Raw genomic sequence first — 57,498 nt, 5'->3', positions numbered from 1 at the left:
CACCTCGACACGGTCCTCACCATGGTCGACCGCGACGCCTTCACCATCTATCCCGGCCTCGCCGACTCCCTGCGCTCGTGGACGCTCACGCCCAGTGAAACGCGCGAGGCCGGCTTCGACGTCGCGGCGAACTCCGACCTCGGGACCGCCCTCGCCGAAGCCCTCGACCTGGACAAGGTCCGCATGCTCTGCGCGCCCCAGGACATCCGCAACGCCGAGCGCGAGCAGTGGGACGACGGCAACAACTTCCTCGCGATCGCCCCCGGCGTCGTCGTCGGCTACGAGCGCAACGTCACCACCAACACCTATCTGCGCAAACAGGGCATCGAGATCGTCACCATCGCCGGCGGTGAACTCGGCCGCGGCCGCGGCGGCCCGCGCTGCATGAGCTGCCCCATCGAACGAGACCCGGCCGTCTGATCGAGCACCGATCGAGCAAGGGGAACCACCATGACCGTCGATCTGCGAGGGCGCTCCTACCTGAGCGAACTCGACTTCACGTCCGCCGAGATCCACCACCTCCTCGATCTCGCGGCCGGCCTCAAGAGGGCCAGGCGCGCGGGCACCGAGCGGCCCCGGCTGACCGGCAGGCACCTCGCGCTGATCTTCGAGAAGACATCCACCCGCACCCGCTGCGCCTTCGAGGTCGCCGCCGCCGACCAGGGAGCCGCCACCACCTACCTCGGCCCCGGCGACACCCACATCGGCGCCAAGGAGTCCATCGCCGACACCGCCCGCGTCCTCGGCTGCATGTTCGACGCCATCGAGTACCGGGGCTCCGCCCAGTCGATCGTCACCGAACTGGCGGCCCGCTCCGGCGTCCCCGTCTACAACGGGCTGACCGACACGGCACACCCCACCCAGAGCCTGTGCGACGTGCTGACCATGCACGAGCACAGCCCCAAGCCGCTGCCGGACATCGCCTACTGCTACCTCGGCGACGCCCGCAACAACATGGGCAACTCCCTGCTGTCCATGGGCGCCCTGCTCGGCATGGACGTCCGCATCGCCGCTCCCCGGCAGCTGTGGCCCGACCCGGAACTGGTCACCACCTGCCGCACCGTGGCCGACCGCAGCGGCGCCCGCATCACCCTCACCGAGGACATCGAGACCGCCGTACGCGGTGCCGACTTCCTCCACACCGACGTCTGGGTCTCCATGGGCGAGCCCGCCGACACCTGGGGCGAGCGCATCGGGCTGCTGCTCCCGTACCAGGTCAACGCCAAGACGCTCGCCCTCACCGGGAACCCGGACGTAAAGTTCATGCACTGCCTCCCCTCGCTGCACGACCGCAGTACCCGCCTCGGCCGGGACCTGTTCGACACCCACGGACTGGACGGACTGGAGGTCACCGACGAGGTCTTCTCCTCTCCGGCGTCGATCGTCTTCGACCAGGCGGAGAACCGGCTGCACACCATCAAGGCCGTGCTCGTCGCCACCCTGGAGGACTGAAGCCATGCGCATCGTCGTCGCCCTCGGCGGCAACGCCCTGCTCCACCGCGGCGAACGCCCCGACGCCGCGGTCCAGCAGGCCAACATCGACCGGGTGGCCACCGCGCTGGCCGCCCTCGCCCATGAGCACGAGCTGGTCATCACCCACGGCAACGGTCCCCAGATCGGCCTGCTGGCCGTGGAGAGCGCCGCCGACCCCGACCTGAGCGCCCCCTACCCGCTGCATCTGCTCGGCGCCCAGACCCAGGGCATGATCGGCTCGCTGCTGGCCTGCACCCTGCACAACGCCCTGCCCGGCCACCGGATCGCCACCCTCGTCACCCACACCCTGGTAGGCGCCGACGATCCGGCCTTCGACCGGCCCACGAAGTTCGTCGGCCAGGTCTACCCCCGTGACCTGGCCCGGTCCCTCGCCCGCGAGCGGGGCTGGCACATCGCCGAGGACACGGGGGGCTGGCGGCGGGTCGTGCCCTCACCGGACCCCCGGCGCATCGTCGAGACCGAGACCATCCACGATCTGCTCGGCGGCGGTGCCCTCGTCATCTGCGCCGGCGGCGGCGGGATCCCCGTCACCGCCGACCCCGTCACGGGTGCGCTGACCGGCGTCGAAGCCGTCGTCGACAAGGATCTCTCGGCGGCCCTGCTCGCCGAGCACCTCAAGGCGGACTTCCTGCTCGTCCTCACCGACGTGCCGTACGTCTACGAGGGCTACGGCACCCCCGAGCAGCGGCCCCTGTCGGACGTGACCCCCCGCCAGCTGCGCCGCGGCGGCTTCCCCGAGGGCTCCATGGGACCCAAGGCGGAGGCAGTCGCCCGGTTCGTCGAGAACACCGGCGGACTGGCGGCGATCGGAGCGCTGGACGCGGCGTACGAGATCGCCCACGGCAGGTCGGGGACGCTGGTCCGACCGGATCTCATGGCCGACTGAACGAGCGGGCGCGCCGGCAGGTGCGCCCGACGCCCCCTGAGCGGTGTCGTCCTACGACGGTACGACGGCGACCGGGCACGTGGTGGCCCGCAGCAGGCTCCGTGTGGTGTCTCCCCACGCGGAGCCCCGCCTGTGTCCCACCACGACCAGGGCGGCGTGTGGCGAGTGATGGAGCAGGGCCTCGGACGGGGTGAACAGGACGACGTCCTGGAACACCTGTACGTCCGGGTACTTCGCGCGCCAGGGGCGCAGAGCGTCCGCCAGCAACTGGACCTCGTGGTCCTCCCAGGTGGCGCGGTCCTCCTCCGGTACGGCGAAGGGCAGCTCGGCGGCGCTCGGCGGCAGTGCCCAGGCGTGCACGGCGTGCAGCCGCAGACAGCGCAGCCGGGCGCTCTCGAAGGCGAAGTCGATCGCGGCGTCGGCGGGACGCCGGGCGTCGACGCCGAGCGTGATGCCGCCGGTGCGGTTCGAGCGGGCCGGAGCCTCCGGGACCAGGATCAGCGGGCAGGCCGGCGCCTCGGCACGGGCCGCCGTGTCCTCCGGGACGAGGCCCAGGCCCGTGACCGTCACCCTGGCCTCGCCCGGGTCCGGCGGCCAGGCGCGGACCACGCGCACCGGCAGATCGCGCAGTATCGCCTCGTCCTCCGCCCAGTCGGCCGCGGCCCGGCCGCCCGCCGCGGGATCGACACCGGCAAGGATCACTCGCTGCATGACCGTCCACCTCTCCGCCACGAGGGAGCGTGCCCCCCCCACGAGCCCTCCACCCTGACGCCTGCCGCCGTGCCGGTTCAGGGGCCGAACGGCCCCGGACCGTGGGCACTTGGGACCACGGTCCACCGCGAGCACAGGCGCGTCAGCCGGTTCCGTCCCCGGGCGCCAGATGGGTGGTGAACCAGTCGCGGGCCAGTCCGGCGACGACGGGCAGGGTGCCCGGCTCGGCGAACAGATGGCTCGCGCCGGGTACGACCGCCAGGCGGTGCTCGCACAGCATCCGGTCGGCGGCGAGCCGGTTCAGGCTGAGCACCTGGGTGTCGAGACTGCCGACGATGAGCAGCGTCGGTGCCCGCACCCGGGCCAGCGAGGCGGCGGAGGCCAGGTCGGGGCGGCCGCCGCGGGAGACGACCGCGCCGATGCCCAAGTCGTCGGCGGCGGCCTCCAATGCCGCGCCGGCACCCGTGCTGGCACCGAAGTAGCCCACGGGCAGGTCGGTCTCCCGGCGCAGCCAGAGCGCCGCGGATTGCAGCCGCCGGGCCAACAGGGCGATGTCGAACACGTTCTGCCGGTCGCGTTCCTCGTCCTCGGTGAGCAGGTCGAGCAGCAGCGTGCCCAGACCGGCCCGGTTGAGCACGGCGGCCACGTACCGGTTGCGCGGGCTGTGCCGGCCGCTGCCGCTGCCGTGCGCGAACGCCACCACGGCCCGGGCCGGTTCCGGCAGCACGAAGCGTGCGGCCAGCCGCACCCGCCCGGCCGGCACCTCGACCTCGCGGTTCGGCGGGGGCGCGTCGGGAGGGGCGGGGGAGCGGGGCGCGCTGTGCGCGAGGAGGTCGGTGACCTCGTCGTCTCCGGTCTGGTCGAAGACGCGGTACCAGGCGCCGACGGCGCCGAAGTACGCCGGGCTGTGCAGACACACGACCTCGTCGGCCACCGTACGCAGCAGGGGGAGCGCCCGTCCCGCTCCGACCGGGACGGCGAGCACGATCCGGGCCGCGTTTCTGCCCCGTACGACACGGCACGCGGCCTGCGCGGTGGCACCGGTGGCCAGTCCGTCGTCCACGACCACGACGGTCCGCCCGGCGAGCGGTACGGGATCGCGGCCGGCCCGGTACTCGCGTACCCGCCGCTCCAGTTCGACCCGCTCGTCCGCCTCCACGGCCGCCAGCTCGGCGGGCTCCAGCCCGGCGTCGCGGATCACGTCCTCGTTGAGCACCCGGACGTCCTGCTCACCGATCGCGCCGAAGCCCAGCTCCGGCTGCCACGGCACGCCCAGCTTGCGGACCACCAGTACGTCCAGCGGCGCGCCGAGCGCCTGCGCCACCTCGTACGCCACCGGGACTCCGCCCCGGGGCAGCCCGAGCACCACGACGTCCGCGCCGCGCAGATACTCCAGTCGCCGGGCCAGCCGGCGCCCGGCGTCCGTACGGTCGTCGAATCGCATACGGCACCTCCTCAGGCCCGCCACCGGCGGTGAACCGCCCCCTTCCATTGCAGCGCGCTCGGGCCGACTCGGCAGCAGCAGAGGGACGGGTCAGCCCGTCTTGTGCCCCCACTGCGGGCCGACCAGAGCCCACTCGCGGCCCCACTGGTCGATACGCCGCCGGTCGAGCCGCCACCGGACGACCGCCCCGGCACCGACGACCACGCCGGTCAGCGCCAGCGCGGCCCCGGCCCCCAGGAAACCGGCCTCGACGGACGCCTCCGTACGATCGATCGGCCGGTCGGTGAGCCGGCCCTGCCGGTCCTGCCAGATCGTGACCGAGGTTCCGGCCGCCAGATCGGTGCCCACCAGGGTCCGGCCGGTGCGGGTGGTGCCGTCGGGTGCGTTCCAGCGCACCTTGCCCCAGGCCTGGTCGTCCTTGCCCCACGCCGCCAGCGTGAGGGCGGGGGTGTCGGCGAGGAGCACGGCCCGGACGGAATGCCGCTCGGCGCGCTGCCGTGCGAACACCTCGTCCGCGGCATGGGCCGTCACCAGGCCGGCGACGGCGCCACCCAGCACGACGACCGTCCAGACGGCCAGTACGAGCCAGGCCTCGACGATGTCGTCGTGCCGTCGCAACGGGTTGCTCCGCCACCGCCACAGCCACCGCCGTCGCCGTGCGGACGTGCCTTCGCGCATCGCCGCCCACCCCCTCGTCGTCTTCGTGGTGCTCGCGACAGTTCCGAAGGTGACAGCAGGCGGTGCGCCGCGACATGGGCCGACAGGCGCCGCACAGGCACCTTCCGGCGGGCCCCGGGGGCCGGACGGCCCAAGCGGAACCCGTCAGGGCAGGGCAAGCTGGATCTACGGGGCAAAGAGGTGTTCCCTGCCCCCGCACCGTCCGACCGGAAGGGAGGGTGAGGGCGTCATGAAAGGCTTCGTCTTCCACGGCCCGGGACAGTCCGCCTGGGAGGAGGTCCCCGACCCCGCCATCAAGGAGCCCACCGACGCGATCGTGCAGATCGGCGAGGTCACCATCTGCGGGACGGACCTCCATATCCTCAAGGGCGACGTACCCGAGGTGCAGCCCGGCACCGTGCTGGGACACGAGGCCGTCGGTGAGATCGTCGAGGTCGGCAGCGACGTACGGACCGTACGGCCGGGAGACCGGGTCCTGGTGTCCTGCATCAGCGCCTGCGGCCGCTGCCGCTACTGCCGTGAGAGCTCCTACGGACAGTGCAGGGGCGGCGGAGGCTGGATCCTCGGGCACCTGATCGACGGCACCCAGGCCGAGTATGTGCGCGTCCCCTACGCCGACCTGTCCGTGCACGCGCTGCCCGCCTCTGTGGCGAGCAGGGACGCGGTGCTGCTCGCGGACATCTACCCGACCGCCTACGAGGTGGGCGTGCTCAACGGGCGCGTACGCCCGGGGGACACCGTCGCCGTCGTCGGGGCCGGCCCGATCGGACTCGCGGCGATCACCACGGCGGGCCTGTTCGCACCCGAACGGATCATCGCCGTGGACCTGGCACCGGCCAGGCTGGAGGCGGCCAGGCGGTTCGGCGCCGATGCCGTGGCCGACGTCCACGAGGCGCCCGGACAGCTGGTCGACGACCTCACCGACGGGCTCGGCGCGGACGTCGTCATCGAGGCGGTCGGCGTGCCGGAGAGCTTCGAGCTGTGCACCCGCATGGTGCGGCCGGGCGGGCACGTGGCCAACATCGGTGTGCACGGCAGGCCCGCGACCCTGCACCTCGAAGAACTGTGGATCAAGAACGTGACCATCACCACCGGGCTGGTCGACACGTTCTCCACCCCCACCCTGCTGCGGATGGCGGCCGCCGGACGGCTGCCGACCGAGCAGATGGTCACCCACATCTTCCCGCTCGACCGTATGGAGGAGGCGTACGAGGTCTTCGCCGGGGCCGCCGAGACCGGCGCGCTCAAGGTGGTACTCGGCGGGGAGCAGCACGAAGTGGCCGTGCGCACGGACTGAGGCGGGCCCGACGAGAGGATGTGACGGCTGATGGCCGAACGCACGAGGGCGAACGGGCCGGAAGGAGTGCCGGTCGGCGACCTGGGCCGCCGGCTCGCCGCCCGGCGCACCCAACTCGGCCTGACCCGCGCGGAGACGGCCGCGCGCGCGGACGTCGCCCCCAGCTACCTCAGCTACCTGGAGGAGCATCCCGGTGCCGCACCGGGCTGGGGCCTCCTGGTGCGGCTGGCCGAGGTGCTGGAGACCACGGTGTCCGAGCTCACCGGCGGCGAGACCGAGTTGCCTCCCGGTCCCGGACGCGCCGGGCGCGCACCCGAGTTCACCGAACTGGGACCGCGCGAGTGCGGGGAGCTGCTGTCGACGCACGGTGTGGGCCGGCTCGCGGTGTCCACGGAGTCGGGGCCCGTGATCGTGCCCGTCAACTACAGTGTCGTCGACGGGGCGGTCGTCTTCAGGACCGGCGCCGGTACGACGCCGTCGCTGGCGGCGGGCCACCAGGTCGCCTTCGAAGTCGACCGCATCGACGACGCGTTCAGCCAAGGCTGGAGCGTGCTCGTGCGCGGACCGGCGCGCACGGTGACGGACCCGGACGAGCGGAGCCGGCTCGATGCGGAGGCCTACAGCACACCGTGGACGGGCGGCCCGCGCGACCTGTGGGTGCGTATCGCCCCCGACACGGTCACGGGCCGCAGGATCAGGGTCTGAGCCGGGTCCTGCTCCGCTTCGGCGGAGTGCACGGGCGGAGCGACACCGCGGGGGATCGGTGCCGCTCCTGTCTCCACTGTCTCGTGGACCGCGCCCCCACGACAGGTGCCAACCGGACGCTTTGCGGGCGCGGAATTCCCGCCGCGCGCCGCCGCGCCGAACCCGTCGTACCCGACCTCGAAGTCGCAGCCGACCTCGCACGACAAGCCGAAGGGGGACTGCCGGTGTGACGCGCTGGACCTGGGAGTACGACGGCTACGAGCCCGCGGACGAGCGTCTCAGGGAGTCGCTGTGCGCACTGGGCAACGGCTATGTCGCCACGCGCGGGGCGCTGCCCGAGTGCGCCGCGGGCGACGTGCACTATCCGGGCACTTATGTGGCCGGCTGCTACAACCGGCTCACCTCGGACGTGGCGGGACGCCGCGTCGAGAACGAGGACATGGTCAACCTCCCGAACTGGCTGCCGCTGCGCTTTCGCCCCACCGGGCCGCAGTGGACCACCGAACGGGAGTGGCTGACGCCGGACACCGCCGAGGTGCTCGACCACCGGATGGTCCTCCACCTGGACTCGGGCCTGCTGGAACGCCTGACCCGCTACGGCCTCGGCGACGGGCGGGCCCTGCGCGTGCGGCAGTTGCGCCTCGTCCACATGGCCGACCCGCACCTGGCGGCCCTGCGCACCGAGTTCACCGCCGAGGGCTTCACCGGTGAGCTGGAGGTCGAGGCCGCGCTGGACGGCGGCGTCACCAACGCCGGGGTGGCGCGCTACCGGGACCTGGACGGCAGTCATCTGACCCATGTGCACACCGGCACGGCCGCGCCCGACACGGTGTGGCTGCGCTGCCGTACCCGCACCTCGGACATCCGGATCGGCATGGCCGCCCGCCTCACCGCAGGCGCACCGGTGTCGGACCGGCACGAACCCCCGCGCGCCGTCCAGCGGCTGACCCTGCCGCTGACCGCGGGCCGCACCGTCATCGTCGACAAGACCGTCGCCCTGCACACCTCGCGCGACCCTGCGATCAGCGACCCGCTGCGCGCCGCCGTCGACCGGGTGGGCGCCGCGCCCGGATTCGACGACCTGCTCGAGTCCCATCTCAGGGCCTGGGACCAGCTGTGGCGCAGGGCCGAGCTCGACGTCCCCGGGGAGGCCGGACACATCCTGCGGCTGCACCTCTTCCATGTGCTCCAGACCATCTCCCCGCACACGGCCGACCTGGACGTCGGGGTGCCGGCCCGGGGGCTCAACGGCGAGGCCTACCGCGGCCATGTCTTCTGGGACGAGCTGTTCGTCCTGCCGTACCTCAACCTGCACTTCCCCGAGGTCTCCCGCGCCCTGCTCCGCTACCGCCACCGGCGCCTGGACCAGGCCCGTTCCGCGGCCCGCGCGGTGGGCCGGCGTGGCGCGCTGTACCCGTGGCAGAGCGGCAGCGACGGGCGTGAGGAGACACAGGCCCTGCATCTCAACCCCCGCTCGGGGCGCTGGCTGCCCGACCACTCCCGGCTCCAGCGGCACGTCGGCTCGGCGGTGGCGTACAACGTCTGGCAGTACTGCGAGGCGAGCGGCGACGCCGAGTTCCGGCACACCAAGGGCGCCGAGATGCTGCTGCAGATCGCGCGCTTCTGGGCCGACTCGGCCATCTACGACGAGCGCCTCGGACGGCACCGGATCCGGGGCGTGATGGGCCCCGACGAGTATCACGACGCCTACCCCGACAGGCCGGAGCCCGGTCTCGACGACAACGCGTACACGAACGTCACCGCCGCCTGGGTGCTCGCCCGCACCCTGGACCTGCTGCACACGCTGCCCGAGCCGCGCCGCCTCGAACTCGTCGAGCGCACCGGCCTCGACGACGCCGAGCTCCACCAGTGGCAGGAGGTGTCCCGCACCCTCCACGTTCCCTTCCACGAAGGCGTCATCAGTCAGTTCGACGGCTACGGCGACCTCGCCGAACTCGACTGGGACGGGTACCGCGAGCGCTATGGCGACATTCGGCGCCTGGACCGGATCCTGGAGGCGGAGGGCGACACGGTCAACCGCTACCGGGCGTCCAAACAGGCCGACGTCCTGATGCTCGGCTACCTCTTCTCACCGGCCGAACTCCGGTCCCTCTTCGACCGGTTGGGCTATCGGCTGGACGAGGAGACCTGGCAGCGCACCGTCGACCACTATCTCTGCCGCACCAGCCATGGATCGACCCTCAGCGGTCTGGTGCACGGCTGGGTCCTGGCGCGGGCCCGACGGGCCGAGGCATGGGCGTACTGCCAGGAGGCCCTGCGCGGCGACATCGCCGATCTGCAGGGCGGCACCACCGGTGAGGGCATCCACCTGGGCGCCATGGCGGGCACCCTGGATCTGGTCCAGCGCGGACTGACCGGCCTCGAGACCCGCGACGGGGCGCTGTGGCTCGACCCCGTGCCGCTGCCCGAACTCTCGTCGTACGGATTCGTCCTCCGCTTCCACGGGCACTGGGGCGTACGACTGCGGCTGGGACGCGGCCAGTTGGAGGTCACCGTGCCGTCGTCCGACCGGGCCCCGATCGACCTCCGGCTGCCCGGCCGCTCGGTCCGGTTGCAGCCGGGGGAGACATGCTGGCTGCCGACAGAGCCCGGACGTGGGCCGGTTGGTCCCCGGTGAGGTCCTGCCAGCCCCTCCCGGTCCGGCGCCGGCCGCAGGACGCTGGCAATCGGGAAGCAGGCCCAACACCTGGAGGTGGCATGATGCTTCCGCCCGTCGTCGTCGGAGTGGACGGATCCGCCGAGAGCCTTGCCGCAGCGGAATGGGCGGCCCGCGAGGCCGCACGCCGCGAGCGGCCACTGCGTCTGGTCCATGCCTGGAACCCGCCGCCGAGCACGAAGGAGGACGGCACGGCCGCCGCCGGCCGCCGCTACCTCGCCCAGCGCACACTGCGTCAGGCGGAGGACGCAGTGCGTGCCGCGTGCCCCGAGATCCGGCTGCACGACGAGCTGGTCGAGGGCCCGCCGGTCGAGGCGCTGCTGGAGGGGGCCGAGGGGGCCGAACTGCTGGTGCTGGGGTCGCGGGGGCTGAGCGGCTTCACCGGGTTCTTGGTGGGTTCGGTCGCCCTGGGCGTGGTGGCACGGGCGACCCGGCCGGTGGTGCTGGTACGGGCCGGTGAGGAGACCGCCGACGAGCACCTGCCCGCCCCCGACGGCAGCGCCTCGAGCACGACCGGCTACCGGGACGTGGTGCTGGGCGTCGATCTGAGCGAGCCGTGCGACGAGGTCATCGAGTTCGCCTTCGAGGCGGCCCGGCTGCGGCGGGCCCGGCTGCGGGCGGTGCACGCCTGGCAGCCGCCGGGGCCGCTGGGCCTGGGCGAGGGCGACATCGGGCTGATCGACGATCCCCGGCGGGCCGAGGAGTGGCTGGGCTTCCTCAAAGCGGTGCTGCAGGTGTGGCGCGACAAGTATCCCGAGGTGGAGGTCCTGGAGACGGTGGTCGAGGACAAGCCCGCGAACGCGCTGCTGCGCGCCGCGACCGGGGCGAGCCTCCTGGTCGTGGGACACCATCTCACCCAGCGGCGGATCGGCCCGCGCACCGGGCCCACCACCCACTCCGCCATCCACCACATCTACTGCCCCGTGGCCGTCGTGCCCCACGCGTGACGGCCGCCGGGCTCTCGTCCGCGGCGACCGGTCGCGGATCCCGCACGGCCGACAGCGCCGGGCGGGACCCGCGACGGGACCGAATGCCCGCTCACGCCTCGACGGGACCGGCCAGCTGGACGATGTCGTCGGCGGCCACGTCGTGCAGCCGGATGGCGAGGTCCTCCAGCGCGCGGCTGGCGGCCAGTTCGTCCCCTATCTCCGGCACCGGCCGGTCGACCGGATTCCGCCGCGCCACACCCCGGCCGGTGACGGTCGACGTGTCGCGGGTGGACAGCACGGCACGCGCCTGCGTGTCGTCGCCTTCCTCGGTGATGTAGATCTGCACGGTCCACTGCTTCGCTTCCACCGTGATCACCTCCGTGCGCCGATCCCCCCGTCGTTGCCCCTACTCCTCAGGCTGCGCCCCGCCGGGCCGCCGGTCCAGAGCGGACCGGCCCGGGAGTTCCAGCGTCAGCGCCCCGTCGGCCGCCACGGCGACGGACACACCCTTGCTGACCCGCTCCAGCGCCTCGCGCAGCCAGTCCCGGTCCTCGGCACAGGCGTGCTCCAGCCGCATCCGCCGGGCCCGCAGCGGCACCATGCGCAGGCCGGTGAGGCGGCCGGTGGCCGCCTCGACCGAGACCAGGAACGCCAGCCGGAGGTCGTCGCGGTACGCCTCGTACCCCGTGATGCCTTCGTAGTCGTCGATGAAGTCGCCGCAGCCGTGCAGCACGAGCCGCTCGTGGTACACCTCGACGGGGCGCGGATGGTGCGAGGAGTGACCGTGGATCACGTCCACACCGCCGTCGATCAGGGCGTGCGCGAAGCGGACCTGCCGCTCGGGGACGCGGTAGCCCCAGTTCGAGCCCCAGTGCACGGAGACGACGACGATGTCCCCCGGGCGCCTGACCCGGCGTACCTGCTCCACGACCCCGTCGGCCTCGGCCCGGGTGAGCGCGGGGACGAACGCGACGCCCGAGCGGTCCGGGCCCGCCGCCCAGTCGGAGGGGATGCCGCTGCACGACGCGCCGAGCGCGAACACCAGCACGCGCCCGCCGCGGCCCACGGGGACCGCCACGGGGGCGCGCGCCTCCCGCGCGTCCCGTCCGGCGCCCGCCGTACGCAGCCCCGCGCGGGAGAGGGTGTCCAGGGTCTCGGCCAGCCCCGCCCGCCCGAAGTCCAGCACGTGGTTGTTGGCCAGGACGCAGACATCGGGCCGGGCCACCAGCAGCGCGGGCACGTTCGCCGGGCTCATGCGGTAGTGGACCCCCTTGCCCGGAGCGAACGCGTCGCTACGGGTGACGGACGTCTCCAGGTTGACGATCCGGACGTCCGGGGACTCCTCCTCCAGCACCCCGAGCGCCTCGCCCCACGGCCAGGCGGGGATGACGGGGGCGGGGATCGGGCCGTTCACTGCCTCCGCGCTCCGGACATAGCCGAGGGCGTCGCCGACGTATCCCTCCTGCAGGGCAGGATCGCCCGGGTGCGGAAGGATCTGGTCCACTCCGCGCCCCAGCATCACGTCGCCGCACAGGAACAGCGTCACCGTGCCGCCGTTCATGTCTCCACGGTAGGACGACCGTGCCTACCCTGGAGGTGTGGCCCGGTCCAATGATGAGGTCGCCGCGCTGCTCCAGGAGTACGCCGATCTGATCTCGATCACCGGAGGAGACGCGTTCAAGGCACGCGTCTACGAGAAGGCTGCCCGCGCGATCGGCGGCCACCACGCCGACGTCCGCACCCTCGACGTCAAGGGCCTGAAGGAGATACCCGGCGTCGGCAAGTCGATCGCCGAGAAGGTCGTCGAGTACTTCCGCACCGGCAACATCTCCGCCGTGGCGGACCTGCGGGCGCGGATCCCGGCCGGGGTGCGGCAGTTGACCGCCATACCCACCCTGGGACCGAGGAAGGCGCTCCTGCTCTACGAGGAACTGGGGATCTCGTCGGTCGACGAGCTCACCGAGGCCATTCACGACGAGCGGCTGCGCGATCTCAAGGGCTTCGGACCGAGAACGGAGGAGAACATCCTCCACGGCATAGAGCTGCTGCACTCCACCGGCGACCGTGTCCTGCTCGACGTCGCCATGGACCTCGCCGAGGAGATCACCGGCGCGCTGTCCGGAGTGAGAGGCTGCCGGCGCTGCGCCTACGCCGGCTCACTGCGCCGTGTCCGCGAGACGATCGGCGACATCGACATCCTCGCCACGGCCGAGGACTCGGCGCCGCTCATGCGGGCCTTCACCGAGCTGCCGTACGTCACCGAGGTCATCGCGCACGGCCGGACCAAGACGTCGATCCGCACCACCAAGGGCCTCTCCGTCGATCTGCGCGTCGTCCCGCCGGACTCCTGGGGAGCCGCGCTGCAGTACTTCACCGGCTCCAAGGCGCACAACATCCGTACCCGGGAACTGGCCGTGCACCAGGGCCTGAAGCTGTCCGAGTACGGGCTCTTCGACGCCGAGAGCGGAGAGAAGATCGTCTCCGAGAGCGAGGAGGACGTCTACGCCCGGCTCGGCCTGCCCTGGATCCCGCCGACGCTGCGTGAGGACCGCGGGGAGATCGAGGCCGGGCTGCGCGGCGAACTGCCCGACCTGGTGAGCGAGGCGGACATCCGGGGCGACCTGCACACCCACACCGACCTCACCGACGGGCTCGCCCCGCTGGAGGAGATGGTCGCGGCGGCCGCCGAGCGCGGCTACGCCTACTACGCGATCACCGATCACGGACCGAACCTGTACATGCAGCGCATGACCGACGAGCGGATGCTGGCGCAGCGCGAGCGCGTACGGGAGCTCGACGGGTACGGCGCGCGGGGGCGGCGGGGCGGGATGTGGCTGCTGCACGGCGTGGAACTGAACATCGACCCCGACGGCGGGGTGGACTGGCCAAAGGAGTTCCTGGCCGGCTTCGATCTGTGCGTGGCCTCGGTGCACTCGCACTTCAACCAGGGCCGCGAGGCGATGACCCGTCGACTCGTACGGGCCTGTGAGAACCCCTGCGTCAACATCATCGGCCACCCCACCACCCGTATCGTCGGCAAACGGCCGGGCGTCGACGCCGACCTCGACGAGATCTTCGCCGCCTGTGCGCGCACCGGCACCGCCCTGGAGATCAACGCCCACCCCCACCGGCTCGACCTGAGGGACGAGGACGTCCTGCGGGCCCGGCGGTACGGGGTGAAGTTCGCCGTGGACAGCGACGCCCACGCCGCCCTCCACCTGGCGAACATGCGCTACGGGGTGGGCACGGCCCAGCGCGGCTGGCTCACCAAGGACGACGTGATCAACACCTGGCCCCGGGCACGGCTCAAGCGCTTCCTGCGCAAGAAGGAGGCGTCCTGGTCAGCCGATGCACACCACGAGGAGGCACAGCTCGGAGGGCGACGTCGCCGCCGGTGAGGGGCTCGTCTGCGAGGTGCCCGAGCCGCTGCCGCCGGTCTTCGTGGGCGTCGGCGTGGACGGCTGCCGATCGGTCGTGCCGGTGTCGCCGCTGGTCGCCGCGCCGGTGGCCGGAGAAGCGGCCTGCGCCTTCGGAGCCGATGTCGTCGTCGGCCGGGGCGTCATGGCGGACTCCGGGCGCGTGATGGCCGGTGAGGTGGGGTCCGGAGCGGCGGCGGACTGCTGGCGCGGGGCGTTGGCGGTGAGCGGCTGGGCGGGGGGTGCGGACCGATGCCTGCCGGGCGGCGGCGTCGACGCCGGGCGGGTCTGTTCCACGGACGGTTCCCCGGCGGAACCGGTCGGGGTGTTCTCCGGTGCCGTGGCCGCCTGCGCCCGGTCGGCGGAGTGACGGTCCAGGAGGCGACGGTCAGGCCGCCGCCGACGATCGCGACGGCCGTGGCGACGGCGGCGCGGCGCTTGTTCTTCTTCCACCGGGCCAGCTGGCGGCGCCGCGCGGCCCGGCCCTGCGGCGCGGGGGGTGCCTCCTCGGCCGCGATCTCTTGCGCAGGGGCCGCGACGGGTGCCGTGTCACCGGGCCCGAAGTCCGGCAGGCCGTCGGAGGCGGCCGGGTTCTCCCACGACGGCACGGCGGGGCGCACGGCCGAGGGCGGGGCTATGTCCGGCGCATAGGCGCCGCATCCGGGACACACCAGGGCGCCGTTGAGATGCCGACGACACGAGGAGCAGTAGTCCATCTGCGGTCTTCCTGGGTTGGCTGCGCCGTCGGCCCGCTCGGCCGCGACCTGGTCGTGTTCGCACGTGGGAATCGATCGATCAGCAACGCTAGCGAGGCCTTCGCGGGGCTGTGTGCAGTCTGTGTGACACTCCTGCGCAGATGTGACCCGGGGCGCGTGAGTGCCGTGTGGGGCCGGGACGTCCTGTCCCGGCCCCGTCCGGTTCACGGGTCGGCTCTGGCCTCGACGAGGGTCGGCGAGTTGGTCGTGCCCGCGTCGAACAGCAGGCCCGCGATCTTCACACCGTCGACAACGGCGACCGTCACGCGGTGACCCCGTGGTCGGGGACGAAGGTGGCGAGACCGAGGCCCAGGACGACGGTGTCGGGGCGGGTCACCTTCAGGGTCTGGTCCAGGTGGTAGACGCCCGGGGTGACCAGGAGGTTCGGGCCCGCCGCCAGGGCCGCGTTGATCTGTGCGGCGATCGCGCCGGGCTTGACAGGCAGTTGGTCGCGACAGCTGGTTAGGATCTTGAAAGTCGACACTTCGAAGAGGGGGTCCGGAGTTGAACGGAATCGTGGCGGCGGTCAGCAGTAACGGTGAGTACTCGTTCACGAAGCCGAACCGCGCGAGCATCACCCTGCTCGCCGGGCTCGGTGTGGAAGGAGATGTGCACTCAGGGGTGACCGTCAAGCACCGCTCACGCGTCGCGGTCGATCCCACACAGCCTAATCTGCGCCAGGTCCATCTCATCCACGAGGAACTCTTCGACGAGGTGGGTGAGGCGGGCTTCCAGGTGGCGGCCGGTCAGCTGGGTGAGAACGTCACCACCCGTGGCATCGACCTGTTGAGCCTGCCGGTGGGCACGCTGCTGTGCATCGGTGAGGAGGCGGTGGTCGAGGTGACCGGTCTGCGCAACCCGTGCGTGCAGATCGACAACTTCCAGCAGGGGCTGCTGAAGCAGGTCGTCGGCCGCGACGACGCCGGCAACGTCGTGCGCAAGGCCGGGATCATGAGCGTCGTGAAGCAGGGTGGCGTGGTGCGCCCGGGCGACACGATCGAGGCGAAGCTGCCGGACGAACCGCATCGGCCGCTGGACCGCGTCTGACCCACGGGCGGGGGGGGGCGGGGCCCGGCCCCCGCCCCCGGATCCGTCGGCTACTCGACAGTCATCGCCTCACGCATCGCCTTGGCGGTGCCTGCCGGGTCGTAGTCCTCGGGGACGCCTGGGACGAGAACGATGTCGCCCTCGATGTGGCGGGAGCGCAGCGGTGCGATCTCCTGGTACGCGGGTGAGTCCCACCACGCCCGCGCCTCGGCCATGCCGGGGAAGGCGATCACCACCACATGCCCCGGCCAGCTGCCCTCCTTCACCTCGTGCTGCGAGGCGTGCACGAGGAAGCGGCCGCCGTACGGCTCGAAGGTCGCGGGGATCCGCTCGATGTACTCGGCGATCTCCGGGTGCGGGGCGGCTTCCTGCAGGTGGGCTATCGCGTAGGCGGGCATGGTGTCCTTCCCGTTGGTCGGTCGGTCGGGCTCCGTACGCCGAAGATCGTGTCATGGCGTGGCCGCTTGAGCGATGACCTCGCGGGTAATCGCCACCGTCCCCCTGCCGAATCGCCGGCGCACGCTCCATCCATCAGTCCGCGCCCGTGCCGGGCTGCGCGTCGCGGCGGAACAGGGCCGTCCAGAGGAAGGGTTCGCCGAAGCGGGGGGAGTCGGAGGGTTCGTCGCGCATGCGGCGCAACTCGATGGCCGTCAGGTCGGAGAAGATCCAGCGCAGGGACTCCGGCGTGTAGGCGAGGCCGCCCTGAAGGCTGGAGCGGCGGTACAGCTCGGTGTCGGGCAGTTCGGACCCCATGGCACCGGCCGCGAAGCAGGTGAGGGCGAACAGGCCGCCGGGTGCGAGGAGCCGGTCCAGGAGGGCGAGGTAGCTGATACGGCGGTGCGGCGGCAGGTGGTGGAAGCAGCCGGAGTCGTAGATCAGGTCGTACGGGCCGTCTGGCGCGGCGCCCGTCGACGCGAACGCGTCGCCGCAGTGGAACCGGACGTCGGCACCCGTCTCGTGGGCACGGTCGCGGGCCCAGGCGATGGCCGCCGGGGAGAGATCGACCGCGTCCACCGCGAAACCCAGTGAGGCGAGATGCAGCGCGTTGCGGCCCGGGCCGCACCCCAGGTCCAGGGCGCGGCCCGGACTGATCAGGCCGCGGTCCAGGTACGAGACCAGGTTCTCGTCCGGCTTCGTCACGAAGAACGGCACCGGCTTGCTCCGGTCCGCGTAGAAGCCGTCCCACCAGGAGGCCGCCCGGGCGGTCCAGCGGTCGGCGTCCGACGCGAACAGGCCGTCCAGGAGCCTGAGTACGTCCTCCACGGTGCGGATGTCCCGGTCCATTCGATCCCCTTTCCGATACCGGGATCGTAGGCCCCGGCACTACAAATACCCAGATCAGAGGGCTTGTTGGGCCCCGTGACCGCTCGCGTGACGCTCGGTGGAGGGCGTGGGGGCGGGTGCGGGGCCGACGCCTTCGGGGCCGCCCGTGAAAGCCGTCCGTGACCCCGCCGGGGCCCGGCACGGGGCCGTTCCGGGCCGCGCTGGGGCCTCCGTTTTCGAGAGGCGTATCCCGATCCTTGACCGGCGCACGGTGCTCCAGGATGCTGTGTTGCGACACGTGAGATGTGTGCCGTAATGAGCAACATCTCGACTCGTATTAGCCGAGGAGTGGCCATGACCCACCAGGTTCGTGCCGTTGTCGCGCGGGGCAAGGGCGCCCCTGTCAGCCTGGAGACGATCGTCGTGCCCGACCCCGGACCCGGGGAGGTGCTGGTCAAGGTCGAGGCATGCGGCGTCTGCCACACCGATCTGCACTACCGCGAGGGCGGCATCAACGACGACTTCCCCTTTCTTCTGGGGCACGAGGCGGCCGGTGTGGTGGAGTCCGTGGGCGAAGGGGTCACGGAGGTGGCGCCCGGGGACTTCGTGATCCTGAACTGGCGAGCGGTGTGCGGCCAGTGCCGGGCCTGTCTGCGCGGCCGACCCTGGTACTGCTTCGACACGCACAACGCCCAGCAGAAGATGACCCTGACCGACGGCACGGAGCTCTCGCCCGCCCTGGGCATCGGGGCCTTCGCCGAGAAGACCCTGGTGGCGGCCGGGCAGTGCACCAAGGTGGACCGGGCGGCGTCCGCTGCCGCCGCCGGGCTGCTGGGGTGCGGGGTGATGGCGGGCATCGGTGCCGCGATCAACACCGGCGACGTCGGACGTGGCGACAGCGTGGCCGTCATCGGGTGCGGAGGCGTCGGGGACGCCGCCATCGCCGGGGCGCGGCTCGCCGGGGCGGCCAGGATCATCGCGGTCGACATCGACGACCGGAAGCTGGAGACCGCCCGGAAGCTGGGCGCGACCCACACGGTCAACTCCAAGGAGACCGATCCGGTCGAGGCGATCCGGGAGCTGACCGGCGGCTTCGGCGCGGACGTGGTGATCGAGGCGGTGGGGCGGCCGGAGACGTACCGGCAGGCCTTCTACGCCCGCGATCTGGCCGGTACGGTCGTGCTCGTCGGGGTGCCCACCCCTCAGATGAAGCTGGAACTGCCGCTGCTGGACGTCTTCGGCCGCGGCGGGTCGCTGAAGTCGTCCTGGTACGGCGACTGTCTGCCCTCCCGGGACTTCCCGATGCTCATCGACCTGTATCTGCAGGGCCGTCTCGACCTCGACGCGTTCGTGACGGAGACCATCGCCCTGGACGAGGTCGAGAAGGCCTTCGAGCGTATGCACCACGGTGACGTCCTGCGCTCGGTGGTGGTGTTCTGATGGCCGCCGCGCGCATCGAACACCTCGTCACCTCGGGGACGTTCACCCTGGACGGCGGCACCTGGGACGTCGACAACAACGTGTGGATCGTGGGCGACGACAGCGAGGCGGTCGTCATCGACGCCGCCCATGACGCGGAGGCCATCCTCCAGGCCCTCGACGGGCGGGCGCTGCGCGCGATCCTGTGCACCCACGCCCACAACGACCACATCGACGCCGCACCCGAACTGGCCGCCCGCACCGGCGCCCCGATCCTGCTGCACGCCGACGATCTGCCGCTGTGGAAGCAGACCCACCCCGAGCGGGCGCCGGACGGTGAACTGACCGACGGGCAGACCGTCAAGGTCGCGGGGACGCGGCTGACCGTGCTGCACACCCCCGGTCACGCCCCGGGAGCCGTCTGTCTGTACGCGCCCGACCTCACGGCGCTCTTCAGCGGCGACACGCTCTTCGCGGGCGGGCCGGGGGCGACGGGGCGGTCGTACAGCGACTTTCCCACCATCGTCGGCTCGATCAGGGAGCGTCTTCTCGTGCTGCCGCACGAGACCGTCGTACATACGGGCCATGGGGACACCACCACCGTCGGCGCCGAGGCACCGCACCTCCAGGAGTGGATCGACCGCGGCTTCTGACCGCCGTCGAACCCCCTTTGCGGCGCCTGTTCCGCCTGTTCGGCCTTGTTGTCGTGGGTGCTTCGGCATGCCCGGAAACAAGCCCTCGCAACCGCCTCGACCCGGCCCCTGAACGCCTTGACAAGGGTTCAGCACGGCCCGCAGACTGGCGTTGCGCTAATCGCAATCCGTTTCGCTATACGCACCGAGGTGTCATGATGATTCCCGCGTGCCGACTCGCGGATCTGCCGCGAGGCGAGGCCCACCGGCTCGACATCGACCCGCCGGTCTCGGTGTTCCACACCGATGACGGCGAGCTCTTCGCCATCGACGACACCTGCACCCACCAGGACGCCTCGCTCGCCGACGGCTGGCTGGAGGGCTGCGAGGTGGAATGCCCGCTGCACGCCTCGAAGTTCGACCTGAGGACCGGTGCCGTCGACGCCCCGCCGGCCAAGCTCCCGGTCCGCACCCACGAGGTCGTCGTCGAGGACGGCATGATCTATGTGCGGGTGTCCACCCGGGCTCCCAACCTGCCGCCCTGCGTCGCCTCCCGCCTGGCCAAAGGCCCCGCGTGAGGACCGTCGCCGTGGTGGGCGCCTCGCTGGCCGGTCTGTCGGCCGCGCGCTCGCTGCGCAAGCGGGGGTACGACGGACGGCTCGTCCTCATCGGTGACGAGCCGCACCGCCCGTACGACAGGCCGCCCCTGTCCAAGGAGTTCCTGACCGGCGCGGTCGGCGAAGCGGATCTGGCGCTGGAGCGTGACGACGAGGACCTGGCGGCGGAGTGGGTGCTCGGCACCCGCGCCACCGGGCTGGAGCGCACCGAGCGGGCGATCCGGCTGGCCGACGGCAGCCGGATGCGGGCCGACGGCGTGGTCCTCGCGACCGGCGCCGCCGCGCGCACGCTCCCCGGTTCCGAAGGCCTCGCGGGCGTGCACGTCCTGCGCACCCTGGACGACGCCCGCGCCCTGCGCGACGAACTGGCCCGGGGCGGACGCCTGGTGGTGATCGGCGGCGGCTTCATCGGCGCCGAGGTCGCCTCCACCGCGTACGCGCTCGGACTCGACGTCACGGTCGTCGAGGCGGCGCCGACACCGCTGGCCGGGCCGCTCGGCGAGGTCATGGGCGGCATCGTCTCCGCCCTCCACGCCGACCACGGCGTACGGCTGCTGTGCGGTGTGGGGGTCAAGGGCCTGAGCGGGGAGCGGCGCGTGGACGCCGTCCTGCTCGAGGACGGCCGCGGCGTGCCCGCCGACACGGTCGTCGTCGGGGTGGGGGCGCGCCCCTGCGTCGACTGGCTGGAGGGATCCGGCGTCGAACTCGACAACGGAGTGAAGTGCGGCGCCGACGGCCGCACCAGCCTGGCCGGTGTGGTCGCCGTGGGCGACTGCGCCAACTGGTACGACCCGTACACCGGCACCCACCGTCGCGTCGAGCACTGGACCGGCGCGCTGGAACGCCCCGATGCCGCCGTGGCCACGCTGCTCGCGTACGGCGCGACGGAACCGGGCGTGCCCCGGCCGCCGTACTTCTGGTCCGACCAGTACGGCGTGAAGATCCAGTTCGTCGGCCACGCGGCCGGCGCCGACAGCGTCACGGTCGAGGACGGCGCCACCGACGACCGCAGTTTCCTGGCCGTCTACCGGCGCGCCGGCCGGCCGGTCGCCGTACTCGGGATGAACCAGCCCCGGCTGTTCACCCGCTGGCGCAAGCAGCTCACCGCCGCCGCGCCCTGACCACACACCACGCCCGATACCCGACGCCGTCCGAAGTCGCGCTTCCCGGCGGGTGAATGACCGATCCACGACGTTTCCCGAGGAGTGCAGCGTGACCTCGACAAACCTGCCGGACAGCCTGATCGCCACCCTCCCCGGCTCCTCCTACACCGATCCGGGCATCTTCGCCCAGGAGCAGGAGCGCATCTTCGAGACGATGTGGTTCTGCGTCGCCCGAGCCTCCGATCTGCCCAAGCCCGGCGCGTTCCGCACCGTCGACGTGGGCCGTGAGAGCATCCTCGTCACCCGGGCGCGTGACCACTCGGTCCGCGCCTACTTCAATGTGTGCCGGCACCGCGGGGCCAAGCTCCGCACCGAGGAGAGCGGCGAGGTCAGGCGCGCCTTCCAGTGCCCGTACCACGCCTGGACCTACGACCTCGACGGCAGGCTGGTCGCGGCCCCCAACCTCACCAAGATGCCCGACGTCGGCCGCAGCGAGTACGGCCTGGTGGGCGTGGCCGTCCGCGAATGGCTCGGTTATGTCTGGGTCTGTCTGGCGGAGAACCCGCCCTCCTTCGAGGAAGACGTCCTCGGCGACGTCGTCACCCGCCTCGGGGACGTGGAGTCGATCGAGCACTACGACATCGACAACCTCGCGCTGGGCAAGCGGATCGTCTACGACGTCGAGGCGAACTGGAAGCTCATCATCGAGAACTTCATGGAGTGCTACCACTGCGCCACGATCCACCCCGAACTGACCGAGGTGCTTCCGGAGTTCGCCGACGGCTACGCCGCCCAGTACTACGTGGGCCACGGCGCGGAGTTCGGTGCGGAGGTCCAGGGCTTCACGGTCGACGGCTCCGAGGGTCTGGACCGCATCCCCGGTGTGTCGCAGGACCAGGACCGCCGCTACTACGCGATCACCATCAAGCCGCAGGTCTTCATCAACCTGGTGCCCGACCATGTGATCTTCCACCGGATGTACCCGGTGGCCGTCGACCGCACGATCGTCGAGTGCGACTGGCTCTATCTGCCCGGTGTGGTGGAGAGCGGCAAGGACGTCAGCCGCTCCGTGGAGCTCTTCGACCGGGTCAACCGCCAGGACTTCGACGCCTGCGAGCGCACCCAGCCCGGCATGAGCTCACGGCTGTACGCCAAGGGCGGTGTCCTCGTGCCCAGCGAGCATCACATCGGCGCCTTCCACGACTGGGTGCACGAGCGCCTCGGCACGCGCCGGCCGAAGTGACGCGAGGGCGTGGGCCCGCGGCCTGCGCTCCGGCCCCCAGGTCCGGAGCAGCTGCGGGCCGCTCAGCCCAGGTAGCCCATCCGGTGGCTGATCTCCTCCGCGCCCTTGAGCAGCGCCGGAGCGAGCTCGCGCATGCGCTCCTCGGTGAACCGGTAGGCGGGCCCGGAGGCGCTGATCGCGGCGATCACCTCGCCGTCCCGGTCACGCACCGGCGCGGCCATGGCGTGCAGCCCGATCTCCAGTTCCTCCAGCGTGGTGGCGTAGCCCCGCTCCCGGGCCTCGGCGAGGTTCTTCTCGAGCTTGGCCTTGGCCGTCAGGGTGTGGGGCGTGATCTTCTTCAGGCCGGACTCCGACAGCAGCGCGGCGCGCTCCTGGGCCGGCAGATGGGCGAGCAGGATCTTGCCGCTGGACGTGGCGTGCAGCGGGGTCAGTTCGCCGACCCAATTGTGCGCGGCGACGGCGGCCGGGCCGCGTACCTGGTAGAGGTTGATCGCGTAGTGCTCCTGCATGACGGCGATGTTCACCGTCTCGCCGATCTCCTCGGCGAGCCGCTCGCAGACCGGGCGGCCCTGCTGCGTGATGTCGAGGCGACCCGTGACGGCACCGGCCAGGCGTACGATGCCGAAGCCGAGCCGGTACTTGCCGCGCTCGGCCGCCTGCTCGACCAGACCGCGCGCCTCCAGGGCGCCGAGCAGCCGGAACGCGGTGGACTTGTGAACATCGATCTCGGCGGCCACTTCACTGACGCCCGCCTCGCCGCGCTGGGCAAGGATCTCGAGGACGCTGATGGCACGGTCGACGGACTGCACCCCGCCGGGCGGCGAACCGTTTGTTTCGGTATCTGGACTGTGGTTGCTCATAGCGAAACTATACGCGCAGTAAACAACAGTCATGCAAGTAACCGTGAGGAAATATCGGCGTATGCATGTTGCGTTGTTCGCAACATAGTGCGTATAGCGAAGCTGTATTAGCATGCCTCGCGTATCGAAAGCGCGAGCAAGCGAGCGAGACGAGGCACCATGGCTCCCCTGCACTACGACTTCGTCATCGTCGGCGGTGGATCGGCCGGCAGCGCACTGGCCAACCGGCTCTCGGCCGACCCGGCGAACCGGGTGCTGGTCCTGGAGGCCGGCCGGCCGGACTACCCCTGGGACGTGTTCATCCACATGCCCGCGGCGCTGACCTACCCCATCGGCAGCCGCTTCTACGACTGGAAGTACGAGTCCGAGCCCGAACCCCACATGGGCGGCCGGCGCGTCTACCACGCCCGCGGCAAGGTGCTGGGCGGCTCCAGCAGCATCAACGGCATGATCTTCCAGCGCGGCAACCCCATGGACTACGAGCGCTGGGCCGCCGACCCCGGCATGGAGACCTGGGACTACGCCCACTGTCTGCCGTACTTCCGGCGCATGGAGAACTGTCTCGCGGCCGACCCCGACGACGAGTTCCGCGGCCACGACGGCCCTCTCGTTCTGGAGCGCGGCCCCGCCGCCGGCCCTCTCTTCGGCGCGTTCCTCAAGGCCACCGAGGAGGCGGGCTACGCGCCCACGGACGACGTCAACGGCTATCGCCAGGAAGGTTTCGCGAAGTTCGACCGGAATGTCCACCGCGGACGGCGTCTCTCGGCCTCCAAGGCGTACCTCAAGCCGGTCCGCAAGCGGCCCAACCTCACCGTGAAGACCCGCGCCTTCGTCGACCGCGTCCTCTTCGAGGGCAAGCGCGCCGTCGGCGTCGAGTACCGGCGCGGACGCGGCGCGCCGCAGCAGGTGCGGGCCCGTGAGGTCATCCTGTGCGGCGGCGCCATCAACTCCCCGCAGCTGCTCCAGCTCTCCGGCGTCGGCAACGCCGCCGAACTGTCCGACCTCGGCATCGACGTCGTACACGATCTGCCGGGTGTCGGAGAGAACCTGCAGGACCACCTGGAGGTGTACGTCCAGTACGGCTGCAAGCAGCCCGTGTCCATGCAGCCGTACATGGCGAAGTGGCGCGCCCCCTTCATCGGGCTCCAGTGGTTGTTCCGCAAGGGCCCGGCGGCCACCAACCACTTCGAGGCCGGCGGCTTCGCCCGCAGCAACGAGGACGTGGACTACCCCAACCTGATGTTCCACTTCCTGCCCGTCGCGGTCCGCTACGACGGCTCCTCGCCGGCCGGCGGCCATGGCTATCAGGTGCACGTCGGGCCCATGTACTCCGACGCCATCGGCTCCGTGAAGATCAAGAGCAAGGACCCGCGCGAGCACCCGGCGCTGCGCTTCAACTACCTCTCCACCGAGCAGGACCGCCGGGAGTGGGTCGAGGCGATCCGCGTGGCCCGCCGGATCCTCGACCAGCCCGCACTCGCCCCGTACAACGCCGGCGAGGTCTCACCGGGTCCCTCGGTCGAGACGGACGAGGAGATCCTCGCCTGGGTCGCCAAGGAGGGCGAGACCGCCCTGCACCCCTCGTGCACCTGCAAGATGGGCACCGACGAGATGTCCGTGGTCGACCCGCTGACCATGCGGGTGCACGGCCTGGACGGACTGCGGGTCGTCGACGCCTCGGTCATGCCCTACGTCACCAACGGCAACATCTACGCGCCGGTGATGATGATCGCGGAGAAGGCGGCCGACCTGATCCTCGGCAAGGAGCCGGCGGCGCCCTCCAAGGCCGCGTACTACCGTCACCGTGACGTCCGGCAGCAGGCCCGGTAGGTCTTGGGCGCCGAGGCCCTGCGGACGCTGCTGGGCCGTGTCCGCTACGAGGTGCTGCCGGCGAGGGCGACCGAGGAGAAGGTCCTGGCCCATGTCCCGCGCGACGTCGTCGTCACCGTCACGGCGTCGCCGGTCAAGGGTCTGGAGCCGACGCTCGGCCTCACCGAGCGGCTCACGGCGCACGGTTACCGGGTCGTCCCGCACGTGCCCGCGCGACTGCTGCGGGACGACACGCATCTGAAGGACGTCGTCGAGCGGCTTCTCGCGGCGGGCGTCGACGACGTCTTCGTCCCCGCGGGCGACGCCGAGCGGCCGGCCGGGGTGTACGACGGGGCGCTGCCCGTGCTGCGCAGACTGAGCGAACTGGGCAGCCCCTTCGGGCGGCTGGGGATCACCGGATACCCGCAGAGCCATCCGCTCATCCACGACGACATCACCATCCAGGCGATGTGGGACAAGCGCGCGCACGCGACGTACATCGTCAGCAACCTGTGCTTCGATCCGCGGGTGCTGGGTGACTGGATCGCCCGGATACGGCGCCGCGATGTCACGCTGCCCGTGCATGTGGGTGTCGCCGGGCCCGTGCAGCGCGCGAAGCTGCTGTCCATGGCGACGAAGATCGGGGTGGGGGAGTCCACGCGTTTCCTGACCAGGCACGCGTCGTGGTTCCTGCGGTTCGCGACGCCGGGAGGCTATGTGCCCGAGCGGTTCCTGGAACGCGGCGCGGACGCGCTGACCGCGCCCTCGGCGGGCGTGGCCGGCCTCCACGTCTTCACGTTCAACCAGGTGGCGGAGACGGAGAGGTGGCGCCGGGCCCTGCTCGACCGGCTGGGCTGAGCGCCGCACCCGTACACGAACACCCGGGCGGGGCTGGAATCCGGTGATTCCAGCCCCGCCCGGTCTGCGCGCGCCGCCGCTCAGCGGAAGACCACGGTGCGGTTCCCGTCGACCATCACGCGGCTCTCCGTGTGCCACTTCACCGCGTGGGCCAGGACCTGTGCCTCCACGTCGCGGCCGACCGTGACCAGGTCGTCCGGGTCGAGGGAGTGGTCCACCCGGACCACGTCCTGCTCGATGATCTGGCCCTCGTCCAGTTCCGGCGTCACATAGTGCGCGGTCGCGCCGACCAGCTTCACCCCTCGCTCGTACGCCTGCTGGTAGGGCTTCGCGCCCTTGAAGCTCGGCAGGAACGAGTGATGGATGTTGATGGCGTGGCCCTCCAGCTCCTTGCACAGGTCGTCGGAGAGGACCTGCATGTAGCGGGCCAGGACCACGAGGTCGATGTTCAGCTCCCGCACCAGCTCCAGCAGGCGTGCCTCCGCCTCGGGCTTGCTCTGTCGGGTCACCGGGATGTGGTGGAAGGGGATGCCGTAGGTCTTCGCCAGCGACTCGAAGTCACGGTGGTTGGAGACGATCCCCGGGATCTCGATGTTGAGGGCGCCGGTGCGGCAGCGGAAGAGCAGGTCGTTCAGGCAGTGTCCGAACCGGGACACCATGATGAGCGTCCGCGTCGGCGTCGCGGCGTCCCGGAGGGTCCAGGAGATCCCGTAGGCCTCGGCGACGGGGCCGAACCGGTAACGCAGCTGTTCCAGGCCGGTGTCCGGATCGGACACGTCGAAGTGGACCCGCATGAAGAAGCGGCCCTGGACCCGGTCGTCGAACTGCTGGCTCTCCAGGATGTTTCCCGAGTTCCTGACGAGGTAGCCGCTCACTGCGTGGACCAGTCCGGCCCGGTCCGGACAGGAGAGGGTGAGGACGTACTCACGGCCGGATTGCGGTCTAGGGGACATACGCAGGCCTCCGTTGATGCGTAATACACAACTTGGTGAGCGATACGCAACATAGTTCAACCTGGGACTGTTGGCGGTCAAGAGAGGGACATTCGGCCCTTGCGAAAACGTCGGGACCCCTTGACGTATCTCGGTGCGTCGGTCAGGGTTCCCCCACAAGCAATTCGGTGCACGATGCGCAACGAATTTCGGTCGAAGGGCTCCGCTCGTGGCAGACCTGTATGTGGACGGAGAATGGCGCGAAGCGGTGGCGGGAGGCCACCGGGAGATCCGCTGTCCGGCGGACGGCACGCCGGTGGCGACGGTGTCCGAGGGGACCCGCGCCGACACCGGGGCCGCGATCGCCGCGGCCCGCCGGGCCTTCGACGAGGGCCCCTGGCCGCTCACCCCCGAACGTGAGCGCGGCGCACTGCTGTTGCGCACCGCCGACCTCATCGAGCGCGATGCCAAGGAGTTCGCCCGCGCCGAGTCGCTCGACACCGGCAAGCGGCTGGTGGAGAGCGAGTACGACATCGCCGACGTCGTCGCCTGCTTCCGCTACTACGGCGGCATCGCCGGCACCAGCGCCGGCCGGGTGGTCGACACCGGCCGTGACGACGCCCTGAGCCGGGTCACCTACGAGCCCGTCGGTGTCTGCGGACTGATCACCCCGTGGAACTACCCGCTGCTGCAGGCTTCCTGGAAGGTCGCCCCCGCCCTCCTCGCGGGCAACACGATCGTGCTCAAGCCCAGCGAGCTGACACCCTCCACCTCGATCCTGCTGATGCGGGCCCTGCACGAGGCCGGACTCCCGGCCGGCGTCGCCAATCTGGTGCTGGGCGCCGGAGCGGAGGCCGGCGCGCCGCTGGCCGAGGACCCGGCCGTGGACATGGTGTCGTTCACCGGAGGCCTCCAGACCGGACGGCACATCATGGCCACCGCCGCGGCCACGGTGAAGAAGGTCGCGCTGGAGCTCGGTGGCAAGAACCCGAACGTGGTCTTCGCCGACGCCGACTTCGAGACCGCCGTGGACTTCGCGCTCACCGCGGTCTTCCTGCACTCCGGACAGGTCTGCTCGGCCGGGGCCCGGCTGATCGTCGAGGACTGCCTGCACGACGCCTTCGTCGACGAACTCGTCCGCCGCGCCCGGCAGATCCGCCTCGGCGGGCCCTTCGACGCCGAGGCCGAGACCGGCGCGCTGATCTCGGCGCGGCACCGGGACAAGGTCGAGGCGTACGTCGCGGCGGGCCTCGCCGAGGGCGCCGTACTGCGCTGCGGCGGTGAACGCCCCGACGACCCCGCGCTGGCGAACGGCTTCTACTACCCCCCCACCGTCCTCGACGAGTGCCGGCAGGACATGAGTGTGGTGCACGAGGAGTCCTTCGGGCCCGTGCTCACCGTCGAGCGGTTCGGCGACGAGGACGACGCCGTCCGGATAGCCAACGACACGGAGTACGGACTCGCCGGAGCCGTCTGGACGCAGGACGCGGGCAAGGCCCAGCGGGTCGCGCGCCGGCTGCGGCACGGCACGGTGTGGATCAACGACTACCACCCCTACGTGCCGCAGGCGGAATGGGGTGGGTTCGGGCACTCGGGCGTCGGCCGGGAGCTGGGACCGACCGGTCTGGACGAGTACCGAGAGCCCAAGCACGTCTGGCAGAACATCCAACCCCGGCCGCAGCACTGGTTCCGCGGCTGAACGCCGAAGAGAGGTCGATCGTGACCCCAGCACAGACCGAGGTGTCGCAGCGGCGCGACACGTCCAAGGACCCCGAGGACCGCACCCCGGTCATCTCCGTGCGCCGGCTGTGGAAGGTGTTCGGGCCGAAGGCCGACCAGGTCCCGGACTCCGAGGAGCTGTGCGGTCTCACCCGCCGCGAGCTCATGGACCGCACCGGATGCACCGCCGCCGTGCGCGATGTGAACTTCGAGGTGTCGCCCGGTGAGGTCTTCGTCGTCATGGGTCTGTCCGGCTCCGGCAAGTCCACCCTGGTGCGCTGTCTCACCCGGCTGATCGAACCCACCGCGGGCGAGATCGTCTTCGAGGGCGAGGACATCCGCGACGCCGACCCCAGGCGGCTGCGCGAACTGCGGCGCAACAAGTTCTCCATGGTCTTCCAGCACTTCGGTCTGCTGCCCCACCGCCGGGTCGTCGACAACGTCGCCTTCGGCCTGGAGATCCGCGGCATGGGCAGGGCGGAGCGTACCAAGCGGGCCATGGAGGTCGTCGAACTGGTCGGCCTGGCCGGATACGAGAACTCCTACCCCGACCAGCTCTCCGGCGGTATGCAGCAGCGCGTCGGCCTCGCCCGCGCCCTCGCCGGCGACCCGGACGTCCTCTTCTTCGACGAGCCGTTCTCCGCGCTCGACCCGCTGATCCGCCGCGACATGCAGAACGAGGTCATCCGGCTGCACCACGAGGTCGGCAAGACCATGGTGTTCATCACCCACGACCTCTCCGAGGCCCTCAAGCTCGGCGACCGCATCCTCATCATGCGCGACGGCAAGATGGTGCAGTGCGGCACCGGCGACGAACTCGTCGGGGCCCCCGCAGACGACTACGTACGGGACTTCGTCCAGGACGTGCCACGAGGCGACGTCCTCACCCTGCGCTGGATCATGCGCCCCGCCGAGCCCGACGACGCCCTCGACGGACCCGAACTGGGCCCGGACGTCGTGGTGCGCGAGGCCACCCGCGCGGTGCTGGCCGCCGACAAGCCGGTCAAGGTCGTCGAGAACGGCCGACTGCTCGGCATCGTCGGCGACGAGGAGATCCTCGCGGTGGTCGCCGGGCAGGAAGGCGGCGCGTGATGACCGTCGCCGTGGAGGAACCCGAGAAGACAGAGGCCGTGGAACCGGCCGTGCCCGCCAAGGGCACGCGCAAGGTCGGCCGGCGCATGGTGATCGGCGCGATCTTCGTCGTCTGGCTGGTGCTCTTCGCCATCCTGCGGGGCAAGCAGACCCTGTCCCTGGCGGCGGCCGACCTGACCGATCTGCACCGGTCGATCAACGACTTCAACGACTCCATCGGTGCCAGCCGCAACTCCAATCCGCTCTTCCTGTACTTCTTCAACGAGATCCGGCTGGTCATCGACAACCTGGTGACGTTCATTCAGCACCTGATCTCCCAGCCCGTCGGCAGCCGCCCCGTCCCGCAGATCGGCTGGCTCGGTGTCGTGGGCCTCGCGGGCTACGCCTCCTGGGCCGTGGGCAACTGGAGGGTCGCGCTGCTGGCCGTGGCCGGCTTCACCTTCCTCGGGTTGCAGGGCCTGTGGCAGGAGAGCATGGACACCCTGTCCCTCGTCCTCTGCGCGGTCTTCGTGGCACTGCTGTTCGCGATCCCGCTGGGCGTGTGGGCGGGGCTGTCCGACCGGTTCAACAGGATGATCACGCCCCTGCTGGATTTCATGCAGACGATGCCGACCTTCGTCTACCTGGCACCGCTGACCCTGATCTTTCTCATCGGCGGGGCCTCGGCCACGATCGTCACCGTGATCTACGCTGCTCCACCGGCGATCCGCATCACCGCGCACGCCATCCGCTCCGTGCCGGGGACCACCGTCGAGGCGGCGGACTCGATGGGTGCGACACGGCGGCAGGCGCTGCTGAAGGTCCTGTTGCCGATGTCCAAGCGGACCGTGGTGATGGGCGTCAACCAGACCATCATGGCCGCGCTGGCCATGGTGACCATCGCGGCCTTGATCGACGCGCCCGGCCTCGGCAAGACCGTGGTCAAGGCGCTGGAGTCGCAAGATGTGGGCACGGCGTTCAACGCGGGCCTCGCCATCGTCGTCATGGCGATCGTCCTCGACCGGGTCACGACCGCGGCCAGCGCACGCGAGGAGGCCGCCCGGCGTTCGGAGAACCCCTTCCTCAAGTGGCGTCGGCAGCTGCTCGGAGCGGGTGCCGCGGTCACGGCCGTCCTCGTCTACCTGTCGCACACCTACCTGTGGGCGGCGGAGTTCCCCGGCGACGGCACCATGGGAGGCCACCTTGCCGGCGCTGCCGACACCGCGACCACCTGGGCGCAGGACAACCTGTCGGGCCTCACCAACGCCTTCCGCGACGCGATCACCTACGGCCTGCTCAACCCGTTCCAGTCGCTGCTCACCGACTCCCCGTGGTGGCTCGTCGGAGCGGCACTGATCGCGCTCGGCGTCGTGCTCGGCGGCTGGCGCGCCGGGATCGCCACGGCCGCGTGCGTGGGCCTGCTGGTCGGCACGGGCGTGTGGTCGGACAGCATGACGACGCTGGCGTCGACCGTCGTGGCGACCGTGCTGGTGATGGTGCTCGGCGCCGTCTTCGGAGTGTGGATGGGACGCAGCACGCTCGTGGACCAGCTGCTGCGACCGACGCTGGACGCGGCACAGGTCATGCCGCCGTTCGTCTATCTCGTGCCGTTCCTCGCGCTGTTCGGCCCGACACGCTTCACGGCCATCGTCGCCGCGATCGTCTACGCGGCGCCGGTCGCCATGAAGATCATCGCGGACGGGGTGCGGGCTGTGCCCGAGACCACCGTCGAGGCGGCCACGTCCGCCGGGTGCAACACCTGGCAGATCATCACCAAGGTTCAACTGCCGATGTCACGCAGTGCCCTGACGCTCGCGACCAACCAGGGCCTGATCTACGTGCTGTCGATGGTTGTGGTGGGCGGCCTGGTTGGCGGGGGCGCCCTCGGCTACGACGTTGTGGCCGGATTCGAGCAGGGAGAGCTGGCCGGCAAGGGGCTGGCAGCAGGGGTCGCCATCGTTCTGCTCGGAATCATGTTCGACCGGATCACTCAGGCAGCGGCACGACGCACCAGCACGGCTTAAGGAGCGCGACACCATGGCAAGACACTGGCAAGCCGGGGCAGCCGGCCTGGCCGTCCTCGGCCTCACCCTCACGGCCTGCGGAGGGGCGAAGGTCGGCGACAGCTCGTCCGCGGGCGGATCGAAGGGCTCGGACGGCAAGTGCGGCACCTTCAACCTCGCCGTCAACCCGTGGGTGGGCTACGAGGCGGACGCCGCGGTCGTCGCGTACGTCGCCCAGCACAACCTCGGTTGTACGGTCAACAAGAAGGACCTCAAGGAGGAGATTGCCTGGCAGGGCTTCGGCACAGGGGAGGTCGACGCAATCCTGGAGAACTGGGGCCACCCCGACCTGATGAAGAAGTACATCGACCAGCAGAAGATGGCCGTGGACGCCGGCCAGACCGGTAACAAAGGCATCATCGGCTGGTACGTACCGCCGTGGCTGGCCAAGGCGCACCCCGACATCCTCGAGTGGAAGAACCTCAACAAGTACGCGTCGCGGTTCAAGACCTCCGAGTCGGGCGGCAAGGGTCAGCTCCTCGATGGCGACCCGTCGTACAACACCAACGACGAGGCGCTGACGAAGAACCTGAAGCTGAACTTCAAGGTGGTGTACGCGGGCAGCGAGACGGCACTCATCCAGGCCTTCCGCGCAGCCGAGAAGAAAAAGCAGTGGGTGATCGGCTACTTCTACGAGCCGCAGTGGTTCCTGTCCGAGGTTCCGTTGAAGAAGGTCTCGCTGCCGAAGTACACGACCGGCTGTGACGCCGACGCGGCGAAGGTCGCCTGCGACTATCCCGTCTACAATCTGAACAAGATCGTCAGCGCGAAGTTCGCCAAGTCGGGCAGCCCCGCCTACAACCTGGTGAAGAACTTCAACTGGACGAACGACGACCAGAACGAGGTCGCCAAGTACATCGCCCAGGACAAGATGACGGACGAGGCGGCGGCCAAGAAGTGGGTCGAGGCCCACAAGGACAAGGTCGACGCCTGGCTCAAGTAGCGCCGGCGTCGCTTCCGTTGAGTGATCTTGGTGGGGCAGGGTCCCGGCTTCGTGGCAAGTGATCACGTAGCCGGGGGCACTGCCGTCGGTGCTGATGCTGTACACCTTCCTGGTTCGGTAGATCTACGAATGCATTGGCTTGTGGAAAGCGAACGCGAAACCCTTCACCTGGACCGTGGCCGTTGGGATGAATAGTCAAGCTGCGGCAAAAGAATTTCTGGGGCCCGCGAGGAACGCGCCTGTGGGATAGGGTCATTCCTGGAATGGAACACGGTAAGACCAAACCCAAATCCATTCATCCACGGGGAGGATTACGTCATGGCGCGTATTTTTGAAATTGGTTCCCGGTCCGCTCGTGGCGCGGCCGTCTTCGCAACCGTGGCCGCGGTCGCCTTGGGTGTGGCCACTCCTGCCAACGCAGCGGCAAGCAACCGCCTGCACAATGGAAGCAAGCTGAAGCCGGGACACTGCATCACCGATGGCCCCGCGTCGAGAAGGGCCAAGTTCTGCGTCGGCAAGAACTACAACATTTACATGACCTACAAGTCCTTGACCTGTACGGTATACGCGGCCAAGGGGCACCTCAGCGGCCCGTCCGCATATGTTCAGGTCGCAAGGAACGGTGATGTGCGATTTTATCAGTATTCCGGTGGCCGGCTCCTGTGGCACTCCAAGACCTCGAAGTTCACGGGTGCGGACCTCGTCATCGGCAGCTCGAGGCCTGGCGGCCAGGCGAAGCTTGGTGTGGATCAACCCGGAAAGGCATTCTTCATCATCAAGGACTGCCCTTACCATGACTGATCCTGGATTCACTGCCTGATGACCGGTGCCCGCCGCCTCCCCCTCTGGCTGCCCAGGCACTGGTGCCGGCAGGACGACTTCACCGACCTGCCGACGGTGATCGGACGGCGGAAGGTCACCTGACCCGTGTGACCGTCCTGCCCGCCCACCAACCCCTGTTCAATCAAGATCACTCAACGGAAGCGACGTTGCGCGTAGCGCGGAGTCGCAACACGGTCGAACATGCCCGGCGGGCGGCACGCGCGGATGCGTGCCGCCCGCCGGGCATTGCCGTGTTCCGGGCTGTGTTTGGGGTCGTTCTCCGACGTCACGGACCCCTTGACACCCTCTCCCCGCGACAGGCACATTGAGTTGCGCAACCTGAATCGCGTTGCGCAGACAGCAACTGGACTGCTTCAAGTTCGGAGGTTGGGCGATGGCGGGACCCCGAGTGGTCATCATCGGAGCGGGCGTCGTGGGAGCGGCCCTCGCCGACGAGATCTCCGCACGAGGCTGGACCGAAGTGACCGTGGTCGACCAGGGCCCCCTCCCGGCAACCGGGGGTTCCACCTCGCACGCCCCGGGCCTGGTCTTCCAGACGAACCCCTCCAAGACCATGACGGAGCTGGCCCGCTACACAGTCGAGAAGTTCTGCTCCCTCGACGTCGACGGCCGGCCCTGCTTCCTCCAGGTCGGCGGCCTGGAGGTGGCGACCACCCCAGAGCGCCTCGCCGAACTGCACCGCCGCCACGGCTGGATCACCGCCTGGGGCATCGAGGCCCGCCTGCTCACCCCCGAGGAGTGCGTGGAACAGCACCCGCTCGTCAACCGCGACCGGGTCCTCGGCGGCCTCCTCGTCCCCACCGACGGCCTCGCCAAGGCCGTCCTCGCCGTAGAGGCCCAGATCCGCCGGGCCACCGGACGCGGCGTCCGCTTCCTCGCCCGCCACGAGGTCCTCGACGTACAGCAGAGCGAGGACCGCGTCACCGGCGTACTGACCGACCAGGGCGAGATTCCCGCCGACATCGTCGTGTGCTGCGCCGGCATCTGGGGCCCGAAGATCGCCCGCATGGTCGGGATGAACCTCCCGCTCACCCCGCTCGCCCACCAACTCGCCTGGACCGGCCCGGTTCCGGCCCTTGCCGGCCAGACCGAGGAAGCGGTACGCCCGATCCTGCGCCACCAGGACGCCGACCTCTACTACCGCGACCGCTTCGACGGCATCGGCATCGGCTACTACGGCCACCGCCCCATGCCCGTCTCCGCCGACGACATCCTCTCCGTGGACGAGGCCGACCAGATGCCCTCGGTCCTGAAGTTCACCGAGGAGGACTTCGAGGGCGCCTGGACCGAGACCCGGTCCCTGCTCCCCGCCACGAAGGAAGCCAAGATCGAGGAGGGCATCAACGGCCTGTTCTCCTTCACCACCGACGGCTACCCGCTCCTCGGCGAGTCGCCGCAGGTCAAGGGCTTCTGGGTCGCGGAGGCCGTCTGGGTCACCCACTCCGCCGGCGTCGGGCGTGCCGTCGCCGAATGGCTGGTCGACGGCTACTGCTCGTCCTTCGACCTGCACGAGTGCGACGTCAACCGCTTCGAGCCGCACCAGCTCTCCCCGGAGTACGTACTGGCCCGCGACTGCCAGAACTTCGTCGAGGTCTACGACATCCTGCACCCGCTCCAGCCCTCCGGAAAGCCGCGCCCCATCCGCACCAGCCCCTTCCACGCCCGCCAGCAGGCACACGGCGCGTTCTTCCTGGAGGCGAACGGCTGGGAGCGCCCGCAGTGGTACGAGGCCAACGCGGACCTGGTCGAAGGCCGCTCCATCCCCACCCCCAACGACTGGGCCGCACAGTACTGGTCGCCCATCGTCGGCGCCGAGGCCCAGGCCACCCGCGAGACCGTGGCGATGTACGACATGACGGCCCTCAAGCGCCTCGAAGTCGTCGGCCCCGGTGCCGCCGCCTTCCTGGAGCGGCTGGCCACCGGCAAGGTCGACAAGTCCGTCGGCTCCGTGACGTACACCCTGCTCCTGGACCACGACGGCGGGATCCGCAGCGACATCACCGTCGCCCGCCTCGCCCGCGACCTCTTCCAGGTCGGCGCCAACGGCAACCTCGACCTCGACTGGTTCACCCGCCACCTCCCCGCAGACGGATCCGTCGCCGTCCGCGACATCACCCCCGGCACCTGCTGCATCGGCCTGTGGGGACCACTCGCCCGCAAGGTCCTGCAGCCGCTCGCCGACTCCGACTTCTCCAACGACGGTCTCAAGTACTTCCGCGCCAAGCGCGCCCACATCGGCAGCGTCCCCGTCACCGCGATGCGGCTGTCGTACGTCGGTGAACTCGGCTGGGAGCTGTACACCACCGCCGACCTGGGCCAGAAGCTCTGGGACACCCTCTGGGCCGCGGCCGAGCCGCTCGGCGGCGTCATCGCGGGCCGCGGCGCCTTCAACAGCCTCCGCCTGGAGAAGGGTTACCGCTCCTTCGGCACCGACATGACCTACGAGCACGACCCCTACGAGGCCGGTGTCGGCTTCGCAGTCAAGCTCGACAAGGACGACTTCATCGGCAAGGCCGCACTCGAACGCCGCAAGGCCGACGTGCGCCGCAAGCTGACCTGCCTCACCATCGACGACCCCCGATCCGTCGTCATGGGCAAGGAGCCGGTGTACGACGGCGACCGCGCCGTCGGCTACGTCACCAGCGCCGCCTACGGCTACACGATCGGCAACGGCATCGCCTACGCCTGGCTCCCGGCCGAACTCACCACGCCCGGCACCACCGTGCACATCGGCTACTTCGACAGGCGCATCGAGGCGGCCGTCGCCGAGGAGCCCCTGTTCGACCCGACCATGTCCCGTCTGCGCGGCTAGTGCGTCGCGAGAGCTTCGAGGGAAGGAACACCGCCGGTGACCGCACAGAAGCTCGACGGCAGGGCCACCGCCGCCGAGGTCCGCCGTGAACTCGCCGAGCGCGTCGCCAAGTTGACCGCCATCGACGGCCGGCCGCCGGGCCTCGGCACCGTCCTGGTCGGCGACGACCCCGGCAGCCGTGCCTACGTCGCCGGAAAGCACCGCGACTGCGCGCAGGCCGGCATCGCCTCGATCCGTCGCGAACTGCCCGCCGACGCGACGCAGCGACAGGTCGAGGACGTCGTCGACGAACTCAACGCCGACCCGGCCTGCACCGGCTACATCGTCCAACTGCCGCTCCCGCGCCACCTGGACGCGAACGCCGTCCTGGAACGTATGGACCCCGCCAAGGACGCCGACGGACTGCACCCCGTCAGCCTCGGCCGGCTCACCCTGGGCGTCGAGGCCCCGCTGCCGTGCACCCCGCGCGGCATCGTGGAACTCCTGCGCCGCCACGAGGTACCGATCGCCGGGACCCGGGTGTGCGTGATAGGCCGGGGTATCACGGTCGGCCGTCCCCTCGGACTCCTGCTGACCCGCCGCTCCGAGAACGCCACCGTCACCCTCTGCCACACCGCAACCAAGGGCCTGGCCTGGCACGTCCGCGAGGCGGACATCGTCGTCGCGGCCGCCGGCTCGCCCGCACTGATCACCAAGGACATGCTGCGCCCGGGCGCGGCCGTCCTGGACGTCGGCATCACCCGCACCGACCAGGGGCTGGTCGGCGACGTGCACCCGGACGCCGCCCACGTCGCCGGATGGCTCGCGCCGATGCCCGGGGGCGTGGGCCCCATGACCCGGGCGATGCTGCTCGCCAACGTCGTCGAGGCCGCCGAGAGGAACGCGAACCCCGTATGAACGCGCTCAACACCCCGCTGGCCGAACTGGACCCCGAGGTCCACGCCGCACTCCGCGCCGAACTGCACCGCCAGCAGTCCACCCTCGAGATGATCGCCTCCGAGAACTTCGCGCCCTGTGCCGTACTGGAGGCCCAGGGCTCGGTCCTGACCAACAAGTACGCCGAGGGCTACCCCGGCCGTCGCTACTACGGCGGCTGCGAACACGTCGACGTCACCGAGCGCCTGGCCATCCAGCGCGTCAAGGACCTGTTCGGCGCGGGATACGCCAATGTGCAGCCGCACTCGGGCGCCCAGGCCAACACTGCCGTCTTCTTCGCGCTGCTCAGCCCCGGCGACACGATCCTCGGCCTCGACCTCGCCCACGGCGGACATCTCACCCACGGCATGCGCATCAACTACAGCGGCAGGATGTTCAACGTCGTGCCGTACCACGTCACCGAGACCGACCATCTGGTCGACCTGGACGAGGTGGAACGCCTCGCCAAGGAACACCGCCCCAAGATGATCATCGCGGGCTGGTCGGCCTATCCGAGGCAGCTCGACTTCGCGGCCTTCCGGCGGATCGCCGATGAGGTCGGCGCCCTCCTCATGGTCGACATGGCGCACTTCGCGGGCCTGGTCGCCGCCGGACTGCACCCCAGCCCGGTCCCGCACGCCCACGTGGTCACCACCACCACGCACAAGACCCTCGGCGGCCCGCGCGGCGGGGTCGTCCTCACCCATGACGCCGACCTCGCCAAGAAGATCAACTCGGCCGTGTTCCCCGGTATGCAGGGCGGCCCGCTGGAGCACGTCATCGCCGCGAAGGCGGTCTCCTTCAAGGTGGCCGCGTCGCCCGAGTTCGCCGAACGCCAGGCCCGAACACTCGCCGGCGCCCGTGTCCTCGCCGACCGCCTCAGCCGCCCGGACACCGCGGCCGCCGGAGTGCGGGTGCTCACCGGCGGAACGGACGTCCATCTGGTCCTGGTCGACCTGCGCCACTCCGAACTCGACGGACGGCAGGGCGAAGACCTGCTCCACGAGATCGGCATCACCGTCAACCGCAACGCCGTCCCGTTCGACCCGCGCCCGCCCATGGTCACCTCGGGCCTGCGCATCGGCACCCCCGCCCTGGCCACCCGCGGCTTCACCGAGGAGGACTTCGCCGAGGTCGCCGACGTCATCGCGCTCGCCCTCCAACCCGAACCCGACGTGCCCGCGCTGCGTGCCCGCACCGAGGCACTGGCGGTCAAGCACCCGCTCTACCCGCACCTTTCGGAAGACGGAGACGTCCGATGAGCCCCCGCACCCCCGGCGCCGACCTCCCCGACCACCCGGAATGGCTCTGGCGCACACCCGAGCCGAAGCGGTCGTACGACGTGGTGATCGTGGGCGGCGGTGGACACGGCCTCGCCACCGCCCACTACCTGGCGAAGAACCACGGCATCACCAATGTCGCCGTGCTGGAGAAGGGCTGGCTCGCGGGCGGCAACATGGCCCGCAACACCACCATCATCCGCTCCAACTACCTGTGGGACGAGAGCGCCGGCATCTACGAGCACGCCCTCAAACTGTGGGAGGGGCTGGAGGAGGAGCTCGACTACCCGATCCTCTTCTCCCAGCGCGGTGTGCTGAACCTCGCCCACAGCCTGCAGGACGTCCGCGACAGCGTGCGCCGCGTCGAGGCCAACCGGCTCAACGGCGTCGACGCCGAGTGGCTCGACGCCGAGCAGGTCAAAGAGGTCTGCCCGATCGTCAACATCTCACCCGACGTGCGCTACCCGGTCCTCGGCGGCACCTACCAGCCGCGCGCCGGCATCGCCAAACACGACTACGTGGCCTGGGGCTTCGCCCGCTCCGCCGACGCCGCCGGGATCGACATCATCCAGAACTGCGAGGTCACCGGCCTGGACCTGGTCGACGGCCGGGTGGTCGGCGTACGGACCACGCTCGGCCCGATCGCGGCCGGCAAGGTGGCCCTGTGCTCGGCAGGCCACACCTCGGTCCTCGCCGCCATGGCGGGCATCGAACTCCCGCTGCAGAGCCACCCCTTGCAGGCACTGGTCTCCGAACTCCTGGAGCCGGTGCACCCGACGGTCGTCATGTCCAACGCGGTCCACGTCTACGTCAGCCAGGCCCACAAGGGCGAACTGGTCATGGGCGCGGGCATCGACGCGTACAACTCCTACACCCAGCGCGGCGCGTTCCACATCATCGAACACCAGATGTCCGCCGCACTCGAACTCTTCCCGGTCTTCGCCCGCGCCCATGTGCTGCGCACCTGGGGCGGCATCGTCGACGTCAGCCCCGACGCCTCGCCCATCGTCGGCCTCACCCCGGTCGACAACCTCTATCTCAACTGCGGCTGGGGAACGGGCGGTTTCAAGGCCACCCCGGGCGTCGGCTGGGTCTACGCCCACACCATCGCCCACGACAACCCGCACGCCCTCAACGCCCCCTTCTCGCTCGACCGTTTCACCACCGGCGCGCTCGTCGACGAGCACGGCGCGGCCGCGGTGGCCCACTAGGGATCCTCAAGGGAGCCGAACGACATGCTGCTCATCCCCTGCCCGTGGTGCGGGCCCCGTGACGAGGTCGAGTTCCACTACGGCGGCCAGGCACATGTGCCCTATCCCGAGGACCCCTCGGCCCTCACCGACGAGGAGTGGGCGCGGTACCTGTTCTTCCGCGACAACCCGAAGGGCCCGTTCGCCGAGCGATGGAGCCACGCGGCGGGCTGCCGCCGCTGGTTCAACGCGGTACGGAACACGGCGACGAACGAGATCCTGGCCGTGTATCGGGCCGGGGAGCCGCGTCCTGCCGAGGTTGAACCGGGGTCGGTCACTTCTCGGCCACGACCGGCACCACCAGCCCGTCCGGCGTTTGAGGACGAGGCCGTTCAGGCCGAAGGGGGGCCTGGGGGCGCAGCCGCCAGCGGGGTCGAAGGGGCGGAGCCCCTTCAGGACGGGACGGGTAGGGGCGGCGGGGGCGAGACTCGTACGTTCCGCACCCCCACCGGCGGCCGAATCGACCGCGACACCCCCCTGACCTTCACCTTCGACGGCACCCAGTATGAGGGCTACCAGGGCGACACCCTCGCCTCCGCCCTCCTCGCCAACGGCATCATCGCGGCAGCGACCAGCATCAGACTCGGCCGCCCCCGCGGCATCTTCTCCGCAGGCGTCGAGGAACCCAACGCGATCGTCCAGATCGAGAAGCCCTTCCCCGAGCCGATGCTCCCGGCCACGACCGTCGAACTCCACGACGGCCTCGTCGCCACCAGCCTCCCCGGCCAGGGCCGCCTCGCCACCGAGCCCGACCCGGCCCGCTACGACGCCGTCCACGCCCACTGCGACCTCCTGATCGTGGGTGCGGGCCCGGCCGGTCTCGCCGCCGCGGCCGCAGCCGCCCGCTCCGGCGCGCGCGTCATCCTCGCCGACGACCAGCCGGAGCCCGGCGGCAGCCTGCTCGGCACGGGCGAACACCTCGACTGGGTGACGGCGACCGCGGCCCGCCTGGACGCCGCCCCCGAGGTGCGCGTACTGCGTCGTACCACCGTGTTCGGCCACTACGACGACAACCACCTCCTCGCCGTCGAGCGGCGCACCAACCACCTGGGCGCCGAGGCCCCGGACAACGTCTCCCGCGAGCGCGTCTGGCGCATCCGCGCCCGCCGCGTGGTCCTCGCGACCGGCGCCCACGAGCGCTCGCTGGCCTTCGCGGACAACGACCGCCCCGGAGTGATGCTGGCCGCCTCGGCCCGCACCTACGTCAACCGGTACGGAGTCCTGCCCGGCCGCCGCGCGGTCGTCCTCACCACCAACGACAGCGCGTACGCCGCCGCGCTGGACCTGGCCGCGGCAGGCATCGAGGTCGCCGCCGTCGTCGACACCCGGTCCGAGCCGGGGGAGTGGGCGGGCCGCGCCCGCGAGGCCGGGATCGAGGTGCTGGCCGGCCACGCCGTGACCGGCACGGACGGCGGGGCACGACTGACCGCCGTGCGGGTCGCGTCGTACGGAGAGTCGGCCGCACGGCGGGAGTTCGCCGTCGACCTCCTCCTGGTCTCGGGCGGTTGGAACCCCGTGGCACACCTGTTCAGCCAGGCGGGCGGCAGACTCCGCCACGACGGGGCACTCGGTGCCTTCGTCCCGGACACCTGCCGCCAGGCGGTCGAGGTCGCGGGCAGCGCGAACGGTGAGCAGGCCCTGGCCGCGGTGCTCGCCCAGGGCGCGGCCGCGGGCGCCCGCGCGATCGAGGCCGAGGGCTACACCGCAGAGGGGCCCGCCCTGCCCGCCGTGGCCGAGCGACCGCACACCCCGCCCATGCAGGTGTTCACCCTCCCTGGTTCCGCCGACGCCCCCCGCTTCGTCGACCTCCAGCGCGATGTGACCGTCGACGACCTGGCCCGCGCGACCGGAGCCGGGCTGCGCTCGGTGGAGCACACCAAGCGCTACACCACGGCCGGCACGGCCAACGACCAAGGCAGGACCGGGGGAGTTCTCGCCAGCGGAGTCGTCGCGGAACTCCTCGGCGTGGACATCTCCGCGCTGGGGCTGCCGACGTTCCGCCCGCCCTACACCCCCGTCTCCTTCGCCACCCTGGCGGGCCGCGACCGGGGCGCGCTGCACGACCCGGTCCGGGTGACCGCCCTGCACGAGTGGCATGCCGCGCACGGCGCGCTGTTCGAGAACGTCGGCCAGTGGAAGCGCCCCTGGTACTACCCGCAGGACGGCGAGGACATGGAGGCCGCGGTGCTGCGCGAATGCCGCGCCGCACGGGAGGGCGTCGCGTTCATGGACGCCTCCACCCTCGGCAAGATCGACGTACAGGGGCCGGACGCCGCGGCCTTCCTCGACCTGCTCTACACCAACATGATGAGCACCCTGAAGGTCGGCATGATCCGCTACGGCGTGATGTGCCGCCCGGACGGCATGGTCTTCGACGACGGCACCGTCATCCGTCTCGCCCAGGACCGCTTCCTGGTCACCACCACGACCGGCAACGCGGCCGCCGTCCTGGACTGGATGGAGGAGTGGCTGCAGACCGAGTGGCCCGGACTGCGCGTCCACTGCACCTCCGTCACCGAGCAGTGGGCCACCGTCGCCCTGGTCGGCCCCCGCTCCCGCGAGGTCCTCGGCGCACTGGCGCCGCAACTGGCCGTGTCCAACGAGGACTTCCCGTTCATGGCGTGGCGGGAGGCGACCGTGGCGGGCATCGGGGCCAGGGTGTGCCGGATCAGCTTCTCCGGCGAACTCGCCTACGAGATCAATGTGTCGCCGTGGCACGCCCTCGCCCTGTGGGAGGCGCTGCACGAGGCCGGTGCCCCGTACGGCATCACCCCGTACGGCACCGAGACCATGCACGTCCTGCGCGCCGAGAAGGGGTACCCGATCATCGGCCAGGACACCGACGGCACGGTCACCCCGCAGGACCTGGGCATGAGCTGGGCGGTGTCGAAGAAGAAGCCCGACTTCATCGGCAAGCGCTCCTACGCCCGCGCCGACACCGTCCGCCCCGACCGCAAGCACCTGGTCGGCCTGCTCCCCGAGGACCCGGCCGCCTTCCTGCCCGAGGGCACCCAACTGGTCGCCGACAGCGAACTGCCCGCCCCGCCCGTCCCGATGCTCGGCCACGTCACCTCCAGCTACCGCAGCGCGGCACTGGGCCGGACCTTCGCCCTCGCCCTGGTCAAGGGCGGCCGGCAACGCATCGGCGAACGTCTCTACGCACCCGTCGGCGACCGGTTGCTCCCGGTGACCGTCGCCGGCCCCGTCCTCTACGACCCCGAGGGAGCCCGCCGCGATGGCTGACACCGCCCCGACCGTACAGCAGCGCAGCCCCCTGGCCTCCGCCGCCCACCGGCTGGCGGCCGTCACCCGGTCCTCCGGGGGTGCGATCCGGCTGGCCGAACTTCCCTTCCTGGCGCAGATCAACGTCCGCCTCGACGCCAAGGGACCGGCCGCGGACGCGGTGGGGCTCGCCCTGGGGCTCCAACTGCCCCTGGAACCCGGCACCGTCGTACACACCGGGGAGCTGACCGCGCTGTGGCTCGGCCCCGACGAATGGCTGGTGGTCGGCCGGCCCGGCACACAGTGGGACCTGGAGAGCCGGATCCGTACGGCGGCCGGGGACGAACCCGTGTCGGTGTGTGACGTCTCCGCGCAGCGCACCACACTTCTCGTCACCGGCCCCCGCGCCCGCGACCTGCTCTCCCACGGCTGCGCGCTGGACCTGCACCCGCGCGCCTTCGGCCCCGGCCGCTGCGCCCAGACGACACTGGCACGCAGCCAGGTCGTCCTGGTCGCCCGCGAGGAACCCAGGGCCGGGTTCTGGCTCCTGGTGCGCTCGTCCTTCGCCGACTACCTGACGCACTGGCTGCTGGACGCGGCGGTGGAACACGCCTGACAGGTCCCGGCCCGACGGGGCCCTCGTCCGGAACCGTCCGACCGCGCTACACCACGTTGAAACCGCGCTCGGCGTCGTAGTCATCGGCATCCACGACGACCACGGTCCACCAGGTCACGACGTAGTCGACCTTGACGCTCTCGCACCAGACGGAGCGTGTGACCTCGTCATTGATGTAGGCGAGGTGCGTGTCGGGGCCGTAGGGATCCTCGGCGATCTCGTTGACGAGACGCATGAGGTCTTGGCGGTCGTCGGGCGGGAGACAGTCGCGAAGTCTCCCGGCCCGCTCGGTGAACTCGACGTGTCGCTTCATCGTGGGCCGAAGCCTACGTATCCGGCTGCCGATCCGTCGCCCGAATTCCGACGAGCTCGGCGAGAGCGGTGTCCCATGATCACGGGTGCCTGGCGAGCGGAGTGGTCTGACAACAACGAGTCGATATGTCCACACATAAAGTGATAAGCCATCCCTGATCTGGGTTCTCAGACTTGGTTTGCTCGTTTTCTTGAACTCTTCGTGTTTGTGTGGGTAGGTTGGCCGTCATGACCGCATCCCAGACCCCGACCACCGCCGAGGAGCTCCGCGGTGCCGGCCTGCGGGTGACGGCCGCCCGCGTTGCGCTGCTCGAGACCGTCCGGGACGGTGATCACCTCGGTGTCGAGGCGATCGCCTCCGGTGTACGTGATCGCGTAGGCCATATTTCCCTGCAAGCCGTGTATGAAGCCCTCCACGCGCTCACCGCCGTGGGGCTCATACGCCGTATCGAACCGGCCGGTGGTCCGGCGCGGTTCGAGGGACGAGTCGGGGACAACCACCACCATGTCGTGTGCCGGTCGTGCGGTGTCGTCGCTGACGTCGACTGCGCGGTCGGTGAGGCCCCTTGCCTGACGGCGTCCGACGACCATGGCTTCTCGGTCGCCGAGGCGGAGGTCATCTACTGGGGTCTGTGCCCCGACTGCTCCACCGCCCGCAGTTCCTGAGCAATGTTCCTGAGCACTGTGATCCGCCCAGTTCGGAAGGATTCCCATGTCTGAGAACCATGATGCAATCGTCGTAGACGCGAAGACGGAGGGCGCGGGCGGCTGCCCCGTCGCGCACGGGCGCGCCCCGCACCCGACTCAGGGCGGCGGAAACCGCCAGTGGTGGCCGGAGCGGCTGAACCTGAGGATCCTTGCGAAGAACCCGGCCGTGGCGAACCCCCTCGGTGAGGAGTTCGACTACGCCGCGGCGTTCCAGAGCCTCGACCTCCCGGCCGTGAAGCGGGACATCGCCGAGGTGCTGACGGATTCCAAGGACTGGTGGCCGGCCGACTTCGGCAACTACGGCCCCCTCATGATCCGTATGGCCTGGCACAGCGCGGGCACCTACCGCATCAGCGACGGCCGCGGCGGCGCCGGCGCCGGTCAGCAGCGCTTCGCCCCGCTCAACAGCTGGCCCGACAACGGCAACCTCGACAAGGCCCGCCGTCTGCTGTGGCCGGTCAAGAAGAAGTACGGCAAGAACCTGTCGTGGGCCGACCTCATGATCCTCGCCGGCAATGTCGCGCTGGAGTCGATGGGCTTCAAGACGTTCGGCTTCGGCGGTGGCCGTGAGGACGTGTGGGAGTCGGAGGAGGACGTCTACTGGGGTCCCGAGACCACCTGGCTCGACGACCAGCGCTACACCGGCGACCGTGAGCTGGAGAACCCGCTCGGCGCGGTGCAGATGGGCCTCATCTACGTCAACCCGGAGGGCCCGAACGGCAACCCGGACCCGATCGCCGCGGCCCGCGACATCCGCGAGACCTTCCGCCGTATGGCGATGAACGACGAGGAGACGGTCGCCCTGATCGCGGGCGGTCACACCTTCGGCAAGACCCACGGCGCGGGCCCGGCCGACAACGTCGGCGCCGACCCCGAGGCCGCCCCGATCGAGCAGCAGGGCCTCGGCTGGAAGAGCACCTACCGCACCGGCAAGGGCGGCGACGCGATCACCAGTGGCCTCGAGGTCACCTGGACCAGCACGCCGACCCAGTGGAGCAACGGGTTCTTCCAGAACCTCTTCGAGTACGAGTACGAGCTCACGCAGAGCCCGGCCGGCGCCAACCAGTGGGTGGCGAAGGACGCCGAGGCGACCGTCCCCGACGCGCACGACCCGTCGAAGAAGCAGCTCCCGACGATGCTCACCACCGACCTGTCGCTCCGCTTCGACCCGGTCTACGGGCCCATCTCGCGGCGCTTCTACGAGAACCCCGAGGAATTCGCGGACGCCTTCGCCCGGGCCTGGTACAAGCTGACCCACCGCGACATGGGCCCGAAGTCGCTGTACCTCGGCCCGGAGGTCCCCGAGGAGACCCTGGTCTGGCAGGACCCGCTGCCCGAGGCCGAGGGCGAGCCCATCGACGCCGCCGACGTCGCGGCCCTCAAGGCCAAGCTGCTCGACTCGGGCTTGACCGTCGCACAGCTGGTGTCCACCGCGTGGGCCTCGGCCGCCACGTTCCGCACCAGCGACAAGCGCGGCGGCGCCAACGGCGCCCGCATCCGGCTGCAGCCGCAGGCCGGCTGGGAGGTCAACGAGCCCGACGAGCTGGCACAGGCGCTGCGTGTCCTGGAGGGCATCCAGGCGGAGTTCAACACCGGCGCCAAGAAGGTCTCCCTGGCGGACCTGATCATCCTCGGCGGTGCCGCCGGGGTCGAGAAGGCGGCCAGGGACGCCGGGTACGACATCGAGGTGCCCTTCGCGCCGGGCCGCGTGGACGCCACGGACGAGCACACCGACGCGGAGTCCTTCGCCGCGCTGGAGCCCACCGCCGACGGCTTCCGCAACTACCAGGGCAAGGGCAACCGGCTGCCGGCCGAGTACCTGCTGCTCGACAGGGCGAACCTGCTGGGTCTGAGCGCGCCCGAGCTGACCGCCCTGGTCGGCGGACTGCGCGTGCTGGGCGCCAATCACCAGCAGACCTCGCTCGGTGTCCTCACCGAGACCCCGGGCAGGCTGACGAACGACTTCTTCGTCAACCTGCTCGACCTGGGCACGACGTGGTCGGCGACCTCGGAGGACCAGAACACCTTCGAGGGCCGCGACGACGCCACCGGCGAGGTCAAGTGGACCGGCACCCGTGCCGACCTTGTCTTCGGCTCGAACTCCGAGCTGCGGGCCCTCGCGGAGGTCTACGCGAGCGACGACGCGAAGGAGAAGTTCGTGAACGACTTCGTCGCGGCCTGGGTCAAGGTCTCGAACCTCGACCGGTTCGACCTCGTCTGACCATGACGTCCGGGCCGCCCCCGCGGGGGCCGGCCGACGCCGTTCGCCGCTACTTCTCCCGTCGCGTGCGGTCCGCCGCGGGCCCGCGGCCGCGTCCCCTCCCGCGCGCCCCGTCGCTCCCGCGCGGCCCGTCGCTCTCGCCGGTGGCCCCGCCGGCCGTCGGCTCGTCCGTCCACGCCTCGTACGCGCTGAAGCGGTCCTCGGCGGCCGCGGCCGCCGCGCGGACAGCGCGGCCTCGCGACGCGACGCGGGAATCGTGCCGACCGCGGCCAGGGCGAGGGTGTCGACGTCGGGCTCGGACCCGGCGGCCCGGAACGTGATCGTGCCGGGCAGCATGACGAGCGAGGCCGTACCGGACTGCTCACCGGACGGCCGCAGTTGGACATGGATGCCGTGCCGGTCGGCCAGCCTGCCGACCACGAACAGCCCCATGTGCTGGTAGACGTCGGTGTCCGCGGTCGGCGGATTGGCCAGCTTGTGGTTGATCACCGCGAAGTCCTCGGGCATCAGCCCGATCCCCTCGTCGTGGATCTCGATCATGATCCGGGTGTCGGGGAGCCTGGTCGCCGTCACCCGGACCGTCGAGTGCGGGGACGAGAACGCGGTGGCGTTCTCCAGGAGTTCGGCGAGCAGATGCACGAGGTCGGTCACGGCACGGCCGTGGATCTCGGCCTCCGGGATGCCGGCGCACTCGATGCGCTCGTACTGCTCCACCTCGGAGGAGGCCGCGCGGACGACATCGACCAGTGGCAGCGAGCGGTCCCACTGCTGGGCGGGCTTCTCACCGCCGAGGACCAGAAGGTTCTCACCGTTGCGGCGCACCCGGGTGGCGAGATGGTCCAGCCGGAACAGGTTCGCCAGCTGGTCGGGGTCGGTCTCGTGGTCCTCCAGGTCCGTGATCAGGGCCAGTTGACGCTCGATCAGTGACTGGTTGCGGCGCGACAGGTTGGTGAAGATCGTGTTGACGTTGCCGCGCAGCACGGCCTGCTCGGCGGCGAGCCGTACGGCCTCGCGGTGCACATGGTCGAAGGCGCGGGCGACCTCGCCGATCTCGTCCGTGGTGGTGATGGGGATGGCGGCGACCCGGGTGTCGACCTGTCCGGGCACGGCCCGGGACAGCTGGGTGATGACGGCCGGCAGCCGTTGCTCGGCGATCTCGATGGCGGAGCCGCTCAGCCGGCGCATGCCGCGGCTCATCGAACGGGCCACCCACGCGGCGAGCAGGAACGCGGTGAGCACAGCCGCAAGGACCAGCGCGGCATTGGTGATCGCGTCACGTCGTGCGGTGTCGGCGATGCCGTCGGCGTCCGCGAGTGCGCTGTCGGTGAGGTGGATCTGGATGCCGCGGTAGGCGTCGAAGCCGAGTGTGGACGCGGCGAAGAACGACTCCGGGGTGATGCCCTCCGCGGCCAGCTCCGCGGTCGTCCTCCCCGAGGCGATCTCGCCGATCATCCTGGCGATGTCGGGCGGGGTGACGAAAGGACGGCCGGCCGCCTCGGCCCGTCGGGCGGCCTCCGTGGTCTGCCGCCGGCCCTTCTTCTCCGCGTCGGCCAGGGCCTTGCGCAGCCTCGCCATGTCCTCGGCGGTGCCGGCGCCCGCGTACTCCTGGAGCGCGACCTGTTCGAGGTAGGCGTACGAACGGAACGAGGCCAGCCGGGTCTCGAGTTCGCCCGGAGCGAGGGTGGCGCGGTCCTCCACCAGCAGATGCGTGCCGATGGACCGGATCAGGGACTCGGCGGCCTGCGTCAGGGAGATGGCGTAGAGCGTCCGGCCGAAGCTGGCCTGGTTGCTGCTGCCGAAGCCCAGTTCGTTCGAGAGCTCCATCAGCGGATGCTGGACGAGGTGGTAGCTCTCCTCGGTCTGCACACCCGACAGCTTCGTGGTGAACGCGTTGGCCCGGACCGTCGCAAGCTGCTTCTCGCCGTCGCGGACCAGCTCGATCCGTCTGAGGAGGCCGACGGTGTCCGGTATGCGGCCGACCGCTCTGTCGAACGCCTTCGCGTCCTCGTCGGTGATCCGACGGGCCTGTACGACCGCGTCGGCATCCCTCTTCCCTTCCAGCAGCGGGATGACCGAGACGTCACGCTCGTTGATCGCGTCGCTCGCGCACTTGTTCGCCGCCTGGACCAACTCGGCCACCCGCACCGCGTCGTCGGCGGCCTGCAAGGTGTCCACGGACCGTTTCACCCGCACGCCTCCGAAGGCGAGTGCGACGAGCACCGGGATCAGCAGGACGGCCCGGAGCTTTCTGCCCACGCGCCAGCCGCGGGTCAGGGATCTTCGTCGGCCGCTGGTCGGCAGGGTGGGGGAAGCGCTTTCCGCACGGGCCTGACGACGTGTGGGGGGTGAGATGTTCGACAAGGTCGTCCCATCGTTTCCGGACCGCCTCGTGCGCGACGCTCGTCGGGCACTCTCTCAACGGGGGCGGTCTGCGGTGTGGTTCGGGTGAGACAGGCGGGTCACGGTGTGCGCCTGCGTGGTCACTTTCTAGCAGCGCGCGATCGTCCGTGCCGTCGGCCGATTCGCCGAAGCCGTACAAGGTTCATCCAAGTCGGCCAAGCGGGGTGCGGAGCCGGGCCGACACCGAAGCCGCCCCACAGTGACGGTACTTACGGCTTTCGGCGCCGGATCCCATCCCTTCGTCGCGACGCCGTAGACCGTCGACGGACAGCGCGGCGAACGCCCCCTCGGCACAGTGAGCGCATGGAGAAGACGAAGGGGATCAACAGGGCACAGTTCCTCGCCGGTGCGGCGTCCGCCGGGCTCGCGGGGGCGCTGCTGCCCGCGGGGCCGGCGCGGGCGACGGAGCCTTTGCGCGGGCTGTGTCACCGAGGCGTCGTCTACACCGTGGGCGCCGGCGACACACCTGGTACGGCCTTCAGCACCGGCCGGATGCGCAAGGACATCCGGGTCATCCGCGACGAGCTGCACGCCGACACCGTGGACGTGACCGGTGATGGCGTGGAACGTCTCACGGCCACCGCGGCACAGGCCGCGGAACGCGGTCTGCACATCTGGCTCCAGCCGACCCTCGGCGACGCCCCGGAACGGGACATCCTGGAGCACCTGGCGGAGACCGGCCGGTTCGCCGAGCGGCTGCGCCGACAGGGCGCGAGCGTCGACTTCAGCGTGGGCTGCGAGTTCTGGCTGTTCGTGCCGGGGATCGTCCCGGGGGCGACCGTCCTGGAACGCGTACGGAACCTGCTGGAGGGACGCGTCGACCTCGCCAGGATGCAGCGCCGACTGGACCGCTTCACCAAGAAGGCGGCGGCGGTCGGCCGCTCCGTCTTCCGGGGCCGCCTGAGCTACGCCGCCGCTCAGGACGACCAGGTCGACTGGCGCCTCTTCGACATCGTGGGCATCGACCACTACTCGTACTTCCGCGACCGCGCCGACCACATCGCGGAGCTGCGCCGCCATCTGCGCTGGGGCAAACCCCTGGCGATCACCGAGTTCGGCACCTGCGCATACGTCGGCGCCCCCGAGACGGGCGGCATGGCCTGGAACGTCGTCGACCACGACAAGCACCCCGAGGAGATCAAGGGCCACCTGGTACGCAGCGAACGCACGCAGGCCGCCTATGTGGTGGACCTGGTGGACGTCTTCTCGTCGATGAACCTGTACGCGGCGATGGCGTTCGAGTTCGTCACCCCGGACGCCCCGCACCGCCCCGACGACCCCCGCCACGACCTCGACCTCGCGAGCTACTCCCTCACCAAGACCATCAAGGACCGCCCCGACGACCCCCGCTCCGACTGGCACTGGGAACCCAAGGAGGCCTTCCACGCGCTGGCCCGCCGGTACGCGAGGGAGTGCCGGACGAGTCGCCCGGTTCCGTCGCATCGGCGGAGCGGCGGTCGGTGACGCACGGTGCAACAATGGGCTCCGTGGGGGCCCGGCCCCGGAATGGTGCGAAGGTATGGGCGTCAGCGGTGCGCTCGGCAGTGCAGATCCGGCCGATCCGTTCGACATCGGGTCCGCGGCCGTGGTGATCACCGATGCCAGGAGGCGGATCGCCTACTGGAGCCCGGGTGCCGAGAGCCTGCTCGGCCACCCGTCCCGTGACGCGGTGGGGCACCCCGTGGAATCCGTCCTGGCGGACCGGAACCTGATCACCGCCGTGTCCCGGCTGCGCCGGACCGGCCACGGCTGGAACGGCGTGCTCGCCGCCCGGCACTGTGCCGGTCACCTCGTCGAACTAGCGGTCCGGGTATGCCCCCTCGTCGCCGTCGGCGGCCACCACGCCTGGCTCGTCGTCGCCTGTGACGCGCGGGAACGGGCGGAGTACGAGTTCCACGACGCGGTCGCGCGCTCCCTGCTGGAGCGGTCGCCCATCGGCATCGCCGTACTGGACACGCAGCTGCACCGGAAATGGGCGAACCGCGCGCTGGCCGACATGGAGGCGTACGCGGCGGCCGAGGACGACGAATGCGGAACGGAGACGGACACCGCCGGGCCGTCGTCCCTGGTGAGCCGCTACGCCAGGCGGGCGCTCGTCACCGGACGGCCGCAGGTGACCCTGGAGCACTCGCCGCCGCACCACCACACGCCCCGCAGCCGGCTCCGCAGACGTGTCGAGCTGCGTTCCTTCTTTCCCGTGCGCGACCCCGCGGGCGAAACGCTGGGCATCTGCCTCGTCGCGGTCCACGCCACCAGCCAGGACTCGGCACGTGATCGGCTCGCCCTGCTGAACGAGGCCAGCGAACGCATCGGCACCACCCTGGATCTCGGCCGCACGGTGGGCGAACTGGCGGAGGTCATGGTGCCGCGGGTCGCCGACTTCGTCGCGATCGACCTCCTGGACACGGTACGGGCGACCGCGGACCCGTCCTCGGACTCGGCGCACGGTGGTGAGGAGACACTGCGCCGCGCCGCTCACCTGTCGATCCAGGAGGACCACCCCGAGGTGGTCATCGAGATCGGCGCACCCACGGACTATCCGCTCCGGTCCCCTCAGGAACGGAGCCTGACCACGGGCAAGCCCATCTGCGAGGTCGTCGACCCGGCGACCTCGTGGGTCCTCGACGACCCGGTGCGCTGGAACAGGCTCATCCGCCTGGGCGTGCACACGCATCTGGTGGTTCCGCTGCGGGCACGCGACATCACCATGGGCATGGTGACCCTGCTGCGCTGGAAGAATCCCGACCCGTTCGACGAGGACGATCTGCTCCTCGTCGAGGAACTGGTCGCGCGGGCCGGGGTGTGCGTCGACAACGCCAGACGGTTCGCCCGGGAGCGCCAGGCGGCGCTGACCCTGCAGACGAGCCTGCTGCCGCCCGACCTGCCCGAGCTCAACGCGGTCGAGCTCGCCTACCGCTATCTGCCGGCCGACATCGAGTCCGGGGTGGGCGGTGACTGGTTCGACGTGATCCCGCTGTCGGGCGCCAGGGTCGCGCTCGTCGTGGGTGACGTGGTGGGCCATGGGCTCCACGCCGCGGCGAGCATGGGGCGACTGCGGGCCGCCGTCCAGACGCTGGCCGATCTGGATCTTCCCCCGGACGAGTTGCTGACCCACGTCGACGACCTGGTCGTACGCCTGTCGGAAGAGGCCGAGGCGGCCGCGGAGGGGCCCACGGTGGTCGGGGCGACCTGTGTGTACGCGATCTACGACCCGGTCGCCCGCACCATCGTCGTGGCCCGCGCGGGGCACCCCAGCCCCGCGATCGCCCATCTGACCGAGCCGGTCGAGTTCCCCGACATCCCCGCCGGACCGCCGCTGGGTCTGGGCGGTCTGCCCTTCGAGTCGGCCGAGATCGCGGTGGAGGAAGGGAGCATCATCGCCCTCTACACCGACGGGTTGATCGAAGCGTCGGACCGGGACGTCGACGTCGGCATGGAACGCCTGTGCTTCACCCTCGCCCACCCGGACCGGCCGCTCGAGGAGATCTGCGACATCATGGTCCGCACCCTGCTGCCGGACCGTCCCCGTGACGACGTCGCCTTCCTGATCGCGCGGACGCACACGCTGAGTCCCGACCGGGTGGTCTCCTGGGACGTCCCCGCGGACCCGTCGGCCGTTCACGTGGTGCGCAACGACGTCGACCGGCAGCTGTCCCTGTGGGGTCTCGAGGACCTGGCCTTCACCACGGAGCTGATCGTGAGCGAGCTCGTCACCAACGCGATCAAGCACGCGTACGGCCCGATCAGGCTGCGGCTCATTCATGAGCGGGCCCTGATCTGCGAGGTCTCGGACGCCAGCAACACCTCCCCGCACCTCAGGCGGGCCGCGAGCACGGACGAGGGAGGCCGCGGCCTCTTCCTGGTCGCACAGCTCGCACAGCGCTGGGGCACCCGGCGCGGCGCCGCGGGCAAGACGATCTGGACGGAGCAACAGCTTCCGGACGGTGCGTGACGGCGCGAAGGGCTCAGCACCCTATTGAATATGTATGCGTTATATGTCATATTCTTCCCACGCGAGTCCCCTACCCACGGAGCCCGCAGCATGATTCACGGAGCCCACCCCCATGCTCCCGCCCACCTCGTCGACATCACCCTCGCCCGTGACTGCGACACCTGCCGCGGCTGGGGAAGCGTTGTCCACGACGGCCGTTTCGAGCTCTGCCCGGACTGTCAGGGCCCGGCGGGGCAGCACCGGGACGCACGCGACCTCGACGGCTGAGTCACGCGGTGGCGTCCCGGTACGGTGCGTCGTGCCGGAGCGGATGGCTCCGGCGCCCCGGGAGCGTCAGGGGGTGAAGACCTCTTCGAGGCTGTCGATGGCCCCGTTGCCACCGAGGTGGTACTTGAAGACCAGCCCGCTGTTCGGGTGCGCCTCGAGCCAGTCCAGGAACTCCTGGACGCCGATGTGCTGGTTCTCCGTGCTCTCCACGATGGGGTTGGTGGCGGTGACGTAGGCGGCCTGGTCCATGGGCAGGTACGTCTCCTTGCCGACGGTCACGAAGGGCGCGCCGTCGGAATCCGCCGTGGGGCAGCCCCAGTTGCCGTGCTTGACGATCAGGCTGAGGGAGCCGCCCTCGGGGGTGTAGCGGTAGACCGCTATCTCGTCGGGGGAGATGGGCATCTTGTGGTCGCAGCCGTCGTCCTTGCCGCCGGTGCCCGCGGCGATGGGCGTGCCCGTGGCCGAGGAAGCGGAGGCGGAGGGAGTAGCGGCCGGTGCCGCCCCGGTGGCCGTGCCCCCGCCGCCCGTACCGGCCGAGGACTTGGCAGCGGGCTTGGCGCCGGTCGCGGTGGCGCCGCCGCCCGCGTCTGCCGCGGTGCTCGATGGCGCGCCGCTCGGAGTCGCGCTTCCGCCGTTGTGACCGGCACAGCCGCTGAGCGTCAGCGCCAGTACGGCCGCGGCGCACACGCTCGCCGCGGTGGGGCGGAGCGCGCCGGGTCTGCGACGGCCGCTGTTCGTGGTCAGTGCCATGGTGGGTCCCCCCTCGGGTGGTGACCGCCCTTGTGCGGGCGATGCGATTCGGGAGGAGGGACGTTCTACGGTCAACGGCAGTTTCACCAGTTCCCATTCGTTGCGGCCCCGTGACATGCGAGCCCGCCGCGAACGTTCGGCGGGCCGGCGGCGTCCAGGGACAAAGAGCTCACGAAAGGCCACACATGACAGCCGTACGTGTCACTGCCCGTTCCTCGCTGCCGCGCGTCGTCGCCCTGATCGGAGGTCTTCTGTGCGCGACCACCGCCTGTGCGGGAGAGGGCCCGTCCACCCGGGCGGCGGAGCACGGTACGGCGTGGCAGGAGCCGGCCGCGTACACCTACATGTTGAACTCGACCGAAGGAGAGCGGGCCCTCATCGGCACCTTCCGGGTGACCGTGCGCGACGGGAAGGTCGCGAAGGCGGTCGGCCTCGACGAGGAGAGCCGCCGCGTGGTCCGTCGCTCGCCCGGCATCGTCCCCACCATCGGTGGACTGCTGAAGGAACTCGAGCAGGCGCGGCAGGACGACGCGGACACGGCGGAGGCACGGTACGCGGCAGACGGACATCCGCTGCGCATCACACTGGACCAGGACGAGAACGCCGTCGACGACGAAGCCCGGTACGTCATCAGCGCATATGAGCCCGCCACCGCCTCGTGACGGCGTGGCTGAAACCCGCTCAGGCAGTCACAGCACGGGCGGCTGTGTCGGTGCGGTCCGCAGCGCGCGCAGCACCGACCAGACGACCGAGATGAACGGGACGGCGACGACGGCGCCGATCACGCCACCGACGATGCTGCCCGCGATGACGGACACCGCGACGACCAGGGGGTGCAGACTGACCGCCCAGCTCATCACCAGCGGGTGCAGCACATGTCCTTCGAGCTGGCCGATGACCACGATGAGCACGAGCACGGCGGCCGCCGTGAGCGGTCCGCGTCCGGCGAGGGCGACCACCGTGGCCACACTGAGCGCGATCGGCGAGCCCACCAGCGGTACGAACGTGGCGAAGAACTCCAGGAGGGTCAGCGGCAGCGCGAGCGGTACCCGCAGAATGAACAGCGCGACTCCGACGAGTACGGCGTTGGTGGCGGCCACGATGATGATGCCGCGTGTGTACCCGGCGAACGTCCGCCAGGCGGCCCGCCCGGTCCGGTCCCACACCGGACGGGCTCCACCGGGCAGCAGCTGGTCGCGCATCCAGCCCCACAGGCGCTCGCCCGAGTGGATGAAGAAGACGGAGGCGAAGAGGGCCAGCACCGCTCCGGTGATCAGCTCGACGATCCTGCCGAGACCGCTGACGGCGCTGCTGAGCAGTTTCGCCCGGTGCGTGTTGAGGTAGTTCACCACCTGGCGCTGCAGATCCTCCAGCTTGCCGGGGCTGAGCCGGAACGGCGGTTGCTGGAGCCACAGTTCGATGCGGTGGATGCCGCCGCGGAACTCACCCGCCAGCTTCGCGGACTCGCCCGCCACCGCGTTGCCCACGAGAGCGAGCAGGGTCATCAGGATCAGCAGGCTGCCGACGATGGCGACGGCGACGCTGAGCGACCTCGGGAACATGCGGTTCAGCAGGTCGGTCGGGGGGCGCAGCAGCGACGTGATGACCAGGGCGAGGAACAGGGCCACGGCGATGAGCTGGAAGCGGCCGAGGACGGTGAAGACGGCGTAGACGACGATGCCGACGAGCAGGATGCGCCAGGCGTAGGCAGCGGCGACACGCAGCCACGGTACGGTCCGCTCGGCCACCGAGCCGACCGGGGGCTCGGCGTCCTTGGGGCCGTAGCGCGTGCGCGGCGGGAGCCGTACGGAGTGCGCCGGACGGCTCCCCAGCACCACGTCACCCGCCCGGCGCCCTCGCCCGGCCGATCGACCGCCCGTACCGGCCACCACGTCCCACGCCACCTCGCCGTTTCTCACTGTCGGCCTTGTCTAGAGCAAGGTAAGCGCGCCGGGCGGGGGACACGGTGCAACGCGCCCGGGTCGGCGCCAAGGAGAAGCCCGACATCAACGGCGACGGCACACTGCCGAGCGGCGTCAGCTGAGGAGCTGCTGCTTCTGTGCCTCGAACTCCGAGTCCGTCAGCACTCCCTGGGCCTTCAGCTCACCCAGCTGCTTGAGCTGGTCGATCTTGCGGGTCATGTCGTCCTCGGTGGACGGCGGTGCCGGAGGCGGCGGAGGCGGTGCTGCCGCCTGCTGCGGGGCCGCTTGCTGTTGCTGCTCGTAGTCCTGCTGGGCCCAGCGCCCGGCCTGCCGCCGGGACACCCGGTTGGACACCGCGGTGGCGGTTCCGGCGACGACTGCGGTGCGCGCGACACCCCTGAGGAGTCCAGGCATGGTCTCTCATCTCCCCTGTTGTGTGCCCAGGGCCGGTACGGTGCCGGCCCGCACGGATGCGCCCGTCAGGCCGCTGCCGATCCACCGGGCGGTGTCGTGCCCTCGACCGCGTCCAGCGAGGCCAGCAGGGCCTGGACGGGGATACGGCCGCCGGCGACGAGCTGCGCGCCGCCGCGCCTGAGCGCACGGGCCAGGGGCGCGGCCCACAGGTTCTCGTACACCAGGACCGCGGCGGAGTTGCCGGGCTCCAGCGCGTTGCCCGCCTCCTCGATGTCACCTTGGTCCAACAGCCCGGAGGAGGCGCCCGCGAAGACGGACAGGTCGACCTCGTCACCGAGGTCCTGCAGCTCCAGCCCGGTGACGGACCCGTCACTGTCCTTACGGACGAAGGTCAGGTCGAGGATCCGTACGATGCCCCTCTCGACGAGGTCGACCAGCAGCGGAAACGCCTCGCCCGTCATGCGGTTCCCGGGGAACTCGATGACCAAGTAGTCGACGGGGCCCATTTCTTCGACATCGTTCATGGCCAGTCCTCGGGAACGGAATGGGAGTCGGGGCCGGTCGCCCGACCGTCCGTGGTCGTCGGCCCCCAGCGCCCATTCCACCACGCGGCCAAGGGCCCCGCATGTCCGCAAGCCGCGGCATCGGCACAGGGTGCGCCGTCAGCCGGTGAGCTCGAAGATGCTCCTTCCCGTGAGCCAGAAGCCCAGCACCAGGCACAGGGTCACGATGGCCTGCTCCTGGTGATCCTGCATCCATGAGCGCAGCCGCAGCAGCCGGGGCTTCGCCGGGGTCGGGGCGAACACCACATACAGCTCGGTGGCCAGCAGGCTCGCCGTGGCGAGCACACAGAAGACGGACAGTGTGAGCCAGGACGAGAAGTGGGACAGGTCGGCTTCCACCACCGTCGTCGCGGCGGCGGCGACCATGCCCCAGGGCTGCAGAAGCACGGCGAGTCCGGCGGCGGCCCATACCGTGGTGCGGTCCATCTGCGAGGTCAGCTGCGACCCCGATGCGCCGTTCGGCCCGTGGTCCCGCTGCGC

Annotated in this window: 49 protein-coding genes and 3 pseudogenes (2 of these 52 cut by a window edge); 34 read left to right on the top strand and 18 right to left on the bottom strand. The window is 70.7% G+C overall.

Annotated elements, in window-relative coordinates:
• The 3 genes in view from N8I87_RS03270 to N8I87_RS03260 are tightly spaced (at most 30 nt apart) and all read left to right on the top strand, a layout consistent with a single transcriptional unit that may run on beyond the window.
• Positions 1-420, top strand: partial view of an arginine deiminase gene (locus N8I87_RS03270; protein ID WP_263205224.1) — the 3' end only. It extends 795 nt beyond the left edge of the window; 420 of the gene's 1,215 nt are visible here — the last part of the coding sequence; its start codon lies beyond the left edge, outside the window; it ends in the stop codon at positions 418-420.
• A 30-nt stretch (positions 421-450) separates the two neighbouring features.
• The gene (argF, locus tag N8I87_RS03265) at positions 451-1,452 is read left to right on the top strand and encodes an ornithine carbamoyltransferase (protein WP_263205222.1); all 1,002 of its coding nucleotides are present in this window, start codon (positions 451-453) and stop codon (positions 1,450-1,452) included.
• A gap of 4 nt (positions 1,453-1,456) precedes the next feature.
• A complete protein-coding gene (locus tag N8I87_RS03260; protein WP_263205220.1) occupies positions 1,457-2,380 on the top strand; it encodes a carbamate kinase in 924 nt (307 codons plus the stop codon).
• A 51-nt stretch (positions 2,381-2,431) separates the two neighbouring features.
• On the opposite strand, the gene N8I87_RS03255 is transcribed toward N8I87_RS03260, so the two are convergent.
• From N8I87_RS03255 to N8I87_RS03245, 3 genes are all read right to left on the bottom strand, one after another.
• Positions 2,432-3,091, bottom strand: coding sequence for a universal stress protein (locus N8I87_RS03255; protein WP_263205218.1), 660 nt, complete (start codon positions 3,089-3,091; stop codon positions 2,432-2,434).
• Between the two features lie 142 nt (positions 3,092-3,233).
• Positions 3,234-4,535, bottom strand: coding sequence for a phosphoribosyltransferase (locus tag N8I87_RS03250; RefSeq protein ID WP_263205216.1), 1,302 nt, complete (start codon positions 4,533-4,535; stop codon positions 3,234-3,236).
• 90 nt (positions 4,536-4,625) lie between these two features.
• Complete coding sequence (locus tag N8I87_RS03245; protein ID WP_263205215.1) at positions 4,626-5,213, bottom strand: Rv1733c family protein; 588 nt, start codon at positions 5,211-5,213, stop codon at positions 4,626-4,628.
• 229 nt (positions 5,214-5,442) lie between these two features.
• Between N8I87_RS03245 and N8I87_RS03240 the strand changes: the two genes are divergently transcribed.
• From N8I87_RS03240 to N8I87_RS03225, 4 genes are all read left to right on the top strand, one after another.
• Positions 5,443-6,510, top strand: a complete 1,068-nt coding sequence (locus N8I87_RS03240; protein WP_263205213.1) for a zinc-dependent alcohol dehydrogenase family protein — start codon at positions 5,443-5,445, stop codon at positions 6,508-6,510.
• Positions 6,511-6,540: 30 nt separating this feature from the next.
• On the top strand, positions 6,541-7,215 hold the full coding sequence (locus N8I87_RS03235; RefSeq protein ID WP_263205211.1) for a helix-turn-helix domain-containing protein: 675 nt from the start codon (positions 6,541-6,543) through the stop codon (positions 7,213-7,215).
• Between the two features lie 226 nt (positions 7,216-7,441).
• On the top strand, positions 7,442-9,853 hold the full coding sequence (locus N8I87_RS03230) for a glycoside hydrolase family 65 protein (RefSeq protein WP_263205209.1): 2,412 nt from the start codon (positions 7,442-7,444) through the stop codon (positions 9,851-9,853).
• Between the two features lie 83 nt (positions 9,854-9,936).
• Positions 9,937-10,839, top strand: a complete 903-nt coding sequence (locus N8I87_RS03225) for a universal stress protein (RefSeq protein ID WP_263216288.1) — start codon at positions 9,937-9,939, stop codon at positions 10,837-10,839.
• Positions 10,840-10,930: 91 nt separating this feature from the next.
• On the opposite strand, the gene N8I87_RS03220 is transcribed toward N8I87_RS03225, so the two are convergent.
• Positions 10,931-11,197, bottom strand: coding sequence for a DUF1876 domain-containing protein (locus N8I87_RS03220; RefSeq protein WP_263205208.1), 267 nt, complete (start codon positions 11,195-11,197; stop codon positions 10,931-10,933).
• Positions 11,198-11,227: 30 nt separating this feature from the next.
• Complete coding sequence (locus tag N8I87_RS03215; protein ID WP_263205207.1) at positions 11,228-12,382, bottom strand: CapA family protein; 1,155 nt, start codon at positions 12,380-12,382, stop codon at positions 11,228-11,230.
• 37 nt (positions 12,383-12,419) lie between these two features.
• Here N8I87_RS03215 and polX point away from each other — a divergent pair, with 37 nt between their 5' ends.
• The gene (gene polX / locus N8I87_RS03210; RefSeq protein ID WP_263205205.1) at positions 12,420-14,219 is read left to right on the top strand and encodes a DNA polymerase/3'-5' exonuclease PolX; all 1,800 of its coding nucleotides are present in this window, start codon (positions 12,420-12,422) and stop codon (positions 14,217-14,219) included.
• The gene (locus tag N8I87_RS03205; RefSeq protein ID WP_263205203.1) at positions 14,170-14,607 is read left to right on the top strand and encodes a hypothetical protein; all 438 of its coding nucleotides are present in this window, start codon (positions 14,170-14,172) and stop codon (positions 14,605-14,607) included. Before polX ends, N8I87_RS03205 begins: the two co-directional genes overlap by 50 nt.
• A 40-nt stretch (positions 14,608-14,647) precedes the next feature.
• Here the strand turns inward: N8I87_RS03205 and N8I87_RS44710 are convergent.
• Positions 14,648-14,953 (bottom strand): annotated as a pseudogene (locus N8I87_RS44710) (SCO2400 family protein); the annotation flags it as partial.
• A 221-nt stretch (positions 14,954-15,174) separates the two neighbouring features.
• Positions 15,175-15,431: pseudogene (locus N8I87_RS03195) on the bottom strand (pectate lyase-like domain-containing protein); the annotation flags it as partial.
• A gap of 77 nt (positions 15,432-15,508) precedes the next feature.
• On the opposite strand from N8I87_RS03195, the gene N8I87_RS03190 reads away from it, so the two are divergent.
• A complete protein-coding gene (locus N8I87_RS03190) occupies positions 15,509-16,039 on the top strand; it encodes an MOSC domain-containing protein (RefSeq protein WP_411577362.1) in 531 nt (176 codons plus the stop codon).
• A gap of 50 nt (positions 16,040-16,089) precedes the next feature.
• Here the strand turns inward: N8I87_RS03190 and N8I87_RS03185 are convergent, their stop codons facing one another.
• Both N8I87_RS03185 and N8I87_RS03180 read right to left on the bottom strand, forming a co-directional pair.
• The gene (locus N8I87_RS03185; protein WP_263205200.1) at positions 16,090-16,437 is read right to left on the bottom strand and encodes a DUF1330 domain-containing protein; all 348 of its coding nucleotides are present in this window, start codon (positions 16,435-16,437) and stop codon (positions 16,090-16,092) included.
• Positions 16,438-16,570: 133 nt separating this feature from the next.
• Positions 16,571-17,323 carry a class I SAM-dependent methyltransferase gene (locus tag N8I87_RS03180; protein ID WP_263205199.1) on the bottom strand — a complete coding sequence of 251 codons (753 nt, stop codon included), beginning with the start codon at positions 17,321-17,323 and terminating at the stop codon, positions 16,571-16,573.
• Between the two features lie 333 nt (positions 17,324-17,656).
• Here N8I87_RS03180 and N8I87_RS03175 point away from each other — a divergent pair, with 333 nt between their 5' ends.
• From N8I87_RS03175 to N8I87_RS03155, 5 genes are all read left to right on the top strand, one after another.
• On the top strand, positions 17,657-18,742 hold the full coding sequence (locus tag N8I87_RS03175) for an S-(hydroxymethyl)mycothiol dehydrogenase (protein WP_263205198.1): 1,086 nt from the start codon (positions 17,657-17,659) through the stop codon (positions 18,740-18,742).
• Complete coding sequence (locus N8I87_RS03170) at positions 18,742-19,374, top strand: MBL fold metallo-hydrolase (RefSeq protein WP_263205197.1); 633 nt, start codon at positions 18,742-18,744, stop codon at positions 19,372-19,374. Before N8I87_RS03175 ends, N8I87_RS03170 begins: the two co-directional genes overlap by 1 nt.
• A gap of 194 nt (positions 19,375-19,568) precedes the next feature.
• Positions 19,569-19,931 (top strand): bifunctional 3-phenylpropionate/cinnamic acid dioxygenase ferredoxin subunit, encoded by a 363-nt coding sequence (locus tag N8I87_RS03165; protein ID WP_263205196.1) that lies wholly within the window; start codon positions 19,569-19,571, stop codon positions 19,929-19,931.
• Positions 19,928-21,091 (top strand): NAD(P)/FAD-dependent oxidoreductase, encoded by a 1,164-nt coding sequence (locus N8I87_RS03160; protein ID WP_263205195.1) that lies wholly within the window; start codon positions 19,928-19,930, stop codon positions 21,089-21,091. The genes N8I87_RS03165 and N8I87_RS03160 overlap by 4 nt, the downstream gene beginning before the upstream one ends.
• 91 nt (positions 21,092-21,182) lie before the next feature.
• Positions 21,183-22,316, top strand: a complete 1,134-nt coding sequence (locus N8I87_RS03155) for an aromatic ring-hydroxylating oxygenase subunit alpha (RefSeq protein ID WP_263205193.1) — start codon at positions 21,183-21,185, stop codon at positions 22,314-22,316.
• Between the two features lie 62 nt (positions 22,317-22,378).
• On the opposite strand, the gene N8I87_RS03150 is transcribed toward N8I87_RS03155, so the two are convergent.
• The gene (locus N8I87_RS03150; RefSeq protein WP_263205192.1) at positions 22,379-23,176 is read right to left on the bottom strand and encodes an IclR family transcriptional regulator; all 798 of its coding nucleotides are present in this window, start codon (positions 23,174-23,176) and stop codon (positions 22,379-22,381) included.
• A 159-nt stretch (positions 23,177-23,335) separates the two neighbouring features.
• Here N8I87_RS03150 and betA point away from each other — a divergent pair, with 159 nt between their 5' ends.
• Together betA and N8I87_RS03140 are read left to right on the top strand one after the other, a co-directional pair.
• A complete protein-coding gene (betA, locus tag N8I87_RS03145; protein WP_263205191.1) occupies positions 23,336-25,006 on the top strand; it encodes a choline dehydrogenase in 1,671 nt (556 codons plus the stop codon).
• Between the two features lie 3 nt (positions 25,007-25,009).
• The gene (locus N8I87_RS03140) at positions 25,010-25,843 is read left to right on the top strand and encodes a methylenetetrahydrofolate reductase (RefSeq protein WP_263205190.1); all 834 of its coding nucleotides are present in this window, start codon (positions 25,010-25,012) and stop codon (positions 25,841-25,843) included.
• 80 nt (positions 25,844-25,923) lie between these two features.
• Here N8I87_RS03140 and purU read toward each other — a convergent pair whose 3' ends face one another.
• Positions 25,924-26,796, bottom strand: a complete 873-nt coding sequence (gene purU, locus N8I87_RS03135; RefSeq protein WP_263205189.1) for a formyltetrahydrofolate deformylase — start codon at positions 26,794-26,796, stop codon at positions 25,924-25,926.
• A 208-nt stretch (positions 26,797-27,004) separates the two neighbouring features.
• Here purU and N8I87_RS03130 point away from each other — a divergent pair, with 208 nt between their 5' ends.
• The 11 genes from N8I87_RS03130 (at position 27,005) to N8I87_RS03080 (ending at position 43,509) form a co-directional block, all read left to right on the top strand.
• On the top strand, positions 27,005-28,474 hold the full coding sequence (locus tag N8I87_RS03130) for an aldehyde dehydrogenase family protein (protein WP_263205188.1): 1,470 nt from the start codon (positions 27,005-27,007) through the stop codon (positions 28,472-28,474).
• A 20-nt stretch (positions 28,475-28,494) separates the two neighbouring features.
• The gene (locus tag N8I87_RS03125) at positions 28,495-29,586 is read left to right on the top strand and encodes a quaternary amine ABC transporter ATP-binding protein (RefSeq protein WP_263205187.1); all 1,092 of its coding nucleotides are present in this window, start codon (positions 28,495-28,497) and stop codon (positions 29,584-29,586) included.
• On the top strand, positions 29,586-31,589 hold the full coding sequence (locus N8I87_RS03120) for an ABC transporter permease (RefSeq protein WP_263205185.1): 2,004 nt from the start codon (positions 29,586-29,588) through the stop codon (positions 31,587-31,589). Before N8I87_RS03125 ends, N8I87_RS03120 begins: the two co-directional genes overlap by 1 nt.
• 13 nt (positions 31,590-31,602) lie before the next feature.
• The gene (locus N8I87_RS03115) at positions 31,603-32,571 is read left to right on the top strand and encodes an ABC transporter substrate-binding protein (RefSeq protein WP_263205184.1); all 969 of its coding nucleotides are present in this window, start codon (positions 31,603-31,605) and stop codon (positions 32,569-32,571) included.
• Positions 32,572-32,889: 318 nt separating this feature from the next.
• Positions 32,890-33,372, top strand: a complete 483-nt coding sequence (locus tag N8I87_RS03110) for a hypothetical protein (RefSeq protein WP_263205183.1) — start codon at positions 32,890-32,892, stop codon at positions 33,370-33,372.
• A gap of 415 nt (positions 33,373-33,787) precedes the next feature.
• Positions 33,788-36,226 (top strand): GcvT family protein, encoded by a 2,439-nt coding sequence (locus N8I87_RS03105; RefSeq protein WP_263205182.1) that lies wholly within the window; start codon positions 33,788-33,790, stop codon positions 36,224-36,226.
• Between the two features lie 36 nt (positions 36,227-36,262).
• Complete coding sequence (locus N8I87_RS03100) at positions 36,263-37,123, top strand: bifunctional methylenetetrahydrofolate dehydrogenase/methenyltetrahydrofolate cyclohydrolase (RefSeq protein WP_263205181.1); 861 nt, start codon at positions 36,263-36,265, stop codon at positions 37,121-37,123.
• Positions 37,120-38,403: a serine hydroxymethyltransferase gene (gene glyA, locus N8I87_RS03095; RefSeq protein ID WP_263205180.1), complete on the top strand. Its 1,284-nt coding sequence runs from the start codon at positions 37,120-37,122 to the stop codon at positions 38,401-38,403. The genes N8I87_RS03100 and glyA overlap by 4 nt, the downstream gene beginning before the upstream one ends.
• On the top strand, positions 38,400-39,632 hold the full coding sequence (locus N8I87_RS03090) for a sarcosine oxidase subunit beta family protein (protein WP_263205179.1): 1,233 nt from the start codon (positions 38,400-38,402) through the stop codon (positions 39,630-39,632). The genes glyA and N8I87_RS03090 overlap by 4 nt, the downstream gene beginning before the upstream one ends.
• A 24-nt stretch (positions 39,633-39,656) precedes the next feature.
• Entirely contained in the window at positions 39,657-42,914 is a 3,258-nt protein-coding gene (locus N8I87_RS03085) for a sarcosine oxidase subunit alpha family protein (RefSeq protein ID WP_263205178.1), read from the top strand.
• Positions 42,907-43,509, top strand: a complete 603-nt coding sequence (locus tag N8I87_RS03080) for a sarcosine oxidase subunit gamma (protein WP_263205177.1) — start codon at positions 42,907-42,909, stop codon at positions 43,507-43,509. Before N8I87_RS03085 ends, N8I87_RS03080 begins: the two co-directional genes overlap by 8 nt.
• Before the next feature lie 46 nt (positions 43,510-43,555).
• Here N8I87_RS03080 and N8I87_RS03075 read toward each other — a convergent pair whose 3' ends face one another.
• Entirely contained in the window at positions 43,556-43,822 is a 267-nt protein-coding gene (locus N8I87_RS03075) for a hypothetical protein (RefSeq protein WP_263205176.1), read from the bottom strand.
• Positions 43,823-44,049: 227 nt separating this feature from the next.
• Here N8I87_RS03075 and N8I87_RS03070 point away from each other — a divergent pair, with 227 nt between their 5' ends.
• Together N8I87_RS03070 and katG are read left to right on the top strand one after the other, a co-directional pair.
• Positions 44,050-44,487 (top strand): Fur family transcriptional regulator, encoded by a 438-nt coding sequence (locus tag N8I87_RS03070; protein WP_263205175.1) that lies wholly within the window; start codon positions 44,050-44,052, stop codon positions 44,485-44,487.
• Positions 44,488-44,533: 46 nt separating this feature from the next.
• Positions 44,534-46,750, top strand: coding sequence for a catalase/peroxidase HPI (gene katG, locus N8I87_RS03065; RefSeq protein ID WP_263205173.1), 2,217 nt, complete (start codon positions 44,534-44,536; stop codon positions 46,748-46,750).
• A 264-nt stretch (positions 46,751-47,014) separates the two neighbouring features.
• Here katG and N8I87_RS03060 read toward each other — a convergent pair.
• A pseudogene (locus N8I87_RS03060) lies at positions 47,015-49,051 on the bottom strand (sensor histidine kinase); the annotation flags it as partial.
• Positions 49,052-49,453: 402 nt separating this feature from the next.
• On the opposite strand from N8I87_RS03060, the gene N8I87_RS03055 reads away from it, so the two are divergent.
• The 3 genes from N8I87_RS03055 to N8I87_RS03045 all read left to right on the top strand — a co-directional run bounded on the left by N8I87_RS03055 (position 49,454) and on the right by N8I87_RS03045 (position 53,369).
• Positions 49,454-50,614 (top strand): glycoside hydrolase family 113 protein, encoded by a 1,161-nt coding sequence (locus N8I87_RS03055; protein ID WP_263205172.1) that lies wholly within the window; start codon positions 49,454-49,456, stop codon positions 50,612-50,614.
• 55 nt (positions 50,615-50,669) lie between these two features.
• Positions 50,670-53,102 carry an ATP-binding SpoIIE family protein phosphatase gene (locus N8I87_RS03050; protein WP_263205171.1) on the top strand — a complete coding sequence of 811 codons (2,433 nt, stop codon included), beginning with the start codon at positions 50,670-50,672 and terminating at the stop codon, positions 53,100-53,102.
• Positions 53,103-53,192: 90 nt separating this feature from the next.
• Positions 53,193-53,369: a hypothetical protein gene (locus N8I87_RS03045; RefSeq protein ID WP_263205170.1), complete on the top strand. Its 177-nt coding sequence runs from the start codon at positions 53,193-53,195 to the stop codon at positions 53,367-53,369.
• 66 nt (positions 53,370-53,435) lie between these two features.
• Here the strand turns inward: N8I87_RS03045 and N8I87_RS03040 are convergent, their stop codons facing one another.
• Positions 53,436-54,119 carry a hypothetical protein gene (locus tag N8I87_RS03040; protein ID WP_263205169.1) on the bottom strand — a complete coding sequence of 228 codons (684 nt, stop codon included), beginning with the start codon at positions 54,117-54,119 and terminating at the stop codon, positions 53,436-53,438.
• 185 nt (positions 54,120-54,304) lie between these two features.
• On the opposite strand from N8I87_RS03040, the gene N8I87_RS03035 reads away from it, so the two are divergent.
• Positions 54,305-54,781 (top strand): DUF6174 domain-containing protein, encoded by a 477-nt coding sequence (locus N8I87_RS03035; RefSeq protein ID WP_263205168.1) that lies wholly within the window; start codon positions 54,305-54,307, stop codon positions 54,779-54,781.
• Between the two features lie 27 nt (positions 54,782-54,808).
• Here the strand turns inward: N8I87_RS03035 and N8I87_RS03030 are convergent, their stop codons facing one another.
• From N8I87_RS03030 to N8I87_RS03015, 4 genes are all read right to left on the bottom strand, one after another.
• Positions 54,809-56,038: an AI-2E family transporter gene (locus N8I87_RS03030; protein WP_411577189.1), complete on the bottom strand. Its 1,230-nt coding sequence runs from the start codon at positions 56,036-56,038 to the stop codon at positions 54,809-54,811.
• Between the two features lie 117 nt (positions 56,039-56,155).
• On the bottom strand, positions 56,156-56,455 hold the full coding sequence (locus tag N8I87_RS03025) for an SHOCT domain-containing protein (RefSeq protein ID WP_263205167.1): 300 nt from the start codon (positions 56,453-56,455) through the stop codon (positions 56,156-56,158).
• 65 nt (positions 56,456-56,520) lie between these two features.
• A complete protein-coding gene (locus N8I87_RS03020; protein ID WP_263205166.1) occupies positions 56,521-56,979 on the bottom strand; it encodes a DUF6325 family protein in 459 nt (152 codons plus the stop codon).
• A gap of 138 nt (positions 56,980-57,117) precedes the next feature.
• Positions 57,118-57,498, bottom strand: the 3' portion of a protein-coding gene (locus N8I87_RS03015) for a GAP family protein (protein WP_263205164.1). The gene runs 315 nt beyond the window's last position; only the last 381 of its 696 coding nucleotides appear in the window; its start codon lies beyond the right edge, outside the window; it ends in the stop codon at positions 57,118-57,120.

The sequence above is a fragment of the Streptomyces sp. HUAS 15-9 genome (assembly GCF_025642155.1).
Lineage (GTDB): Bacteria > Actinomycetota > Actinomycetes > Streptomycetales > Streptomycetaceae > Streptomyces.
The sequence above is the reverse complement of the archived record's forward strand: the minus strand, read 5'-3'. Positions and strand labels throughout refer to the sequence as shown.

Excerpts from the sequence above, each read along its gene's own strand:
- N8I87_RS03170 (WP_263205197.1), top strand. The coding sequence starts at position 18,742 with ATGGCCGCCGCGCGCATCGAACACCTCGTCACCTCGGGGACGTTCACC.
- N8I87_RS03085 (WP_263205178.1), top strand. The coding sequence starts at position 39,657 with ATGCTGCTCATCCCCTGCCCGTGGTGCGGGCCCCGTGACGAGGTCGAG.
- N8I87_RS03175 (WP_263205198.1), top strand. The coding sequence starts at position 17,657 with ATGACCCACCAGGTTCGTGCCGTTGTCGCGCGGGGCAAGGGCGCCCCT.
- N8I87_RS03250 (WP_263205216.1), bottom strand. The coding sequence starts at position 4,535 with ATGCGATTCGACGACCGTACGGACGCCGGGCGCCGGCTGGCCCGGCGA.
- N8I87_RS03020 (WP_263205166.1), bottom strand. The coding sequence starts at position 56,979 with ATGAACGATGTCGAAGAAATGGGCCCCGTCGACTACTTGGTCATCGAG.
- N8I87_RS03055 (WP_263205172.1), top strand. The coding sequence starts at position 49,454 with ATGGAGAAGACGAAGGGGATCAACAGGGCACAGTTCCTCGCCGGTGCG.
- N8I87_RS03050 (WP_263205171.1), top strand. The coding sequence starts at position 50,670 with ATGGGCGTCAGCGGTGCGCTCGGCAGTGCAGATCCGGCCGATCCGTTC.
- N8I87_RS03180 (WP_263205199.1), bottom strand. The coding sequence starts at position 17,323 with ATGGACCGGGACATCCGCACCGTGGAGGACGTACTCAGGCTCCTGGAC.
- N8I87_RS03150 (WP_263205192.1), bottom strand. The coding sequence starts at position 23,176 with ATGAGCAACCACAGTCCAGATACCGAAACAAACGGTTCGCCGCCCGGC.
- N8I87_RS03260 (WP_263205220.1), top strand. The coding sequence starts at position 1,457 with ATGCGCATCGTCGTCGCCCTCGGCGGCAACGCCCTGCTCCACCGCGGC.
- N8I87_RS03245 (WP_263205215.1), bottom strand. The coding sequence starts at position 5,213 with ATGCGCGAAGGCACGTCCGCACGGCGACGGCGGTGGCTGTGGCGGTGG.
- betA (WP_263205191.1), top strand. The coding sequence starts at position 23,336 with ATGGCTCCCCTGCACTACGACTTCGTCATCGTCGGCGGTGGATCGGCC.
- argF (WP_263205222.1), top strand. The coding sequence starts at position 451 with ATGACCGTCGATCTGCGAGGGCGCTCCTACCTGAGCGAACTCGACTTC.
- N8I87_RS03215 (WP_263205207.1), bottom strand. The coding sequence starts at position 12,382 with ATGAACGGCGGCACGGTGACGCTGTTCCTGTGCGGCGACGTGATGCTG.
- N8I87_RS03075 (WP_263205176.1), bottom strand. The coding sequence starts at position 43,822 with ATGAAGCGACACGTCGAGTTCACCGAGCGGGCCGGGAGACTTCGCGAC.
- N8I87_RS03120 (WP_263205185.1), top strand. The coding sequence starts at position 29,586 with ATGACCGTCGCCGTGGAGGAACCCGAGAAGACAGAGGCCGTGGAACCG.
- N8I87_RS03225 (WP_263216288.1), top strand. The coding sequence starts at position 9,937 with ATGCTTCCGCCCGTCGTCGTCGGAGTGGACGGATCCGCCGAGAGCCTT.
- N8I87_RS03105 (WP_263205182.1), top strand. The coding sequence starts at position 33,788 with ATGGCGGGACCCCGAGTGGTCATCATCGGAGCGGGCGTCGTGGGAGCG.
- N8I87_RS03045 (WP_263205170.1), top strand. The coding sequence starts at position 53,193 with ATGATTCACGGAGCCCACCCCCATGCTCCCGCCCACCTCGTCGACATC.
- N8I87_RS03235 (WP_263205211.1), top strand. The coding sequence starts at position 6,541 with ATGGCCGAACGCACGAGGGCGAACGGGCCGGAAGGAGTGCCGGTCGGC.
- N8I87_RS03205 (WP_263205203.1), top strand. The coding sequence starts at position 14,170 with ATGCACACCACGAGGAGGCACAGCTCGGAGGGCGACGTCGCCGCCGGT.
- N8I87_RS03080 (WP_263205177.1), top strand. The coding sequence starts at position 42,907 with ATGGCTGACACCGCCCCGACCGTACAGCAGCGCAGCCCCCTGGCCTCC.
- N8I87_RS03115 (WP_263205184.1), top strand. The coding sequence starts at position 31,603 with ATGGCAAGACACTGGCAAGCCGGGGCAGCCGGCCTGGCCGTCCTCGGC.
- N8I87_RS03035 (WP_263205168.1), top strand. The coding sequence starts at position 54,305 with ATGACAGCCGTACGTGTCACTGCCCGTTCCTCGCTGCCGCGCGTCGTC.
- N8I87_RS03240 (WP_263205213.1), top strand. The coding sequence starts at position 5,443 with ATGAAAGGCTTCGTCTTCCACGGCCCGGGACAGTCCGCCTGGGAGGAG.
- N8I87_RS03110 (WP_263205183.1), top strand. The coding sequence starts at position 32,890 with ATGGCGCGTATTTTTGAAATTGGTTCCCGGTCCGCTCGTGGCGCGGCC.
- N8I87_RS03070 (WP_263205175.1), top strand. The coding sequence starts at position 44,050 with ATGACCGCATCCCAGACCCCGACCACCGCCGAGGAGCTCCGCGGTGCC.
- N8I87_RS03165 (WP_263205196.1), top strand. The coding sequence starts at position 19,569 with ATGATGATTCCCGCGTGCCGACTCGCGGATCTGCCGCGAGGCGAGGCC.
- katG (WP_263205173.1), top strand. The coding sequence starts at position 44,534 with ATGTCTGAGAACCATGATGCAATCGTCGTAGACGCGAAGACGGAGGGC.
- N8I87_RS03040 (WP_263205169.1), bottom strand. The coding sequence starts at position 54,119 with ATGGCACTGACCACGAACAGCGGCCGTCGCAGACCCGGCGCGCTCCGC.
- purU (WP_263205189.1), bottom strand. The coding sequence starts at position 26,796 with ATGTCCCCTAGACCGCAATCCGGCCGTGAGTACGTCCTCACCCTCTCC.
- N8I87_RS03255 (WP_263205218.1), bottom strand. The coding sequence starts at position 3,091 with ATGCAGCGAGTGATCCTTGCCGGTGTCGATCCCGCGGCGGGCGGCCGG.
- N8I87_RS03185 (WP_263205200.1), bottom strand. The coding sequence starts at position 16,437 with ATGCCCGCCTACGCGATAGCCCACCTGCAGGAAGCCGCCCCGCACCCG.
- N8I87_RS03025 (WP_263205167.1), bottom strand. The coding sequence starts at position 56,455 with ATGCCTGGACTCCTCAGGGGTGTCGCGCGCACCGCAGTCGTCGCCGGA.
- N8I87_RS03090 (WP_263205179.1), top strand. The coding sequence starts at position 38,400 with ATGAGCCCCCGCACCCCCGGCGCCGACCTCCCCGACCACCCGGAATGG.
- glyA (WP_263205180.1), top strand. The coding sequence starts at position 37,120 with ATGAACGCGCTCAACACCCCGCTGGCCGAACTGGACCCCGAGGTCCAC.